Here is a 57,671-nt window from a genome sequence, read left to right as displayed (position 1 = left end):
GCGGAAGCGGGGTGCCGTCGGCGGCGCGGCTGCGGGTCGACGCGATGGAGGATCTGGTCGGCGACCGGTACGCCGATGTGGTCTCCGTCCATCCCGACCGGGTCAGACTGCAACGGCAGATCCCGGCCGAGGATCTCTTCGGCGGCGCCCGGCGTGTCGACGCCATCGGCATCGGGCTGAACCTTCTCGTGCAGAACTTCTCGGGGCGGCGGCTGATCCGGCTCGCCGAATCGGGCTGCCGGATACGGCTGGTGTTCCTCAACCCGGCGAGCAGCGCGGTCAAACGGCGCGAGCGGGAGCTGGGGCTCAAGAAGGGCGAGCTGAGCCGTTCGGTGGAGATGAACATCCTTCATATGCGCCGGGTACGGTCCAAGCTCCGTGACCCGGGCGCGTTCGAGATCCATGTCTTCGACGAGACCCCGCGGTTCACGGCGTATCTGGTCGACGGCGACGGCGCCGACGGGCTCGCGGTGGTGCAGCCGTATCTGCGGCGGGCGCGCGGGATGGAGTCGCCGGTACTGGTGCTGCGGGGCGCCGGGCGCGAGGTCGTGCGCTCGGACAAGGAGACGGAACACGGTCTCTTCCAGACGTATCGCGAGGAGTTCGAATCGGTCTGGACGGACTCCCGTCCGGTCTCCTGAGCCGCCGTCCGTGGCTCTGTCCCCCCGGCTGTTCCCTGCGTTGTCAGTGGCGCGTGGCAGGGTGAATGAACGACGGGGGGCTCCGGAACGGGGGAAGCGCCACCGCACCATGAGGGAGGGGCATGATGCCTTGGTATGGGGAAACGCTGGTCGGTTTCGACCTGGAGACGACCGGTACGGAGCCGCTGGAGGCGCGGATCGTGACCGCGGCGGTGGTCGAGGTCCGGGGCGGCGAGGTGATACGGCAGCGGACGTGGCTCGCCGACCCTGGCATCCGTATCCCCGCACAGGCGTCGGCGGTTCACGGCATCAGCAGCGAACGGGCGGCGGCGGAGGGGCGTCCGCCGGCCGAGGTGGCGGGGGAGATCGCGGCGGAGCTGGGGGAGTACTGGGCGCGCGGGGTGCCGGTGGTGGCGTACAACGCGCCGTTCGATCTGACGCTGCTCTCCGCCGAACTGCGCCGGTACGGGCTGGAGTCCATCGGGACGGCCGGCCCGGTGATCGACCCGTACACGATCGACCGCGCCGTCGACCGCTACCGGCGCGGCAAGCGCAATCTGGAGGCGGTCTGCGCGGAGTACGGCGTGGTGCTGGACGCGGCGCACGAGGCGTACGCGGACGCCCTGGCGGCGGTCCGGGTGGCCCTGGCGATAGCCGCCCGGCACGCCTCGGTGGCCGGTCTGACCCCGGCGGAGCTGCATGAGCGTCAGATCCAGTGGTACGCCGAATGGGCGGAGGACTTCCAGCGCTTCCTGCGGAAGAAGGGCAACGAGGAGACGGTGGTGGACGCGGCGTGGCCGCTGCGTGAGTTGGTGCCGGCGGGGTCCTGAGGGGCCGGTGGCGGCCCGTCAGGGCCGTCAGAGCCGTCAGAACGTGTGCCAGCGGACCTCGGGGTCGTTGTCGCGCAGCGAGGCGACCCTGCGGCGGAACTCGGTCAGGGCCCGCGGGTTGGTCGGGGCGTGCTGGGCCACCCAGGCGCAGCTCGCCGTTTCGCGGGCGCCGCGCAGGACCGGGCAGCCCGGCCAGGCGCGTACGTCCCAGCCGTAGGTCTCGGTGAAGGTGTCGTACTCCTCGGCCGGCAGACCGTACCGGTCGCGGGTGAGGGCCATCACCACCAGATCGTGCTCGCGGAAGTCCAGCGAGAACGTCTCCAGGTCCATCAGGACCGGCCCGTCGGGACCGACATGGACATTGCGCGGCAGCGCGTCGCCATGGACCGGTCCGGGCGGCAGGTGCGGGGTGAGTGTGGCCGCCGCCTCGGCGAAGCCGTCCCGGCGGCTGCGCAGATACTCCGCGTCGGCCGGGTCGATCGCCTCGCCCGCGATCCGCAGCCAGCGTTCGACACCGCCCAGCAGCTCCCGGTGGGGGAGGGCGAAGACGGGCGCGGGCAGGGCGTGGACCAGCCGGAGCAGGGCCGCCAGATCGGCGGGGCCGGCGGACCGTACGGCATCGGGCAGCCGGTGCCAGAGGGTCACCGGATGGCCGTCCACCGACCGGGGCTCCGGCTCCGCCGCCCGTACGGCAGGGACACCGCACTCGGCGAGCCAGGCCGCGACGGTGGTTTCGCGCCGCGCGCGGTCCAGCAGCTCCGGGTGGTCCTCGGCGTTCCGCCCGACCTTGACGATCAGCTCACCGGTCCCGAACACCGCGTTCTCGCCGAGGGACAGCAGCTCCGCGCCCCGCGCGAGCCCCGCCGCGGCCAGGATCTCCCGCGCCCGTGCCTCGTCCATCGTCCGCCCGCTCGCTCATACTTCCGGCCGATCTGTCCGTGCAAGTCTCGCATCCGCGCAGGTCGTCTTGACGGGCCGGGCCCCGGTCAAGACGATGACGAGGGCCGCCGGGACGGCCGGAACGTCATCAGGCTCATAAGCCGCTCGAAGGAGTCGAATTGGTGACATCGGCGACCGCGGTGGAGAGATCCGGCAAGGAGCGGTCCCGAAACGGCCGGTCAGGGAGCGGCAGGCCCGGCAGACCTCTCGGCCATGGCGCCTGGTTCCTGGTGCTGCCCGCGCTGATCCCGATCCTGGTGCTGAGCGTCGGCCCCCTGCTGTACGGGATCGCGCTCGCCTTCACCGACGCGCAGTCCGGCCGTACCGAACCCACCGAGTGGATCGGCGCGCTCAACTTCCGGGACCTGGCGCACGACACCCTCTTCTGGGACTCGTTCGGGATCGGCCTGCTCTGGGCGGTCGGCGTGACCGTCCCGCAGTTCGTCCTCGCCCTCGGTCTGGCCCTGCTGCTCAACCAGAACCTGCGCTTCCGCTGGCTCGCCCGCGCCCTCGCGATCATCCCCTGGGCGATGCCCGAAGTCGTCGTCGGCATCATGTGGCGGCTGGTCTACAGCCCCGACGCCGGAGTCCTCAACGAGACCCTCCGCGATCTGGGCCTCGGCGAAGGCCGGGACTGGCTGAGCGGACTGGCCACCGCCCTGCCCGCGGTGATCGTCGTCGGTATCTGGGCCGGCATGCCGCAGACGACCGTCGCCCTGCTGGCCGGCCTCCAGAACACCGCGCAGGAGCTGCACGAGGCCGCGGCGCTCGACGGCGCGGGCGCCTGGCGCCGGTTCCGTACGGTCACCTGGCCCGCGCTCCGGCCGGTCGCCCTGGCCATCACGGCGCTCAATTTCATCTGGAGCTTCAACGCCTTCGCCCTGGTCTATGTCCTGACCAACGGCGGCCCCGGGGGCCACACCCGGCTGCCCATGCTGTTCGCGTACGAAGAGGCCTTCCGCTACGGCCAGTTCGGCTACGCCGCGGCGATGGGATGCGTCATGGTGGCCGTGATCGCGGTGCTGCTCTCGCTCCAGCTCGTCGGACGGCTCAGGCAGGGGGAGGAAGGGCGATGAGCCTTCGTACCAGCGGGTCCGCGCGCGCCGGACAGTATCTCGCGCTGCTCTGCTATCTCGTCTTTCTCGCGGTGCCGTTCCTCTGGCTGCTCTCCACCGCCTTCAAACCCGCCAGGGAGCTGGGCAGTCTCCACCCCACCTGGATCCCGCGGCAGCCGACCCTCGACAACTTCCGGCAGGCCTTCGACGAACAGCCACTGCTGAGGGCCGCGGGCAACAGCCTGACCGCCGCCCTCGCCGCCGCCCTGATCGCCGTCCTCATCGCGACCCCGATGGCCTATGTGATGGCCCGCACGCGCGGCAGACTCGCGGCGGCGGCGACCGGCTGGGTGGTGATCAGCCAGGCGTTCCCGTTCGTCCTGGTGATCATCCCGCTCTTCCTGGTCCTCAAGAACCTCCATCTCATCAACTCCCTGGCCGGGCTGGTCGCGGTGTACGTGGTGTGGGCACTGCCGTTCGCGCTCTGGATGCTGAGCGGCTATGTCCGGGCGCTGCCGGCCGAGCTGGAGGAGGCGGCGGCCGTGGACGGCGCGGGCCGGATCCGTACGCTCGTCTCGGTCACCGCGCCGCTGCTGGCCCCCGGCATCGTCGCCACGGCGCTCTTCGCCTTCATCACCGCCTGGAACGAGTTCTTCTTCGCACTCGTCCTGCTCAAGTCCCCGGAGAAACAGACCCTGCCGGTCGTCCTCACCCACTTCCTCGGCGCGGAGGGCGTCGCGGATCTGGGGCCGCTCGCCGCCGCCGCGTTCCTGGCGACGCTGCCCTCGCTCCTCGTCTTCGCGCTCATCCAGCGGCGGATCACGGGCGGGATGCTCGCCGGGGCGGTGAAGAGCTGATGAGGCTTTCGGACAGGTGGTCCCGCATGAACGGGGGGTCCCGCATGAACGGGTGGTCCCGGATGAACGGGAGGTCCCGCACGTCCCGCACACGGAAGGCCTCGGCAGCGGCGGCCGTACTCGCCCTGCTGCTCGGTGGCTGCTCAGGGGACGGTGATACGGACGGAGCGGCGCGCGGCGGCCGGATCACCCTGCGCTTCCAGTCCCTGGCCTGGCAGGACGAGTCGGTCCGCGCCAACAAGGAACTGGTCGACGAGTGGAACGCGGCCCATCCGGACATCCGGGTCGAGTACGTCCAGGGAAGCTGGGGCAGCGTCCATGACCAGCTCCTCACCTCCTTCGAGGGCGACGAGGCACCGGACATCATCCATGACGCCTCCGACGACCTCGCCGACTTCGCGTACGGCGGCTATCTCGCCGATCTCGGCCCCCTGCTGCCCGAGCGCCTCAAGCGGGACATCCCGCGGCGGAGCTGGGACACGGCCACCTTCGGCGGCGGTGTGTACGGGGTGCCGTTCCTCCAGGAGCCACGGGTCCTGATCGCGAACAAGAAGCTCCTCGAAGGATCCGGTGTCCGGATCCCGACCCCCGAAGCCCCCTGGACCTGGCCCGAGTTCCGGCGGATCAGCGCCGAACTGACCGAGCGGATGGGGCCCGGGAAGTACGCCGTCGCCTGGCCGCTGAAGGACCCCGTCTCCGCCACCCTCAATCTGGGGCTCTCGGCGGGCGGGCGGCTCTTCCACCGGGACGCGGACGGCAAGGTGACGATCCGCTTCACCGAGGGGGACGCGGTGGTGCCCGGCACCATCCACGACCAGGTCAACACGGACGGCAGCGCGTCCGGGGCGACTCTGGGGATGGGCGGCTCCGACACCCTGCCCGGTCTGTTCGGCGGCAAGTACGCGATGGTCCCGCTGGGCTTCTCGTACCGCCAGCAGATCATCCAGCAGGCGCCGGAGGGGTTCGAGTGGACCGTACTGCCCGCCCCGGCCGGCGGGGCGGACGGCCTGGCCCAGGGGGTGAGCCCGCAGACCCTCTCGATCGCGGAGGACAGCCCGTACAAGAAGGAGGCCGCGCGGTTCGTCGACTTCCTGCTCCGGCCGCCGAACATGGTGCGACTCGCGCACGGTGACTGGATGCTGCCGACCGGTACGGAGGCCCTCAAGGACCCGTCCCTGCGGGTGGCGCGCGACGGCTGGGCGACGGGGGCGGCACTCGCGCGGGAGCTGCGGCCGGCCCCGGCGCAGTCGGTGCGCGGCTATCCCGAGTGGAAGGACAAGGTGGCGACCCCGGCGCTCCAGGAGTACTACAGCGGCGCGATCGGCCGTGCCGAACTGGAGAAGCGCCTCGTCGAGGACGGCAACCGGGTGCTGGCCCGCTACCAGCGCTGACGGGCAGGCCGGTCGGCCGTCCGGGGCGAATATCGGATTGCACGAGACGTCTCGTCGTTTTTACGGTGAGGGCATGACCTTATCCCGCCCCGCCCATATCGCCATGTTCTCCATCGCCGCCCATGGGCATGTGAATCCGAGCCTCGACGTCATCCGGGAGCTGGTCGCCCGAGGCCACCGGGTCAGTTACGCGATCCCCGCCCTCTTCGCAGAAAAGGTCGCGGCGACCGGCGCCGAGCCGGTGATCTACACATCCGTACTGCCGGGGCCCGACGACGACCCGGAAGCCTGGGGCACGGAACTGGTCGACAATCTCGAACCGTTCCTCGATGACGCGATCCAGGCGCTGCCGCAGCTCGCCGCCGCGTTCGAGGACGACCTGCCCGATCTGGTCCTCAGCGACATCACGTCCTATCCGGCCCCGGTCCTCGCGCACCGCTGGGGTGTCCCGTACATCCAGCTCTCGCCGAATCTGGTCGCCTGGGAGGGGTACGAGGAGGAGGTCGGCGAGCCGATGCTCGCGGAGCTGCGGGCTTCCGAGCGTGGCCGTGCCTACCGCGCGCGCTTCGCGGACTGGCTGGAGGAGCAGCACATGGACCACACCGACCAGGACCGGCTGGTCGCCAGGCCCGGCCGCTCCCTGGTGCTGATCCCCAAGGTGCTGCAGCCGCACGCCGACCGTGTGGACGAGTCCGTGTACACCTTTGTCGGCGCCTGCCAGGGTGACCGCGCGGATCAGGGCGAGTGGGAGCGTCCGGCCGGGGCGGAGAAGGTCCTGCTGGTCTCGCTCGGCTCGGCCTTCACCAAACAGCCCGCGTTCTACCGGGCGTGTGCAGAGGCCTTCAGCGGTCTGCCCGGCTGGTACGTGGTGCTCCAGGTCGGGCCTCACGTGGACGCATCCGCACTGGGCGAAGTGCCGGACAACATCGCGGTGCGTCACTGGGTGCCGCAGCTCGCCGTACTCCGGCAGGCCGACGCCTTCATCACCCACGCGGGTGCGGGCGGCAGCCAGGAGGGCCTCGCGACGGGCACGCCGATGGTCGCAGTACCGCAGGCGGTCGACCAGTTCGGCAACGCCGACATGCTGGTCTCGCTGGGTGTGGCCCGGCGCCTCGACACGGAAGAGGCGACACCGGAGGCGCTGCGGGAGGCGGTTCTGGCGGTGGCCTCCGATCCGGAGGTGGCCAAGAGGCTCGCCGGGATCAAGCGCGAGATGGCGGCAGAGGGCGGCACGCCAAGGGCGGCCGACCTGATCGAATCGGCGCTTCCGGCCCCGGGCCGTGTCTGACACATCCAGTCTGCTAACTCCCGTCCAACTCGGCCCTGGCACCCTGACGCGCCCGAGTGCCCGTACCGAACGGGAGCGGCGGCCCGCAGTGCCGTCGTCCGTGGAAGGTGGGGCCGAGATCGGGCCAATTCGCTGTCGTTGCCGGTGTGCGGGGAGAGGGGCCCGTTCCTCCCGGTGTCGGTCATATCTCCGGCATGAGGGAGCGAAGCCCCGTGTCACAGGCGGAGGTTAACGGGCGAGCCCGGCGCTTTCCGGACTGGCCGATTCCTTATGGGGATTGAGGTTTACCAGGTCACCGCCACCACGGACTCTTGATCTGGACTCGTCAATCGGTCAGGGTTTCGAGCCAGTCCGCCGGAGACTTCCGTCCGCCGGGCGTCCCCCCACAGAAGATGACGAGGAGCTCCCTCTTCATGGCAACTCAACAGCGTGCGAGCAGGATCAAACTCACCGCCGCCCTCACCGCACTCGCCGCGGCGGCCGGAATCACCGCGCTCACCTCCCCCACAGCGGGCGCGGCTCCGGCACAGGGCGTGGTGTACGGAAACGACGCCGAGGGCGCGGTGCCCGGCAGCTACATCGTGCTGCTCAAGACCGGTGCGCAGGCCGGTCAGCAGGCCGGTCTCCGGGCCGGCGCCAAGGCCGCCGACAGCAAGAGCGCGAAGCAGGAACTGGCCAAGGAGTACGGAGGTGTGCTCAAGCGGAACTACGGCACGGCCCTCCACGGCTTCTCGGCCAGTGGTCTCACCGAGACGGAGGCCAGGCGGCTCGCGGCCGACCCGGCCGTCGCCAAGGTCGTCCGGAACAAGACCTTCACCATCAACGCCACCCAGGACAACCCGCCCTCGTGGGGCCTGGACCGGGTCGACCAGACCGCCACCACCGGGGACAACGCGTACACCTATCCGGACAGCGCCGGTGAGGGTGTCACGGTGTATGTCATCGACACCGGTGTCCGGATCACCCACGCCGACTTCGAGGGCCGTGCCAGCTACGGCTACGACGCCATCGACGGTGACGACTCCGCCGACGACGGCTACGGACACGGCACACATGTCGCCGGGACCATCGCCGGTGCCGCGCACGGTGTCGCCAAGAAGGCGAAGATCGTCTCCGTACGGGTTCTCGACGACAGCGGCTTCGGCACCACGGAGCAGGTCATCGCCGGGATCGACTGGGTCGCCGCGAACCACCAGGGCCCGTCCGTCGCCAATATGAGCCTCGGCGGCGGCGCCGACCCGGCCCTCGACGAAGCCGTACGGAACGCCATCGCCACCGGGGTCACCTTCGGTGTCGCGGCCGGCAACAACTCCTTCGACGCGAGCCAGATCTCTCCGGCGCGGGTCGAGGAGGCCATCACGGTCGCCTCGTCCGCCGTGGACGACACGCAGTCGTACTTCTCCAACTTCGGCCCGATCGTGGACCTCTACGCGCCGGGGTCCAGCATCACCTCGGACTGGAACAACAGCGACACCGCCACCAGCACCATCTCCGGCACCTCGATGGCGACACCCCATGTCGTCGGCGCGGCCGCCCTCTACCTCGGCGCCCACCCGGACGCCACCCCCGACCAGGTCGCCACGGCCCTGACCGACGGTGCCACCCCCGGCGCGATCAGCAACGCGTCGCCGGACACCGCGAACAAGCTGCTCAAGATCGTCGAGTAGCAGCCGAGCAGCAGTACGGCCCATAGCAAGCCAGTTCGCGCAGGCGGCCGTCGCGCCCTCCCCCACGGGGCGCGGCGGCCGTCCCGTCGCCGGGATCTCCTATCGTGTGCTCATGACGACGACGTACGCGGCACTCCTGCGCGGAATCAATGTCAGCGGCCACAAACGGGTCCCGATGGCCGAGCTGCGCGAGGTGATCTCCGGACTCGGCCACCGCGATGTCCGCACCTACCTCCAGAGCGGCAACGCGGTCTTCACCACGGACTCCACCGGCGTCGGCGACTCCACAGGCTCTCGCGACTCCACAGGCTCCGGCGACTCCGCCGATGAGAGCGCTCTCGCCGCCGGTCTGGAGCAGGCCATCGAGGAGCACTTCGGGTTCCGCGTCGACTGTCTCGTACGAGGCGCCGCCTATCTGCGGGCCGTGGCCGAGGAATGCCCCTTCCCCGCCGCCACCCTGGAGGGCAGGCAGCTCCACGCCACCTACTTCTCCGAGCCGGTGGACCCCGAGCGCCTCGCCTCCCTCGACCCGGCCGCGTACCTCCCCGAGGAGTTCCGGCTGGGCGACCGGGTGCTCTATCTGTACGCGCCGAACGGGGTCGGCCGCTCCAAGCTCGCCGAAGCGCTGGCCAGACCGGGCCTGTTCAAGGGCATCACCGCCACCAGCCGCAACTGGAACACCGTCGTCAAGCTGGTGGAGCTGACCCGTGGCTGACCACCGTACGTCCGCGATCTCCGCGGCCATCGAGGCGGAGCTGCGCCTGCTCGACCCGGCGGTGCGCTCCTCCGCCACGCTGTTCGCGGAGCTGCTCCACCCGGACTTCAGGGAATTCGGCTCGTCCGGCCGGGAATGGGACCGCGCCTCGATCGTCGCCGAGCTGACCGCGAAGGGCGCGGCCGGGCCGCGGCCGATCACCACCTCCAAGATGCGGGGTGTCCAGCTCGGCCCCGATGTGGTGCTGCTGACCTTCGACACGGACTCCAACGGGCGGCGGGCGCACCGCAGTTCACTGTGGCGGCGGACGGAGAAGGGCTGGCTGCTCTACTTCCACCAGGGCACCCCCTTCGGCTGAGGCCCAGCAGGCCCACCAACCCAGCAGGCCCACCAGCCGCGCAAGCCCGGGCCCAGGCTGTGCCTCAGGCCGAGACCGGCACAGGGCCCGCCGACGCCACCCGTTCGTCGTACCGGCGCAGCAGCAGCCGCGCCAGCTCCGGAGCCGCGCCCAGAACCGGCGCCAGGACATCCGCGCCGCCCTCACGTGCGCCGTTCGCGATCCGGTCGGGCAGGAAGCCGGGGGCGATCACATACGGCGCCACCGCGATCCGGCGCACGCCCTCGGCGCGCAGCGCCCGTACCGCGTCCTCGGTGCGCGGCAGGGCGGCGGAGGCGAACGCGGGCCGCACCGCGCGCCAGCCGCCGGTATGCCGCCACTCCCGCGCGATCTCCGCGATCACCGCGGCCGCCTCGGGGTCCGAGGAGCCCGCGGAGGCCAGTACCACCCCGGTCGAGGCCCGGTCGGCGGCCCTGAGCCCCGCCTCGTACAGCCGCCGCTCCAGCGCCTCCACGAGCAGCGGTGAAGGGCCGAGCACCTCGGCCTGCCGGATCAGCGGGTACGGATGGCGCGCCCGCGCCTCGCGCAGCATCGCCGGGATGTCGGCCTTGGCGTGGAAGGCGCGGGTCAGCAGCAGCGGCAGGGCCACCACCTCCCGTACACCCTCCAGCGCCAGCCGGTCCAACAGCCCTGGCACAGCGGGGGTGTTGAAGTCCAGAAAGCCCGTCTCCACCCGCAGTCCCGGGCGCAGTACGCGCAGCCGCCCCGCCAGGGCGTGCACGGTCGCGGCATGCCGTGGATCACGGCTGCCGTGTGCGACGACCAGCAGGACCGGCCCCGGAACGGAGCGCTGAACGGACCGCTGACCGGCGTGCTGAACGGACAGGTGGCGCATGGGAATCAGCTCTTCACCACGGCGATCAGCTCTTCACCAGGAGACCGCGGCCGCGCAGCACCCGCCGCTCCAGCGGGCTGAAGATCAGCAGATCGATCGCGATACCGACGATCAGGATGAGGATGATGGCGAGGAACACCATGGGCATGCTGCCGACCGTACGGCCGTTCTCCAGCAACTGCCCCAGCCCCACGCCCAGATCGGGCGAGGACGCGATGATCTCCGCGGCCATCAGCGAGCGCCAGGAGAACGCCCAGCCCTGCTTCAGCCCCGCCAGATAGCCGGGCAGCGCGGCGGGCATCACGATGTGCCAGGTGCCCCGCAGTCCGGTCGCGCCGAGCGTCCGCCCGGCCCGCAGGAACAGCGGCGGCACCTGATCGACCCCGGAGACCAGGCCGTTGGCGATGGAGGGGACCGCGCCGAGCAGGATCACCGCGTACATCATCGAGTCGTTCAGCCCCAGCCAGATCACCGCCGGCGGCACCCACGCCACCGAGGGCAGCGACTGGAGCCCGGACAGGATCGGGCCGATGGCCGCGCGGACGAACCGTACCCGGGCGACCAGCAGCCCGAGCGGCGTGCCGATCGCCAGCGCCAGCAGGAAGCCCAGCAGACCGCGCGAGACACTCGTCCAGATATAGCCGAGCAGGGTGCCCTGCGCCCAGGCGTCGGCCACCTCGTCCCACACCGCCGTCGGCGACGGCAGCTTGTAGTCGTCGGTGATCTTCGCCCAGACCAGGACCTGCCACACCACCAGCACCAGCGCGACGGCGACGAAGGGCGGGAGGACCTTCTGGACCAGGGTCTGGCGCAGCGGAGTGCGCCGGGTCTGTACGGTGTCCAGCGCGTCGAGCCCGGCCTCCAGGCCCGCCAGATCGTGGTGCGGTGCGGGGGTCCCGGGCTCCGTGTCCTCGGGCGCGGGCCCGGCCGCGCTCCCGTCGGGTGCCGCGCCCTTCGATGTCGTCGTCTCAGTTCCGGCCATGGCGGCGGATCTCCCCACGCAGTTCTTCGGTGATCTCGACGGACAGCTCCGCGACCGCGGGGTCCTCGATACGGCGCGGCTGCGGGATGTCCACCCGCCACTCACGGGCCACCCGGCCGGGCCGCGACGACATCAGTACGACGCGCTCGGCGAGCCGTACCGCCTCCCGTACGTTGTGCGTGACGAACAGCACCGACAGCTCCGTCTCGCGCCAGATCCGGGTCAGCTCATCGTGCAGCACATCCCGGGTGATGGCGTCGAGCGCCGCGAACGGCTCGTCCATCAGCAGCAGTTGGCTGTCCTGGGCGAGCGCCCTGGCCAGCGCCACCCGCTGCCGCATCCCGCCGGACAGCTCGTGCACCCGCTTGCCGTACGAGCCGTCGAGGCGGACCAGACCGAGCAGCCGCTCCGTCTCGTCGCGCCGCTCCTGCTTGGGCACCCCGCGCAGCCGCAACGCCAGCTCGATGTTCTTGCCGGCGGTCAGCCACGGGAACAGCGCGTGCTCCTGGAACATCAGGGCCGGCCGCCCGCCGGGTGTCGCGATGGACCCGGCGGACGGACGGTCGAGCCCGGCGACCAGATTGAGCAGGGTGGACTTCCCGCACCCCGACGCTCCCAGAAGGGTGACGAACTCGCCGGGGGCGACATCCAGCGTGATGTCGTCGAGGACGAGCTGCTGCCCGGCCGGCGTCACGAAGGACTTCGAGACATGCGCGATACGGGCGGCGTGGTCCACCGCCGGGGTGCTCTCGGCGGCCTTGGTGAGGGTTGTCACCATGGTCGTCACCTCCTGGGAACGGTGCGGGATCGGAGTCAGGATCGGGTACGGAGCCGTGTGCGGTCGCGCGATCGCGGCTACGTGGTTACTTGACGCCGAGACCGGCGTCGGCGACCTCGGGCTGACCGGCGGCCTTGAGCACCTTGTTCAGCGGCCCCAGGTCGTAGATGCCGTTCAGATCGGGCTTCTCCAGCAGACCGGCCTTCACCGCGTGGTCGGCCTCCGCCTGGAGCGTGGCGGCCAGCGGGTCGTTGATGATCTGGATCGACTCCCACGCCGGGTCGAGGACCTCGGGCGGCAGCGCCTTCCCCGAGAGCGTTTTCAGCGCCTCGTTGGCGGAGGCCTTCGCCTGCGCCTCATTGGCGTTGATCCACTCGTTGGTCTTCACCGAGCCGCGCAGCACGGCCTCGACCACGTCCGGGTGCTCGGCGAGGAACTTCTGCGACACGATGATGTTCGTGATCACGAACTTCTTGTCCGGCCACAGGTCGGACTCGTTGAGCAGTTCCTTGGCACCTTCGGCGACCAGCTTGGACGCGGTCGGCTCCGGCACCCACGCGCCGTCGATGGAGCCCGCCTTGTAGGCGTCCGGGGTGATCTTGTTGTCCGTACGGACGACCGACACATCGCCCTTGCCGGACTGCGCGTCGACCTTCCAGCCCTTCTCGGAGATCCAGTTGAGGAACGCCACGTCCTGGGTGTTGCCGAGCTGCGGGGTGGCTATCTTCTTGCCCTTGATGTCGTCCAGGGTCTTGATCTTCGCCGGGTTGACCACCAGCTTCACGCCGCCGGAGGCCGAACCGCCGATGATACGGAGGCTCTTGCCGCCGGTCTGGGTGTAGCCGTTGATGGCGGGGGAGGGGCCGATGAAACCGATGTCGATGCTGCCCGCGTTGAGGGCCTCGATCTCGGAGGGGCCGGCGTTGAAGGTCGAGGGCGCCACCTTCGTACCGCCCAGCTCCTTCTGGAAGATGCCCTCCTGGATGCCGACCAGAGCCGTGGCGTGGGTCAGGTTCGGGAAGTAGCCGATCTTCACCGTGTCGGCCGAGAGCGCCTTGCCCGAGGCGGCGGGGGCGGCCTCTTCGGAGGACTTGTCGGAGGCGGACTCCGAACCGTAGCCGCAGGAGGTGAGCGCGACGGTGAGCAGGGGCAGTGCGGTCGCGACGGCGGCGAGACGGCGGCGCGCGGTGGTGCGGGAGGCTGGCACGGGAGGGGTTCCTCTCGTTGGCCCGGCGCTCACGCCCTTCCGGAATACGGGGGCGCGGCCGGGAAGTCGGCAGGTCTTCGGCGGTGCGGGGGGTTCGGGTGATGCGAGAGACAGCAGAGGTACGGGAGGTGCGGGTACGGCGGGTGGGGGGTGCGGGCGCGCGAGCGGTGCGCGTACGTCTTCACGCACATCGCGCCACCCCGCCCGTTCCCGCGCCGAGTGCGCCGCTGCCGACGCGGCCGCCCTCCTTCGCGAAGGTCGCGAACACATCCATCACCATCAGAAGTCCCAGCCCTCGTCGTCGGCGGTCCCGGCGGCGGCCCGCGTCGCGGCGCCGTCGGCGAAGGCGTCGCCCGCCATGCCGGCGCTCAGCGTCGTACCGTCCGCGGGGTCGATCAGCAGGAAGGATCCGGTACGGCGGGAGTCCGCGTAGGCGTCGAGCGCGAGCGGCTCCGCCGTACGGACCCTGACCCGGCCGATGTCATTGGCGACCAGCTTCCCGGGGGCCGGGTGCTGGGAGAGATCGTCCAGCGTCAGCCGCGACGGGATGTCCTGGACGATCGCCTTGACCGTACGGGTGGTGTGCTTGAGCAGCACCCGCTGCCCCACGGTCAATGGCGCGTCGGCGACATGGCAGACCGTCGCCTCCACCTCGCGGGTCGTGGCGGGCGCGTTCGCGCTGGGGGCGATCAGATCGCCGCGCGAGATGTCGAGGTCGTCGGTGAGCCGGAGGGTCACGGACTGCGGTGCCCAGGCGATGTCCACGGCGGAGCCGGGGCCGCTGCCGGTGCCCAGCGCGTCGATGGCCGCGATGGTGCTCGTACGGCCGGACGGCAGGACGGTCACCGGGTCGCCGACGCGCAGCACCCCGGAGGCGATCTGGCCCGCGTAGCCGCGGTAGTCCGGGTAGGCGGCGGTCCCCGGGCGGATCACATACTGCACCGGGAAGCGCGCCGGGCGGTTCGCCTGGTCCTGGCCGACCGGGACGGTCTCCAGATGCTCCAGCACGGTCGGGCCGCCGTACCAGTCCATGTGCGCGGACGGCTCCACCACATTGTCACCGGCGAGCGCGGAGATGGGGATGGCGGTGATCTCCGGGATGCCGAGGTCCGAGGCGTACGCCGTGAACTCCTCGGCGATGGCGGCGAACACGGGCTCCGCGTACTCGGCCAGATCCATCTTGTTGACCGCGAGGACCACATGCGGGACGCGCAGCAGCGCGGCCACGGCGGCGTGGCGGCGGGTCTGTTCGACGACACCGTTGCGGGCGTCGACGAGGACGACGGCGAGTTCGGCGGTGGAGGCGCCGGTGACCATGTTCCGGGTGTACTGCACATGGCCGGGGGTGTCGGCGAGGATGAAGCGGCGCCGGGGCGTGGCGAAGTAGCGGTAGGCGACATCGATGGTGATGCCCTGCTCGCGCTCGGCACGCAGTCCGTCGGTGAGGAGCGCGAGGTCGGGGGTGTCCTGGCCGCGGTTGCGGGAGGCGTGCTCGACGGCCTCCAACTGGTCGGCCAGCACGGACTTGGAGTCGTGGAGGAGGCGGCCGACGAGGGTGGACTTGCCGTCGTCGACGGAGCCGGCGGTGGCGAAGCGCAGGAGCGTGGTCGCGGAGAGCCGCTCGGCGAAACCGTTCTGCACGGCGACCGATGGCTGGGATCCGGCGGTCGGCGCGGATCCGTTGCGCGCGGCGGCCGGTGCGGAAGCGTTCTGCGCGGCGGGACCGTACGGCTCGGCGGATCCGTTGCGCGCGGAGGCAGCGTCGGCGGATCCGGTGGGCGGCGGGGTGGTGGGCCCGGTGGCACTCGTCATGGTTAGAAGTACCCCTCGCGCTTGCGGTCTTCCATCGCGGCCTCGGACAGCTTGTCGTCCGCGCGGGTCGCGCCGCGCTCGGTCAGCCGCGAGGCCGCGATCTCGGCGATCACCGCGTCCAGCGTGGTGGCGTCCGAGTCGACGGCCCCGGTGCAGGACATGTCACCGACCGTGCGGTAGCGCACCTGGCGGCGCTCCACGGTCTCGGTCCCCTTGGGCCCGCCCCACTCGCCGGCGGTCAGCCACATGCCGGAGCGCAGGAAGACCTCGCGCTCGTGCGCGAAGTAGATCTGCGGCAGCTCGATGTCCTCGCGGGCGATGTACTGCCAGACGTCCAGCTCGGTCCAGTTGGAGAGCGGGAACACCCGGACATGCTCGCCGGGCGCGTGCCGCCCGTTGTAGAGCTGCCACAGCTCGGGCCGCTGGCGGCGCGGGTCCCACTGCGAGAACTCGTCGCGCAGCGAGAAGATCCGCTCCTTCGCCCGTGCCTTCTCCTCGTCGCGCCGCCCGCCGCCGAAGACCGCGTCGAACTTCTCGTCCTGGATCTTCTCGGTCAGCGGCACGGTCTGCAGCGGATTGCGCGTCCCGTCGGGACGTTCCCGCAGCACACCCCGGTCGATGTAGTCCTGTACGGAGGCCACATGGAGCCGCAGCCCATGTGCGGCCACCACATGGTCCCGGTACTCCAGTACCTCGGGGAAGTTGTGTCCGGTGTCCACATGCAGCAGCGAGAACGGCACCGGAGCCGGCGCGAACGCCTTCAGCGCCAGATGCAGCATCACGATCGAGTCCTTGCCGCCGGAGAACAGGATCACCGGCCGCTCGAACTCCCCCGCGACCTCGCGGAAGATATGGACCGCCTCGGACTCCAGCGCGTCCAGATGGCTCAGCGCGTACGGGGCGTCCGTGCCCTCGGTGACGGCCGCGACTGTGGTCACGCCAGACCCCTCTCGGTGAGCAGCGCGTGCAGCGCGGCGGCGGACTCCGCCACGGACTGGGCGTGCGAGTCGATCCGCAGATCCGGCGACTCGGGTGCCTCGTACGGGTCGTCGACCCCGGTGAGCCCGAGGAGTTCGCCCGCGGCCTGCTTGGCGTACAGCCCCTTCACGTCCCGTACGGAGCACACCTCGACCGGCGCGGCCACATGCACCTCCAGATAGCCGGTGCCCTCGGCCTGATGGCGCTTGCGTACCGCCTCGCGGCTGTCGGCGTACGGCGCGATCACCGGCACCAGCGCCTTGACGCCGTTCGACGCGAGCAGTTCCGCGACAAAGCCGACGCGCCGCACATTGGTGTGCCGGTCCTCGCGGCTGAAGCCGAGGCCCGCGGAGAGGAACTCCCGGATCTCGTCGCCGTCGAGCACCTCGACCCGGTGTCCCTCGCCGTGCAGCCGGGCGGCCAGTTCGTACGCGATGGTCGTCTTGCCCGCGCTCGGCAGTCCGGTCAGCCAGACCGTGGCGCCCCGCTCCGTCGCGCTCACATGCCCCTCCTGATGGTCCTGACGGTCCGTCATCCGTGCAGTCCGCATTCGGTCTTGCCGAGCCCGGCCCAGCGGCCGGCGCGCGCGTCCTCGCCCTCCAGCACCCGGCGGGTGCAGGGCGCGCAGCCCACCGAGGCGTAACCGTCCATCAGCAGCGGGTTGGTGAGGACGCCGTGCTCGGTGACGTACGCGTCCACGTCGTCCTGGGTCCAGCGGGCGATCGGGGAGACCTTGACCTTGCCGCGCCTCTCGTCCCAGCCGACGACCGGGGTGTTCGCCCGGGTCGGGGACTCGTCGCGGCGCAGCCCGGTGGCCCAGGCGTCGTATCCGGTCAGGCCTTCTTCGAGGGGCTTGACCTTGCGCAGCGCGCAGCACAGGTCGGGGTCCCGGTCGTGCAGCTTCGGGCCGTACTGGGCGTCCTGTTCTGCGACGCTCTGCCGGGGGGTGAGCGTGATCACCCGTACGTCCATCACGGCGGCCACCGCGTCACGGGTGCCGATGGTCTCGGGGAAGTGGTAGCCGGTGTCGAGGAACACCACATCGACACCGGGCAGCGCGCGCGAGGCGAGATGCGCGACCACCGCGTCCTCCATGGACGAGGTGACACAGAAACGTTTCCCGAAGGTCTCCGTGGCCCACTGGAGGATCTCCAGGGCCGGGGCGTCCTCCAACTCGCGGCCCGCCCGCCCGGCGAGCGCGGCCAGGTCCCGGGAGCCGTCCGTCTCCGTCAGTGCCGATGGTGCCGTCATGTCTCTTCCCCTCCGTCACCGCGATCACCGCGCTGGAGCCCCCGGGCGAGCAGCCCGAGGAACTTCAACTGGAAGGCCCGGTTGCATGCCGCGCATTCCCAGGCGCCGTGGCCCTGCTCGCTGGGGCGCAGATCCTCGTCGCCGCAGTAGGGGCAGTAGAAGGGAGCAGCGCGCTCGCTCATGACAGCGCCTCCCGCCGGGTCCCGCTCATGACAGCGCCTCCTCGCTGGCGCGCGCCGCCCAGGTGGCGAAGCGCTCGCCCTCCTCGCGCTCCTTCTGGAAGCGGCCGAGCACCCGCTCGATGTAGTCCGGCAGCTCGTCCGAGGTGACCTTCAGCCCGCGCACCTTGCGGCCGAAGCCCGGCTCCAGCCCCAGCGCGCCGCCCAGATGCACCTGGAAGCCCTCGACCTGGTTGCCGTCCTTGTCCAGCACGAGCTGGCCCTTGAGGCCGATGTCGGCGACCTGGATCCGGGCGCAGGCGTTCGGGCAGCCGTTGACATTGATGGTGATCGGCTGGTCGAAGTCCGGGATACGGCGCTCCAGTTCGTCGATCAGCGTCGCGCCGCGCAGCTTGGTCTCGACGATCGCCAGCTTGCAGAACTCGATGCCCGTGCACGCCATCGTGCCGCGCCGGAACGGCGACGGCTTGACCCGCAGATCGAGCGCTTCGAGCCCGGCCACCAGCGAGTCGATCCGGTCCTCGGTCACATCGAGGACGATCATCTTCTGCTCGACGGTGGTACGGAGCCGGCCCGAGCCGTGCGCCTCGGCCAGCTCGGCGATCCTGGTCAGCGTGGCGCCGTCGATCCGGCCGACGCGGGGCGCGAACCCGACGTAGAAGCGGCCGTCCCGCTGGCGGTGCACCCCGACGTGGTCGCGCCACTGCTGTACGGGCTGCTCGGGCGCGGGCCCGTCGGTCAGCTTCCGCTTGAGGTACTCGTCCTCCAGGATCCGGCGGAACTTCTCCGTACCCCAGTCGGCGACCAGGAACTTCAGCCGGGCGCGGGTGCGCAGCCTGCGGTAACCGTAGTCACGGAAGACCGAGATGACCCCGGTGTAGACATCGGGGACCTCCTCGATCGGCACCCACGCGCCGAGCCGCTGGCCGATCTTGGGGTTGGTGGAAAGACCGCCGCCCACCCACAGATCGAAGCCGGGGCCGTGCTCGGGGTGGTTGACCCCGACGAACGCGATGTCGTTGATCTCGTGCGCCACATCGAGCAGCGGCGATCCGGAGACCGCCGACTTGAACTTGCGCGGCAGATTCGAGAAGTCGGGGTTCCCGATGATCCGGCGGTGGATCTCGTCGATCGCCGGGGTGCCGTCGATGATCTCGTCCTCGGCGATCCCGGCGACCGGGGAACCGAGGATGACCCGGGGCGTGTCCCCGCAGGCCTCGGTCGTGGAGAGCCCGACCGCTTCGAGGCGCCGCCAGATCTCCGGCACGTCTTCGATCCTGATCCAGTGGTACTGGACGTTCTGCCGGTCGGTGATGTCGGCCGTCCCGCGCGCGAACTCCTCCGAGATCTGTCCGATCACCCGGAGCTGCTCGGTGGTCAGCCGCCCGCCGTCGATCCGTACCCGCATCATGAAGTACTCGTCGTCCAGCTCCTCCGGCTCCAGGATCGCGGTCTTGCCGCCGTCGATCCCGGGCCTGCGCTGGGTGTACAGCCCCCACCAGCGCATGCGTCCGCGCAGATCATTGGGGTCGATCGAGTGGAAGCCGGCCTTGGAGTAGATCGTCTCAATGCGTGTCCGCACATTGAGACCGTCGTCGTCCTTCTTGAACTGCTCATTGCCGTTGAGCGGAGTGAAGTGCCCGACGGCCCACTGGCCCTCACCGCGGTGACGGCTCACCTTGCGGCGGGGCGTGGCGGGGGACGGCTTTTCCGGGGTGGCGGCCATGGCGGGTACGTCCTTCGAGACATGCAGGAGGGCGGCTCTGAGCCGCACACTCACGCGGTGGGCGCGTCGGTGCGCGGCGGGGCAGGCGGGCGTACGTGAGGGTACGGAAACAGCGGAAAACGGCGGCGCTGGGACTCTCAGCCCGCCGGACAGATGGCGCTGGACACGCGGCCGAGATCGACGTGCCGCCGACTCACCAAGGCAATTCCAGCTCTCGACATGACGGAAGCGTGTCACGCACATCTCCGGCCAGTCCACCACCTTCCATATCCTGGACGCCACAGTCCCACTCCCCGAGACAATGTGTCCCCTGTCACGGGCCGGGCGGGTTTGGCGTGCGAGGAGCGTACGGGGATCCGCGAGCGGTTACGCGTGGGCGCCCGGCCAGGGACCCGGGGGGTTCGTCTCCGGTTCCTGGGCGACCTTGGTGTCGAAGAGGGTGAAGCCCCGGCGTTCGTAGTTGGCCAGGGCGTGCGGGCCGTCCTTGGAGCAGGTGTGGAGCCAGACGCGTTTGGTCGGCTCGCGGCCGGGCCAGCGGTCGGACAGGTCCCAGGCGCGTGCCGTGCCGTACGAGAGCAGATGGCCGCCGATGCGGCGGCCCCGGAAGGCCGGGAGCAGGCCGAAGTAGGCGATCTCGACCGTGCCCTCCGGCTGGGCCTCCAGCTCGATGAAGCCGGCCGGGGTGCCCCGCTCGTACGCGACCCAGGTCTCGGTGCCCGGCCGGGAGAGCAGTTCGTACCACCGCGTATACGAGAGCGGCAGCCGGTCGGTCCAGTGGACGTCGCCGCCGACGGCCGTGTACAGGAACCGGCTGAACTCCGGCGAGGGCACCTCCGCCCGTACGATCCGCACCTCGCCCGGCGGCCCGGCGGCGGGCCGCAGATCCGCGGGGGAGGTCTGCTCCAGGGACCAGGTGGTCACGGCGACGCTCGTACGGTCGATGCTCATACCGTCAGCGAAGCATGCGCCCCGACTACGCACGAAGCCGCCCCCTCGCCCCCCCCGCTCCTCATGTACGCGGTGAGCACCGCGCGCTCAGGATCGCCGGGGCCGTCGATCGCGGCAGCAGGTCAGCCGGGTCCTCCGGGCCGACCACCGCCACCTCTATCCCCTCGCTGAAGCGATACGGCCGGTGCGCCAGCACGCCCGACAGATGGCGCCGTACCCGTGACATCTCCGCCCGTACCGTCACCGTTCGAGTGGGGTCGCCGAAGACGTCCGCCGCCAGCTCCGCCGCGCTCCGGCCGTTCCGGTGCACCGCCAGCAGATAGAGCAGCTCGGCATGGCGCGGGGTCAGCTCCTGCGTCCAGCTCCCCGCCGACCCGGAGACCGCGATCGACCAGCGGCGGGGCCCGCTCAGATCCAGCACCACCCGGCTCGGCGCGTCGGAGGCCGGCCGGTGCTCCTCGTCGACCCGTACCAGCCAGCCGCCGGGCAGCGGCTCGACCGTGCACAGGCCCAGCGAGGGCAGCATCACCGGGCCCGCCCCGAAGGACTTCGGTAACGGCAGCCGGTCCACCGGCGCCATCCCCGTGACCGCCGCCGTCCAGCCGTGCGTGTCGACCACCAGGGCGCGCGCCCTGCCCAGCCGGCACAGGATCGGCGCCGCCACCGACCGCAGCCGCTCGATGGCCCGCCCGTGCCGCTCCCGCAGCTCGCTCTCCGCGAGCCGGGCGATCGAGGTGACCAGCGCCAGCGTCATCGGATGGAAGCCGGCCGCCGGGCCGCTCACATCCACCACGCCCAGCAGCCGCCCGTCCCGCGGATCGTGCACGGGTGAGGCCGCGCAGGTCCAGGTGTGCAGCGTGTGCGCGAAATGCTCGGCCGAGTGGACCCGTACCGGCCGCCGTACCGCCAGCGCCGTACCGATGGCGTTGGTGCCCGTGGAGTGCTCGGACCAGGCCGCGCCCTCTTCGAGACAGATCCCGTTCGACTGACGCAGCCCGCCCAGGCTGCCCCGCCGCCACAGCACCCGCCCCTCCTCGTCGGTGACCACCATGATCTGGAGCGAGGGCTCGATGATCTCGCTGAGGGACCCGACGATCGTACGGAGGACCTCGCCCAGCGCCGAGGCGCGTCTGCGGTGCTCCAGCTCGTCCTGCTCCAGCAGCGCTCCGCAGTCGTGGCGCTCCGGATCGGCCCCCATCCGGAACATCCGCCGCCAGGACGCGTCGATCACCGGCCGCGGCGCCACCGGCGGCCGCTCGCCCGCGAGGACCGCTTCCCGTATCTCATGGAGCAGACGGGTGGCCTGGGCGCCGTCCATGGCGCTGAGCCGCGCCAGATCGAGCGGCCCGTTCCTGGGCGGCAGCGGCCCGTTCCTGGGCGGTGCGTCACTGAGTGAGCCACTGAGTGCGTCAGTGAGCGGAATGTTTCTCATCGGGCTCCCCAGCCACTTCATCGGGCTCCCCGGCCACCGGTGGCGCCAAATCGGTTCTTCTGCAACGGCTTGCAACTCTGGCGAGTAGCAGACACGTACAAGAAAGTGAGTACGAGTCAGAGGTGGTGCCGTGTCGGCGCAGCACCACCTCTGGCTTGCCCCGCGCGCCCCGCCCGCCCGGGCACCGAGCCTTGTCCGGACTCAGCCGACGGGCCGCGCCCGGTCCACCACCGAGGCCAGGTCAAGGGTGTGGGGCAGAGTGCCGAAGGCCGTACCCCAGTCCCCGCCGAGCCGCGAGGCACAGAACGCGTCCGCCACCTCCGACGGTGCCCAGCGCACCAGGAGTGAACCCTGGAGCACCAGCGCCAGCCGCTCCACCAGCCGCCGGGCGCGCGCCTCGATCCCGGTCAGATCCGCCAGCTCGGTCAGCAGATCCTTGATCGCGCCATCGAGCCGGTGGTCGGCGCCGCGCGCCTTGCCCACCTCCTGGAGAAAGGCGTTCAGCGCCTCGGGCTCGCGCTGGAGGGCCCGCAGCACATCCAGCGCCTGCACATTCCCCGAGCCCTCCCAGATCGAGTTCAGCGGGGATTCGCGCAGCAGCCGCGGCATTCCCGACTCCTCCACATAACCATTGCCGCCCAGACACTCCAGGGCCTCACCGGCCACCGGTGTGCACCGCTTGGTCACCCAGTACTTGGCGGCGGGCACCGCGAGCCGCAGGAACGCCCGCTCGTGGTCAGCGTCGGCGGCACCGTCCTGGACCGCGTCGTACGCCGCCGCCAGCCGCAGCGCCAGCGTCGTCGCCGCCTCCGACTCCAGCGCCAGATCCGCCAGTACGTTCCGCATCAGCGGCTTGCCGATCAGCTCACCGCCGAACGCCGAGCGGTATGTGGCGTGATGCACCGCCTGCGCCACCGACTGCCGCATCAGCGCCGCCGATCCCAGCACACAGTCGAGCCGGGTCGCCGCCACCATCTCGATGATGGTGCGCACCCCGCGGCCCTCCTCGCCGACCCGGCGCGCCCAGGTCCCGTCGAACTCGACCTCCGCCGACGCGTTGGACCGGTTCCCCAGCTTGTCCTTGAGGCGCTGGATCAGGAACACATTGCGCGTCCCGTCCGCCAGGACCCGCGGTACGAGGAAGCAGGTCAGCCCGCCCGGCGCCTGCGCCAGCACCAGAAAACCGTCGCACATCGGCGCCGAACAGAACCACTTGTGCCCGGTGAGCAGATACTCGCCCTCCGCGTCCAGCGGCCGCGCCCCCGTCGTATTGGCGCGTACGTCACTGCCGCCCTGCTTCTCTGTCATGCCCATCCCGAACAGCGCCCCGGCCTTCTCCCCGGCCGGCCGCAGCCCCGGCTCGTACCGGTGGGAGGTCAGCCTCGGCTCCCACTCGGCCGCGAGCGCGGGATCGGTGCGCAGCGCCGGCACCGCGGCGTGCGTCATCGACACCGGACAGCCGTTCCCGGCCTCCACCTGCGTCCACACGAAGAAGCCGGCCGCCCGGCGCAGATGGCCCCCCGGCCGGCCCCAGGCGTCGGTCAGCCCCGCCTCCACCGCCCGCCCCAGCACCTGGTGCCAGGCCGGATGGAAGTCGACCTCGTCGATCCGGTTCCCGTACCGGTCATGGGTACGGAGCTTCGGCGGGTACTCATTGGCCAGTGCCCCCCACTCCTGGGCCCCGGCGGATCCGGCGGTGCGGCCGAGGGCCGTCAGCTCCGCACGGATCCCGTCGAGGAGCGCGGGCGCGGCATGCCGCTCCACCCCCTCCACAAGGGCCCGGTCGGCACTGAAGACGTCGTACCCCACCAGGGGCGGAACCTGGTTGGTCACTGTGTGGGTGCTCGCTGCCATGCCGATACGGTAAGGAGGTGCAGGCAGCAAAAGAAACACCCGAGCGGCCAGCGGGTCGGCTCCACCGGGCCCGCGTCCTCTACCGCAATGTCTCAAAGCGTCGTATGGCCTGGCTGCTGCTGAAGGACACGGTCAACTCGTGCATCGAATACCGGGTCCTGGGCCTCGCGGCCGAGGCGGCGTTCTTCACGCTGCTCTCGCTGCCGCCCCTGCTGCTCGGTCTCATCGGGCTGCTCGGTTACGTGGACGACTGGACCAGCACCGCCACCGTCGCCTCGATCGAGAAGAACATCCTCGGGGCGGCCAGCACGGTGCTCTCCGACCGGGGGGTCAACCAGATCGCCAAACCGCTGCTGGAGGACATCACCCACGGCGGCCGCCCCGATGTGATCTCCCTCGGCTTCGCGATCGCCCTCTGGTCCGGCTCCCGGGCGGTCAATGTCTTCGTCGACACCATCACGGTGATGTACGGACTCGACGGCCGGCGCGGCATCGTCGCCACCCGGCTGCTCGCCTTTCTTCTCTTTCTCGTGGCGCTGCTGATCGGCGCGGTGGTGCTGCCGCTGGCAGTGGTCGGGCCCGACCGGGTCGTCGAGATCGTCCCGTGGGGCACGGAGGTCGTGAGCGTCCTCTACTGGCCGGTGGTGATATCGCTCTCCGTCGCTTTTCTGACCACGCTCTACCACGTCTCGGTCCCGGCCAGGTCCCGCCGGTGGATAGAGGATGTGCCGGGCGCGCTGGTGGCGCTGGGGATGTGGGTGCTGGGCAGCTTCCTGCTCCGGATCTATCTGACCAGTACGGTCGAGGGCCCGACCATCTACGGCTCGCTGGCCGCGCCGATCGCCGTGCTGCTCTGGATCGGCGTCTCCGCGTTCGCGGTCCTGGTGGGCGCGGCGGTCAACGCGGCGATCGACCGCGTCTGGCCGTCGGTCGCCACGGCGGCGGCCCGCGCCTCCAACGAACGCCTGCGCGCGGCCCAGGCGGCGGAACTGGTGGCCCTCGCGGCGGCGGCAGCGGAGACGCGGGGCGCGATCGAGGACGACGAGGAGGGGTCGGATCCGGGGATGCCGTCCGAGTTCCCGGAGAGATGGTCGAGGTTTCTGCCACCGGATGACGTGAAGGCACGGGTGAAGGCGCGGTTGCAGGGGGTACGGGAGAACAGGGAGCGGGACCGGGATCGGGACAAGATGCGGTGAGGGGTGGGGGGTACGGGCAGCCCTCAGCCGTCGGTGTTCCCGAAGCCGTCCAGGAGGCGGCGCAGCAAGGTGCGGCGTTCGGGTTTGCTGTACGGGCGGCGGATGACCGTGTACCAGCCTTGGTAGGTCGTGCCGTCGGCGCCGTCCGCCTCGTAGGGCTGGTAGTCGGAGGGAGTACCGGCCTGCTGGTAGAAGGCGTCGGGCAGTCCGATCAGCAGGGTGAACTCTCCGGCAGTCGCTGACTCGATGAACGGCAGGGCGGCCCCCAGTGCGACGGTGCCCGCTTCGGTGGGGGCGGTGTGGAGCAGGACGGACATGGGGATCGCCTGGGTGAAGGAGAGCGGGGAGAGCGCGTTCATCAGGATCTCGATGAACGGGCCCTCAAGCCGCCGCAGGACGTCGGGGACGGTGTCTCCCGCCCGGGCAACCATCCGGAGGGTCAGGTCTCGATCGAAATCAGTGGGATCGCCGAGGGTCTCCGCGCAGGCGTCGCGGAGGGCGGAGAGGACACCGTGGTGGGTCTGCTGCTGGTCCCGGGCCACCCCGCTGCGGATGGTGAGGTGCATGCCAGTGCTCGGAACGGCGGAGGACGAGCCGACGCGATGAGCTTTTGCCATGAACCGTGCCATGTCGCGGGCCACCCCTAGCAACTGGCGTAAGTCCTGCAGCTTTTCGCGCTGCTGGTGCGCCCAGCCGCCTTCGGCGTCGGCCAGCGGCTCGCCGTACCACTGGCTCAGGGCCGCCTCGTACAACCCGAGGGCGCGCCGGTGATCGCCCGAATCCGCCGCGTTCTTCGCCTCTACGGTCACCCGTAGAGCGGTGGTGAAGTCCAGCTCGGTGTCGAGGCGCAGCCGGTAGACTCCTTCGGCCACTTCGATGGCATGGCCCTCCGCGATCAGGCCGTCGACAGCCTCGATCACCTCTCGTGGGGGGACACCCCCCAGAGCCTCACCCAACGCCTCCACGGTCGTACTGTGGCCAGTGGTCAGCAGGAGTCTGCCGAGGACAATCCGTCCCGCAGGTGTCGTGGGAGTGCGGTCTTGGCGTCCCTGAAGGGCCTTGAGCGGGCCCAGCACCCCATACTCCCATGCGGCCGCCAGGGTCCCCGACATCAGCGCGTTGGCACCGCGCCCCCGGTCCGCCGGGTCCTTCGCGAGCAGTGCCAGCATCGCCGTCTCCAGCGCAGCCGGCAGTCCGGGCCTCAACTGCCGGGGCGGTACGGGCGCCGAGTCGCGGTGGGCGAGGAGCGTCCGCCAGGTGTCCTCGTAGTCGAAGGGCGGTTCCCCGGTGGCGAGTTCGTACAGGACACACCCGAGCGAATAGAGATCGCTGCGCTGGTCGACACCGTCCCCGCCGATCTGCTCGGGCGACATGTACTTCGGTGCGCCTCTGGCCACGGTCATGCGCGACACCTGCGAGGTGCGGGTGCTGTCGAGGCCGGTGCGGGCGATGCCGAAGCCGCGGATCTTCACCGTGCCGTCCGTGAGCCGGACGATGTTCGCCGGGGTGAGGTAACGGTGCCAGATGCCCTGGCGATGGGCGTGCGAGAGGGCGTCGAGCACCTGGTGCCCGATGTCGGCGACGTCGGCCACGGGCAGTGGGCGGTGGCCCGACTCGGCCATCAGCTCGTCGAGACTTCTGCCGTTCAGCAGCTCCATCACCAGGAAGAACGTGGTGTCGTCGGCCACGCCGAAGTCATGGATGGGGGTGATGCCGGGGTGCCGCAGGGCGGCTGCGGCCCGGATCTCGCGGAGGTGGAGGTTCTGTGCCCTGGTCGACACCGCCTTGACCTGTGGTCCGCCGGGGTGGAGGAGCTTCACCGCGACCGGGCGGTTCTCCCGCTGGTCGTACGCCCGCCACACCACGCTCTGCTCGCCGCGTCCGAGGATCTCCAGCAGCCGGTACCGCCTGGCGAGCAGCCGACCGTCGGTGTCAGGCGCGGGTTCCGGCTCCGGTGCGCTTGTCGGCTCGGGCTCCGGTTCACGTACAGGCTCCGGCCCTCGCAGCAGCCGTACGCTCTCCCTGCTCACCAGCGCGAACGCGTCGCCCGCCGCCCGGCCGGCAGCGTCCCCCGCCCCCGTACCGTTCCCGCCCCCGCCCCCGAGCAGCGCACGGAACTCGCCCGGGGCCGTGCCCGCGCGTACCTCGATCTCCGCCCCGACCCGCTCCAGCAGCCCCACCGTACGAGCCAGTCCCGTACGAGGCAGCGCGCTCAGCAACAGGTCGCGGACGCCGGGGCGGAACGCGTACGAACCGGCCGGGCCCGGCACCGCCGTCAGCATGCCGCTCAGCACCACCTCCGCGAGATGCTGCGGCTGCGGACGCGTCTCGACAGCCGCCTGTACGAGCCGCATCACCGGCAAGTGCGGTGCGCCCACGGCGAGATGGGACGCCAGCCGTACCGCCTGCGGAGAAGCGACGGAGCGGAAGCGCAGTACCAGTTCCTCGGCGGGTGCGTCCCCGGGCACCAGACCCTCCCCGCCGTCGCGCGGCTCGGGCCAGGGCCCCGACGGCAACAGGGCCGCCGCTCCCGGGAATTCGCCGCCCCCGGGCGAGGCCACCAGCCCGGCCCAGTGCGCGAGCCACTCGGGCGCCGGTTCGAGCACCGGTACGGGCACGCCCCGCGCCTCCCCGTCGTACGGCCGGAAGCGCAGCGCGCCGTTGGGCGCCCCGGGCCCCGGCGTACTGAACAGGCCCGGCACCGGCGCCGGGGCGGTGTGCTGCCACATCCGCTCCGGCAGCGGCTGGACCAGGGTGACGGGCAGGCTGCGCGCCCAGTTCCGCAGCGTCCGGTACCACCTGCGCCCCGCTGGCCCCTCGCGCCACTGCGGCCCCATCGCGTCACTGATGACCAGCACGGCCGTACGCCCGGCCGACCACTGCCCGGGCGGTACGGTGCCGTCCGCGCCGAGCCGTACCCACTCGACCGTACGGAAGGCACCCGTCTGCCCGAACGCCGTGAACAGGTCACGCGCCAGCGGTCGCCACATCGCCATGGTCGGGCCGTCGTCCAGCACCAGCCGCAGATGGAGCCAGCGCTCGGGCGCGGGCCTGAGCACCGGCAGCCACCGGCCGCGCGGGACACCGAGCGCGGCGATGCGGTGGGCGGTGCCCGCCTCGTCCAGCTCCCGCTCGTGCGCCGAGGGGACTGTTCTGCGCAGGGGGCGCAGCGCGCGCTGGAGCGCCAGCGGGCGGGAGAGCATCGGGGGAGCGGGGGCGAGTACGGTCGACTCGCCGCCCGGGAGCGCGGGCGGGGGTGCCAACAGCGGCGGTGTGGGTGTGCGCAGTTCCACCCGGTCCGGTGGCGGTGGTGCGGTGGGAGGTTCCTGAGCGGTCGGCGGGGAGTCCGGCTGGTCGGGCTCCCCGCGAGGCGGGGTGCTCGTCACGGCCTGTGGCGGTGCCTCAACCGGTGCCTCGACTCCCGGCCTCAGCCCCAGCTCCGGTCCTGACCCTGCCCCTCGCCCCGACCGCATCCGTGCCGCCAGCCACAGCGCCTCCGCCAGTTCCCGCCCGGTCGGCGGCTCACCGCCGACTGCCGTCAACACCTCCCGGAGCGCGACCAGTTCAGCGGACGCGGACCCGGCACCGGAAGGGGCGGAATGCGCGGCGTCAGAAGTCATCGGCTTCCGGTGCCCGGCTCAGATGGCGCATCAGACGGTCCGCCAGTTCGTCGCGCGATGCCGCGTCCAGCCCCGAAGTCCTCGTCAGATAAATCGCGTTGAGCAACTGGTCCGTAGCCAGCTCGCCCGCCCTGCCCCGGTCCAGGAACTGGCGTACCAACGCATGTGCCTGCTCGTCCAGTTCACCGAGATGCGCCCGGACGATGGACTCCAGATGCTCCGCCACCGGCTGCTTCAGCTCCAGCGTCACACACCGCCTGAGGAAGGCCGGCGGGAACTCGCGCTCGCCATTGCTGGTCAGCACCACAAAGGGAAACGCACGGCAGCGCACCCGTCCGCGCTCCAGCGGCACCAGCCGGTCCGAGTCCGCCACCAGCACCTCGGCGAGCGGGCGCGTCCGCGCGGCGCGGACCAGTTCGGGGATCTCGTACTGCCCCTCCTCCAGGACGTTCAGCAGATCGTTGGGGAGGTCCAGATCGCTCTTGTCGATCTCGTCGATCAGCAGCGCCCGCGGCCTCTCGTACGGCAGCAGCGCCGTGCCCAGCGGACCGAGCCGGAGATGGTCCTCGATCCCGCCACCGTTGCTGCCGCCCCCGTCCGGGCCCTGCCCGGCGGCGTAGAGCCGGGAGAGCGGATCGTACTGGTAGAGACCGTCGCCGAGGGCGCTCCTGCTGGTGATGTTCCAGCGCAGCACGGGCCCGAGCCGCAACTCCCTTGCCACGGCGTACGCCAGGCTCGACTTGCCGCTGCCCGGCGGTCCCGTCACGAGCAGCGGTCGACGCAAGTACAGGGCGGCGTTGACCAGTTGGATGCTCTCCTCCGTCGCGCGGTATGCCCGTGCCCGGTGCACCCGGTCCGGCGAGGGCGTGGTGTCGTCCTGGGGCGGCTCGACGACGGGCCCGCCGTTGAACGCCCGCCAGGGCGGCGGTTCGGGCAACTCGGCCACACCGTCGTGCGGTTCGTCGGCTCCGGTGTAGACCGGCCACAGGGACATTCGGACTCTCCAGGTCTGGGGTTCGCGTGCGGCGGGTGTCAAGGGCCGGGTGCCACGTGCCGTGCCAAGGGCCGTGTCAAGGCCGTCGGCTCAGCTCACCGGCGACCGGCTCAGCCGGGCGACATCCGGGAACCACCGCGGATCGTCCCAGACGAAGGACAGCTCCGCCGCCCAGTGCGGATCCGGACCTTCATGGTGGAACGCCCGCTTGCGCAACTCGAAGATGCGCTCGGGCAGTTCACCCGGCGGAAGTACGGAGAGCTGGTCGGCCAGCCTGTTCAGGAACTCCTCGCCCTGGCAGGACGCCCCGCACAGCGCACCCCCGGGACAGCCCGTGCGCGGCCACAGCACGATCGGCGCCGGAGCGTCCAGCACCGCACCGTACAGCGCCCGGTCGCGCGGGCTCTTCGGCGGTCTCGTCAGCCCCACTGGGCCCGCCACATCCTGGAGTTGTACGGTCAGCCGCTCGGGCCTGACCGTCCCCGAACAGGTGATCCGGTGGACGGCCGAGCCCGGCTGCCGGTCGAGCACGTCCCAGACCTTCTTCAGCCGGTACTGGAGCCGGCCGCTGGCCCGCCGGTCGTGATCCATCACCACCACGGGCGCCACGCACCCCAGCGGTGTGCTCATGCTCTTGCGCCCCGTCCACTGGTCGACCGGCTGGTTGAGCCAGCCGCGCGGCAGGGCGAACGCGATCAGTTCCCTGCCCTCGGTGTCGATCTCCGCGAACGCGTCGTCGATCCGCTCCAGCACCCAGCCGCGTACCTCCCGCTTCGCGAGCCGCTGCTGACCGACCAGCCGGCGGCTGCCGTCGCGGTACGCGGACACCTCCACCAGCAGGGCACCGCGGTCGGCACCGCTGCGTCTGATCTCCACCAGGATGGGCGACCAGCGGCGGGCGGGCGCCTCGGGTGCGAGGCGCCCGCGCGCATGGAGGGGCGGCGGAGCGAGGGGCGTGTGTTCTGTCCTGGAGGGGGCTGCCGGAGGTACGAGCGGTACGGGCGGCTCGGAGACCGGTGGAGCGGTGAGCGGCGGCGAGGCGTCGTGGCGCGACCGGTGCGCGTGCGACCAGTCGCGCAGCTCTCGGGCCAGCCTCTCGTCGCCGGCCGAACCCGCCAACCCGGCCAGCCGTACCGCCAGTTCGGCGAGCGGCAGCACCCCCGGCCCCGGTGTCGACTCCGACAGCAGATACCAGACCGCCTCCCACACACTGCGCGGCTCCACCGCAGGCGGCTCGACCCCCAGCGGCCCGGCCGCCGCGCGCACCAGGGGCCCGAGCGGCCCCGGAAGAGCCGGGCAGCGGGCCACCAGCTCGCGCAGCCGCCGCTTCTCCTCCGCCGGATAGCCGGGCGTGGGCACCAGATCGGCCAGCGCCGCCCAGTGCCGGGCGAGCACCTGCGCCGGGATCATCCGGCCGTTGCGGGTCACCGGGTCGTGTGCGACGACCATGCCGACCACCGTGCCGCCGCCCTCCAGCATCACGGCCGCGCCGCTGAACCCGCGGTCGGTCTCCTGCCCGTAGCCCCGCCAGAATTCGAGCTGTGCCCACTCGTCGCTGATCAACTGCCGTGAGGTGGCCCGTAATTCGCTCTGGACGCCTTCCTCGCCGTAGCCGTCGGGGAAGCCGTACGCCACCAGCTTCGGGGCCGTGGACGCGTAGGGCGCGCCGAGGGCGGCGAAGACGGCGGGCGCGATGTCGACCGGTCGGTCCAGTTCCAGTACGGCCAGATCGCCCCGGTCGCGGTCGCCGCCCGCCCACGCGCCGCGGTCCACGACCCGGGCCGGAATCGGGCCGGCCTCGGGGGCGCCGGGGAAGACCACCTCCGCGCGGTCGCGGTAACGCATCACATGGGCGCAGGTCAGCACCGTACGGTCGGCGACGAGAAAGCCGGAGCCCTCCACCGCGCCGTCGATGTCGATCCGCGCGTGCCAGGCCGGGGAACGCGTCACTGCCTGGCCGTTCCCGGATGCTGCGCCGCTGTTCCTGGCTGCGCACCGGCATCGGTTCCGGTAGCTGCGGGATCGGTCCCGGCTGCTCCGGACGCTCCCGGATTCCAGGAGAGCTTCACCGTCATATGCCCCTCGGCCGAGGTTTTGGCGATCACCGCCCCGGCCTCCGCGACGAGCTTCACCCCGAACTCCAGCTCCACACCGTCCGGTTGGAGCGCCCCGTCCCGGAACACCGCGAGGGCCGACTCCGCCGCCGTACGGATCCCCTGGAGCGCCTCGTCGAACGTACGGCCCGCCTGCGCCAGGGAGTTGCCGCCGCGCCCGACCGGTCTGGCGCCGGGCGCGTCGCGCTCGACCTCGACCAGGACCGTGGCCCCGCTGTCGGTGGTGAACTCCATCAGTGCTGTCATCGCCGCCCCGTGATCGATTCGCCCGCACGCCCCCGGGAGCCGCTGCCCGGGGACCGGACCGTCCGGACCGTCCATTCTGGATCAATGGGCGTGGGCTCGGGGAGGGTTTAGCCTCATCCGTGTGTACGACGAAAGGGCATCGCGGCTCGACGGCGCGGTCGTCTGGACGCGGACCGTGCCGGCGGGCGGCGGATCCGTGCCGTATCCCGTGCTGCCGGACGGCTGTATGGACCTGTTGTGGATCGGGGGCACACTGCTGGTCGCCGGGCCCGACACGCAGGCGTACGCGCCCCAGGGCCTCGACGGGCTGTACTGCGCCGGAGTGCGCTTCGCGCCCGGGACCGCGCCCGCGCTCCTCGGCGTACCCGCGCACGAACTTCGCGACCGGCGCGTGGAACTGGCCGATCTCTGGTCACCCGCCGAAGTGCGCCGGCTCACCGCACGGCTCGCCTCCGCCGCGGACCCGGCGGAGGCGCTGGAGGCCGTGGCACTGCGCAGGGCGGCGACCGCCGGGCCGCCCGACCCGCTGCTGCGGGCGGTCGTCGACGGCCTGAACGCCGGACGTACGGTCGCGGCCACCGCCGAGGCCGTCGGCCTCGGCGCCCGGCAGCTCCACCGCCGCTCTCTCGACGCCTTCGGCTACGGCCCCAAAACGCTCGCCCGGGTGCTGCGGCTCCAGCGCGCCCTCGCGCTCGTACGGGCGGGTGAGCCGTACGCCGAGGCCGCGCTCGCCGCGGGCTGCGCCGACCAGGCGCACCTCGCCCGCGAGACCCGCGATCTGGCCGGGCTCACCCTCGGTGCCTACGCGGCGCTGGCGAACGCCTACGCGGCCCCGGCGAACAGCGAGACCTCACAGCCGTCCGGGTCCAGGACCACCGCGTAACGCTGCCCCCACACCGCGTCCCACGGCTTGAGATGCCCCCGGTGGCCGGCCGCGACCAGAGCGTCGTACGTGGCGTCCACCTCGGCCGGACTCCCGCACAGGAAGGCCAGCCCGACCCGCCCGCCGGCCTCCGGCCGGGTCCAGCCGGGATCGTACGAGCGGACGGTCTCCTCGGTGTCCCAGAGGATCCGGAGGCCCCCGGGCAGCGACGCCTCGGCATGGGGCGCGGTGTCGGCATCGGCGGGTACGGGCACGCCGAGCGCCCGGTAGAACGCGAGGGAGGCGGCCATGTCGGCGACGACCAGCCCGATCGCGTCGAGCCGCGGGGTGAGCCGCGGCGCATCGGGTGTGGGGGCGGTGCTCGGAGTATGCGGAGTAGTGGTCATGCGCCCACGGTAGAAGCGCCGGCCCGGCCCGGTCTTGAACGAATCGGACGTCGGATGGGGTGCCGAGTCGGACGTTGGGTGGGGCGTCGAATCGGACATTGGGTGGGACGCCGAACAGGACGCCGAACGGGACGTGACCGTACGCGATCGTCCCGTGACGCCATCGTCCCGTGACGTCATGGTTTCGTAAGGAGGGAAGGGCGATGGCCCGCGCACCGCCCGAGGAGACTGATACGCATGCACACGATCCTGGTCGTCGACGACGATCCCACCGTCGCCGAGGTCGTCACCGGCTATCTGGAACGCGCCGGTTTCTCCGTGGACCGCGCGGCCGACGGACCCGAGGCGCTGCGGCTCGCCGCGGCGAGTCCGCCCGCGCTGGTGGTGCTCGATCTGATGCTGCCCGGCATGGACGGCCTGGAGGTGTGCCGGAGACTGCGGGCCGACGCGCCTGTACCGGTGATCATGCTGACGGCCCGGGGCGACGAGGACGACCGGATCCTGGGTCTTGAGGTCGGGGCGGACGACTATGTGACCAAGCCCTTCAGCCCGCGCGAACTGGTGCTCAGGGTCGAGTCCGTACTGCGCCGCGGCCGTACCGGCGCGGGACGGCCGCCTGGCCCGGTGCTGCGCAGCGCGGGCATCGCCCTCGATCCGGTGGCCCGTCGGGTCACCAAGGACGGCCGGGTGATCTCACTCACTCTGCGCGAGTTCGATCTCCTCGCCCACCTCATGCGCCACCCGGGTCGAGCGATCGACCGCGAGACGCTGATGCGTGAGGTGTGGGGCTGGGACTTCGGCGATCTGTCGACGGTGACGGTGCATGTACGCCGGCTGCGCGGCAAGATCGAGAACGACCCGGCCAAACCCCGGCTGATCCAGACGGTCTGGGGCGTCGGCTACCGCTTCGACACCCCGGCCACCACGGATCCGCCCCCGGCCACGGACGCGGTGCCGGTACGCGGTGACGGTGAGGCGCTCGTACGGGGTGTTGGCGCGATGGCCGTACGGGGTGACGGGCCGCCCGTACGAGGTGACGCCCCGGCGCCGGTACCGCCGGCCCGTTCGGCTTCCGGCCCGCCCGGTGATCCGGCCGCCATCCCCGTACCCGTACCAACACCCGAGGCCCCCGTACCTGCACCGGAGGCCCCGCGCCATGCGTGACATGGTGCTCATCGCTCTCTTCGCGCTTCTCGGGGCCGGCGGCGCCGGGCTCGTCGGGGCGCTGGTGCTGCGGCTGCTGCGGAACCGCAGCGTCGCCGTCTCGCTGACCGTCGTCGCCGCCGTCACCGTGCTCGCGATGCTTGCGGGCACGCTGGTCGTGGCGCAGGCCATGTTTCTGTCCACGCACGACCTGAGCGTCGTCACCACCGTCGCCGCCATGGCCGCCGTCGTGTCCCTCGCCACCGCGCTGCTGCTGGGCCGCTGGGTGGTCGCCCGTAGCCATGAACTGGCCCTGGCGGCCCGCTCGTTCGGCGACGGCGGCAGCTTCGCCGTACCGGTCGGCGACTCCACCGCCGAACTCGCCGCACTGGGCCGGGAGCTGGCCGCCACCAGCGCCAAACTGGCGGCGTCCAGGGAGCGGGAGCGCGCGCTGGAGACCTCGCGCCGCGAGCTGGTCGCCTGGATCTCGCACGATCTGCGGACTCCGCTCGCCGGTCTGCGCGCGATGTCGGAGGCGCTGGAGGACGGCGTGGTCCAGGACCCGGACCGCTACTTTCGGCAGATCAGAGCCGAGGTCGAGCGGCTCAACTCGATGGTCGGCGATCTCTTCGAGCTGTCCCGTATCCACGCCGGCGCGCTCGCCCTCGCACCGACCCGGATGTCCGTGTACGACCTGGTCGGCGAGGCGCTCGCGGGCGCCGACCCGCTCGCGCGGGAGCACGGCGTACGGCTGGTGGGGGACCGTATCGAGGCCGTTCCGGTCGAGGTGGACGGCAAGGAGATGACCCGGGTCCTCGCCAATCTCCTGGTCAACGCCATCCACCGGACCCCGGCGGACGGCACGGTCGCGGTGGCCGCCGAACGGCGCGAGGACTGTGTCGTGCTCTCCGTGACGGACGGCTGCGGCGGTATCCCGGCGGAGGATCTGCCGAGGGTGTTCGACACCGGCTGGCGCGGTACCCAGGCCCGTACACCGCCGGCGGGCGCGGGTCTCGGCCTCGCCATCGTCCGGGGCATCGTGGAGGCGCACGCGGGGCGCGCGGATGTGCGCAATGTGACGGGAGGCTGCCGGTTCGAGGTCACACTCCCGGCCGCGGCCACGACGTAACAGCCGTAGTGACGTAACTGCTGTTGCAACGCACAGCGGGCCGCGCACCAGGTGCGCGGCCCGCCGACTGAACGAGTTGTGACTAGAAGACGCTCACGCCGTACGCGTTGAGGGCCTCGACCACCGGCTGGAAGAACGTGGTGCCGCCGGAGGAGCAGTTGCCGCTGCCGCCCGAGGTCAGACCCAGCGCGGTGCTGCCGGCGAAGAGCGAGCCGCCGCTGTCACCGGGCTCGGCGCAGACGTTGGTCTGGATCATGCCGTAGACGATCTGGCCGCTGCCGTAGTTGACGGTCGCGTTCAGGCCGGTGACCGTGCCGCTGTGGACACCCGTGGTCGAACCGCTGCGGCGGACGCTCTGGCCCACCGACGGGTTGGCCGCGCTGGTGATGTCCTGGTACGTGCCGTTGTACAGGTAGACCCGACCGTCGGCGTTCGCCGAGTTGGAGTGGCGGATGATGCCGTAGTCGTTGGTCGGGAAGCTCGTGCCGGCACGGGTGCCGATGTTCCAGGAGCTGCCGATGTTGGTGCAGTGTCCGGCGGTCAGCGCGTAGTACGTCGAGCCGCTGCGGACGTTGAAGCCGAGGGAGCAGCGGCTGCCGCTGGTGGTGATGGCCTCGCCGCCGGCGATCAGCTTGTTGAACTTGCCGGGGGTGTGCTTGACCGTGAGAGCCGTGTCACCCACGGACTCCTTGATCGTGGCTATCTCCGCGTCCGAGACCGTGCTGTCGACGGTCACGACGAGCTTGCCGGAGGCCTGGTCCGTGTACCACGCGGTGCCGGCGATGTCGGCGCCGAGGACGGCGGAGCTGGCTTCGGCGAGCTGGGCCGCGGTGGCCTTGGGGGCCGGGGCGGGGGCCGCGATGGCAGTCGGGGCCGCAAGCGCGACCGCGGTCACCAGACCCGCGGCGGCGGCGAGAACCCGCACGCGTCCGGACACCGCGCTGAGGGGGGACAAGCGCTTGAAGGTCACAACATCCTCCGTAGGTGGGGGAACACGGTCCGCTGGGTAAGCGGGCCGCTGCTGTGCGACCGTTCACCGCCATTCGGTTTTGGCCGTGAACCTGTCAATCGCACGCACTGAATCGTTGACTCCGTTTGGGGTTTGGGCAAGGCCCACTTCTGGACCCGCGGCGCAGAACGGCCGCCGTCGGCCGTACGCGTGTCCGGCGACGGGTCGAAGTCCGTTGGCGGGATGCCTGGTTGGCGGGGACGGTTGGCCCGCCCTGGCAGCCCTCAGTGAATTGCTGCAAAGCCCGCGCCGACGGGAGGATGGCTGGTGAATGGCGGTCAGAACGCACGCTCAGCATGAGAATCGGCTGAGAGTGCCATTCGGCCATGCGCCCCGAGCGTCACAATCACACATGCTTCACTGTGGGTACTGGTTGTATGACGCAGTGAGTCCGGGGGGCGGGTGTACGTGACCGAAAGGCCGGGGGGCGGTCGCGATACGGCTCGAATCTACGGGGGTAGATCGCCCGGCTCTGCGCCGTACCACCGAAATGCGCGCGAGTTGATCATGGCTGGATCTGAGCGGAGCCGGAGCGTCCGGGGGTGGAACGGCGGGCGCCGGCGCGCGGATTCGACCGGAGGGGCGCTCTTGCGGGGCGGCAGGGGCGTGTGCAGCGAATGGTGCGGGCGGCGGGGGTGCTCGGGGGTACTTGGGGTACCCCCGGGGGTGCTCGGGGGTGCCTGGTGGTACCCGGGGGTAACGTACCGGCTGGTTTTACTGGCGGGTAGAGGGCGAGGGGAGGGGTGGGCCGGAGGGGCGGGCGGCTGGGCGTTGTAGCTGTTCTTCCGGTCTTCCGGTCGCTCCGGTCGTCCTTGCGGGGTCGTCCTTGCGGGGACTCGTCCGGTGACTCTTCGGTGACGGGCTCGTACCGCGGGTGCGCCGGGGGTACGTACGGGATGAACGGCGGCCGGACGGAAGGCCGCTGAGTCCCAGGGCTGCTGAGGCCCCGACAGCTTGAGCTGGGAGCGCCCGCCATGAGCAGCGAACTCCGGATCCTTCTCGCCGTGGCCGCCGTCCTGGCCGTACTGACCCTGGCCGCCGCGGTCACCCTCGCGGTCCGGCTGGTACGGGCCCGCCGCGACCTGCGCCGGGCGGGCCTGCCGGTGGAGAACCGCTGGGTGTTCTGGGCCGCGCTCGGCTATCTCGTACTGCCCGTGGACCTGCTGCCCGACCCGGTGTTCCTGGACGACATCGGGGTACTGCTGCTGGCGCTGCGCTCGCTGCGCCGTAAGTCGGGTGCTGCGGGCGGCTAGGGGCCGGTGGCGGCACTGGCTGCAGGACCGGCGGGACGGGCGGCGGGACGGACGGTGGACCGACGGCGGGACCGGTGACGGGGTCCGGGGGGCCGGGGCCGGGGGACGGGATCGGCGTGGCGGACGGGCGCTCGGCCTGTCGGCGTGACTGCCGGACCGCCGCCATGATTGCCGGTCGGACCGCCGCCAGGACTGCCGGACCGCCACCATGATTGCCGGTCGGACGGTGGGTCGGACCGCCGTGCCGGACTGGCTGCTTCCCTCGGCCGGCTCAGGGGATGATCGCACCGGCACCATGTCCAGTCAGTCCCAGCGTCCTTCATCCCGGCATCCCAGGATCCCGGCATGACACGAGAGGTACCAGTGACTCAGCATGCGTTCCCGGACGGCGGCGCACATGGCGGCGGTGACGTCATCGACAGCGTTACCAGCGGCGTTGCCGACACCAGTGGCGTTGTCGACCGCGTCGCCGACCGCGTCATCGGCAGTGACACCGACATCGACCGCGTCATAGCCCCCGCGACAGACCGCGATCCCGACGGTGTCACAGGCAGTGTCACCGAAGGCGTCATCGCCGGAGCGACCGCCGCCGCGACTCTCGCCGCACACCGCGACTGGTGGCGCGAATCCGTCGTCTACCAGGTCTACGTGCCCAGCTTCGCCGACGCCGACGGCGACGGAATGGGCGACCTCCGGGGGATCACCGACCGGCTCGCCCATGTGGCGGACCTCGGCGCGGACGCCGTCTGGCTCACCCCGTTCTACCGCTCCCCGCTGGCCGACGGCGGCTACGACGTCGCCGACTACCGCCAGGTCGATCCGCGCCACGGCACCCTGGACGACTTCCGCGCGCTGCTGGCCCGGGCCCGGGAGCTGGGTCTCCGTACGATCGTCGACATCGTGCCCAACCACTGCTCCGAGCGGCACCCCTGGTTCGCGGAGGCCCTCGCCTCACCGCCCGGCTCGGCCGCGCGCGACCGCTTCATCTTCCGCGACGGCACAGGACCCGACGGCGCGCAGCCGCCCGCCGACTGGCAGTCCAAGTTCGGCGGCCCGGCCTGGACGCGTGTCCCGGACGGCCAGTGGTACATGCACATCTTCGCCGCCGAACAGCCCGATCTGAACTGGGAGAACCCCGAAGTCGTCGCCGAGTTCGAGGCCGTCCTGCGCTTCTGGCTCGATCTGGGCGTCGACGGCTTCCGTATCGATGTCGCGCACGGCATGCGCAAGGACCTCGTCCCGCCGCTGCGCAACACGTACGGCGGCGACTCGGCGTCCCTCAACTCCCCGCCCAGCGGCGAGAACCACCCCTTCTGGGACCGCGACGAGGTCCATGAGATCTACCGCTGCTGGCGGAAGATCACCGACTCGTACGCACCGCCCCGGATCATGGTCGCCGAGGCCGGTGTCAGCGCCGCCAGGCTGCCGCTCTACACCCGGCCGGACGAACTCCACCAGGCCTTCAACTTCTTCCACCTGCGCTGTCCTTGGGACGCGGGCTCGTTCCGCGATGTCATCGACAGCTCGCTCGCCGGAGCGGCGGCCAACGGGGCGCTGCCGACCTGGGTGCTCTCCAACCACGATGTGGTGCGCCACCGCACCCGTTACGCCGTGCCCGAGGGCACCAGCCTCCCCGGCTGGCTGCTGACCGGCGGCCGCGAACCGGCGGCGGACGAGGACCGCGGCCGCCGCCGCGCCCGGGCCGCCGCGCTGCTGACCCTCGCGCTGCCCGGTACGACGTACCTCTACCAGGGCGAGGAACTGGGCCTCCCCGAGGTGGCCGACCTCCCCGAGGACGCGCTGCGCGACCCGATGTGGGAACGCACGGGCCACACCAGAAAGGGCCGCGACGGCTGCCGGGTGCCGCTGCCCTGGACCAGGACCGGCTCCTCGTACGGCTTCGGCCCAGGCGGAAGCTGGCTGCCCCAGCCCGAGGGCTGGGGCGCCTACTCGGTCGAAGCCCAGACCGGCACCCCCGGCTCCTTCCTGGAGCTCTACCGCACGGCCCTGACCCTCCGCCGCCGCTACCTGGGCGACGAGACCTTCACCTGGCTCCCCTCGGCCCCGGGCGAACTGGCCTTCCGCAAGGCAGGAGCCGGGCCCAGCGGCGGGGCCGCCGGCCTGGAGTGCCGAATCAACCTCTCCGCCGAGCCGATCCCACTCCCGGAGGGCGCCGAACTCCTGCTATCGAGTGACGACCTGACGTCAAGTCACACGAACACCCGCCTCCTCCCCCCGGACACAGCGGCCTGGCTGAACACCACCCCCCACCCCTGACACCTAGCCCCACCCGGGCCGCCCGCACTCGACGCGGGCGGCCCGTTTCTGTGCGTCGTGTGATGTTCATGGCACTGGCATATGAGCTTGATTTATTCCTGTGTGATCGTCACCGAATGTGTGTACGTTGTGACGGCTCGCGTGATGAAGGTGGGCTGCTTGCGCCACCTGTGGCTGTCTGGTGTTGCTCTGGGGAGGGCATGTGCGTACGCACAGAGAGCGGTTCGGACCGGGTCTGTTCACACGATGGCGATCGCTGACGGTCGGTGCGCTGGTACTGGCGCTGTCGGCGGGCCTGGTCTCGGCGGAGGCGGCGCCGCCCGCCGATCCGGCGCCGACACGGTCGAGTGCTTCCGTAACCCCGAAGGCTCCGGCTCCGCGGGCTGCTGACAGCCCGTCTGCCGCCGATGTGACGGCCGTCGGCCCGACGACTGACAACGCTGTCTACGCGTACGACGCGGCTGGCCGTCTGGTCGGCCTGACCGACCCGGACGGCGAGACGGCCCGCTATCGCTACGACGCGGCGGGCAACCGCCTGGGCGTCGACCGTTTCGCCTCCACCACGCTGTCGGTGCTGTCCCTGGTGCCGATCAGGGCCGCGGCCGGCGCGACCGTCACCCTCTCCGGCACCGGCTTCTCCACCACACCGACTGCCAACTCGGTCTCCTTCGGCGGCAAAGCGGCCGAGGTCGTATCGGCCTCCCGGACCCGCCTGAAGGTCAAGGTGCCCGCAGCGGCCGCGACCGCCAAGGTGTCCGTCACCGTCGCAGGCACCACGGCCCAGTCCCCGGAAACCTTCACCCTGGCGGCCCCGGCGCCCTCGGTGACGACGGTGGCCCCGGCCTCCGGTGCGGTCGGTGCGGTCGTGGTCCTCACGGGCTCGGGGTTCGCGCCGACCGTGACCGACAATGTGGTGCGGTTCGGCGGCGGGATCGTGGCCGAGATCAATCCGGCCGCCTCCACCTCCACGTCTCTGACCGTCAAGGTCCCGGTCGGCGCGGCCACCGGCCCGGTGGAGGTCGCGACGCCGGACGGCCGCGCGGTCACGGCGACCACATTCCGAGTCACCACCGCCGGTGGGAACGGGGACATCGAGTCGTCGGAGACGACTTCGGTGACGGACGAGACCCCACCGACCATCTCGGTCACCACCCCCGGCAACAGGGCACAGATCCTTTTCGACGTCGACCCGGGTGACGACATCGGCTTCGGGTTCACCAACTCCACCTTCAACTCCTCGCTCACCCTTGAGCTGTACGACCCGCAGGGCGGCAAGGTCGGCGGCAACGGCACGGTGAACGGGGTGGCCGACGACTGGGAGGTCACTGATCTGCCGCTGGCCGGCCAGTACTCGCTGATCGTCAGGCCCGGCACAGGGAACATCGGTTCGGCCACGGTCACCGTGTCGAAGCGGGTGGAGGGACTGCTCGATCTGGCGGGCCCGACATCCGTCACACCGCTTGCCCGGGCCGGGCAGGACGGGATACTGACCTTCTCCGCGCTGCTCGGGGATTCCCTCAGCCTGGGAATCGACACGGCTACCGTGAACAAGAGCATGTACGCGCGGCTGTACGGGCCGGACGGCGACCAGGTCTTCAGCCGGTACGTCGGCGCGAACGGCGCGGGTGCCATTGACCTCGACGCGCTGACGCAGTCGGGCCCGTACACACTGACCCTCGACCCGGACGGGGCGGCCACGGGCACGGTGAAGGTGACCGGTTCGCACTACGCGGATGCCGGGATCCTCGATCCGGCCGCCCCCGCCGTGGAGCTGCCGATCGACCGGATCGGCCAGGACGGCCGCGCCACCTTCACCGCCACCGCCGGGCAGCGCATCTCCCTGGGAACGGCGGCGTCGGGACTCGGCAGTTACACGCGGATGGAAATCCGGCGGCCCAACGGTTCCCAGCTCGACTTCTACACGGTTCCCGACAACTCCAGTGCCGAGTGGGACAGTTCCGTACTGCCGGACTCCGGTACGTACACGATCGCCGCACTGCCCAACAACGCCCTCGCGACCGGCCGGCTGACCATGACGCTGTCCCGTCCGGTGCAGCTCGCCGCGCTCTCCACCACGGGCGGTCCGGTCGCGATGAACATCGCCCGCTTCGGGCAGAACGCGCAAGGGGCCTTCACGGCCAACGCCGGCGCCCAGCTCACCCTGGGTGTTACAGGCAATACCTTCACCGAGGTAGTCGACGTGAGCGTACTGGCGCCGTCCGGCACGGCAGTCGTCAACGGCGAGAATGTGTCCGCTGGCAAACCGGCGACGATCGATCTGTCCGGGCTGCCGGAGACCGGTTCGTACACCGTGCTCCTGGAACCGAACAGGGGCGCCACCGGCAGCCTCACCCTGACACTCAACGAGGACCGCGCCGTACCGCTCACCTCGGACGGTGCGTCGGCGACGGCGGATCTGTCGCGCGCCGGACAGCGCGCGCGGATCGACTTCACCGCGCCGGACACCACATCGCTCGGCTTCGCCGCCACGGGCAACAGCGTTCCGCAGTCGACCGACATCCGGCTGATCCCGGAGGGGGGTACGGCGCAGAGCGTCGGTTCGTTCGCCAAGAACGCGGACGGGGTCTACTACCTCACCGGCCTGACAGCGGGGAAGAAGTACACCCTGCTGCTGACCCCCGCTTCCGCGGCGACCGGTTCCGTCACGCTGTGGCTGTCGAAGCCCGTGGCTGCCGGCGCGCTGACAACGGCTTCTCCTTCCGCCACAGGGGAAGTCACCCGGCCCGGCCAGCAACTGGAGTACACACTCGGCGCCGCGGCCGGTGACGGCTTCGCCGTGGTCTTCTCCGCCACCACGCTGACCGCCCAGTCATCTATACGGCATCTCCCGCCGGGAGCAACGGCCGATGTGTCGGTGGGCTCGCTGCGCACCACGGACATTGATGTCGCTCTGCGCGCCCCGCTCGCCGCGGGCACACACCGGGTCCTCGTCCAGCCGAACGCCCCGGCCACCGGACGCACTACGGCGACCCTTGTCCGGGACGTCGACGCCGGAGCGGCGACCGTGGGGGGCCCGCAGAAGCCCATCACCGTCTCCACCCCGGGCGGGCACGGCCACCTCACCTTCACGGGGACCAAGGGACAGAAGCTCACACTGGGAATTACCGCTCCGGCATCCGAGTGGGTTCTGTCGATATTCGGTCCCGACGGCAAGTGGCTGGTCAATGAGCGCTCCATGAGCGCCTCCACGCTCTCCTACGCGCTGGCCGCGCTCCCGGCCGACGGCGTCTATACCCTGACTCTCGACCCCGGGGCTCTGAAGACCGGCACGTACACACTGGGTCTGAGCCTCCAGGCATTGAGCGCCTCTGCCACCCCCGGCAGCTCGCAGAACGCGCTACTGGCCGGAGCCGGCGCCGACTCCCACGAGACGGAGATCGCTCAGAAGGAGACCGCTGAGCAGAAGACCGGGCAGAAGTCCACGGCCGGCATTGAGCCGAGCGGCCCGGACGCCTGGCAGCCGGGCAAGAAGAGCCTGGCGGGCCAGGCGGACTGGATCACCGCTCGCGGCGACGCCCCGAAGGCTCCGCCCGCGCTGCGTGCCCCGCCTCGGTCCACCGCACTGACGGGCCATGTGCTGAAGCTCGACGGCAAGCCGCTGGCCGGGGTCACGGTTTCGGTGGGCAGCACGTCGGGGCGTACGGACGGGCGCGGCAGGTTCCTGCTCGCCGGGATCAGTGCCGAGGCGACCACCCTGGTGGTCGACGGTGCGAGCGCCAATACCGAGCAGCGTCAGTACGGCCGGTTCGACATCCGTATCCACCCCGAGGCAGGCCGCGCGGTCGATCTCGGCTTCCCGGTGTGGATGACGCCGCTGGACACAAAACACACGGTACGTTTCGCCGCTCCGGCAAAAACCGATGTCGTACTGAAGACCCCGAAGATCCCGGGCCTTGAGGTACGGATTCCGAAGGGCTCGGTGGTACGGGACGAGAAGGGGAAACCGGTCACGGAGCTGGGGATCACGGCCATCCCCATCGACCGGCCGCCGTTCCCGCTGCCCCAGAACAGTGTGGTGCCGGTGTTCTTCACCGTGCAGCCGGGCGGTACGTATGTGTTCCCCATGGGCGCCCAGATCGTCTACCCGAACTACACCCGCGAAGCCCCGGGCACCGAGGTCGAGTTCATGGACTACGACCCGAAGAAGAAGGGCTGGTACGTCTACGGCCACGGGAAGGTGTCCCAGGACGGGCGCCAGGTCGTTCCCGACGCGAAGACCAGGGTGTGGGCGTTCCACGGCGCCATGTTCAACACCAGCGATCTGCCGCCTTGGCTCACTTCCTGGCTGAAGGACTCCCTGGACTGGCTGTCGGGCGACCCGGTCGAACTGTCCACCGGCATGCTCACCGACTCCCGTACGGACCTCGCGGTCTCGGACCCGCTGGGTTCGGCCGAGGTGACACGTACGTACTGGCAGGGCGACACCTACAAGCGGGCCTTCGGTATCGGCCGTGACCTGATCTACAACTCCTTCCTGCATTCCGAGCGGCCCTGGCAGGAGGTCGACCTCTATCTGCCCGGCGGAGCGAAGGTCCACTACACACGCACCTCGCCGGGCACCGGCTGGAACGACGCCGTCTTCGAACCGCTCGACACACCGGGCGAGTTCCGCGGGACGAAGATCGTCGGCGGGAACGGCCGCTGGGAACTGCGCTTCCGGGACGGGAGCGTATGGACGTATCCGCAGTACGCGGCGCTCCAGCAGATCCGTGACCGGCACGGCAACACGATCAAGATCAGCCGTCTGGACGGCAACAAGGGCGACATCACCCAGGTCACCACGCCCGGCGGCCGCTGGGTGAGCTTCACGTACGACACCCAGCACCGCGTTGTCGGTGCACGTGACAACATCGGTCGTACCACGGGCTACACCTACGACAGCGCGGGCCGTCTGGAGACGGTGACCGATCCCGCGGGGAAGGTCAGCCGCTACACCTACGACGGCACCTCGAACCGCATCAAGACCGCCGTCGACGCCCGCGGCATCACGTACATGAGCAACACCTTCGACGCGGACGGCCGGGTCAGGGAGCAGACGCTCACCGAGGGTGCGAAGTACACCTTCGACTACACCAAGACCGGCAGCGGCGCGGGCCGTGTCACCGCGGCGAGCGTGACGCAACCGGGCGGCGCGGTGCGGCGGGTGGAGTTCGACGCGGACGGTTACGGGACGTCGGACACGCAGGCGTACGGCAGCAGTCTGGCCCGCAGGACCGTGTACCAGCGCGGCTCCTACCACCGTATCGACGCGGTGACCGACCCGTACGGCCGTCGCACCGAGCTGAGTTATGACGGCAACGGCTATGTGACGTCGGCGAAGGAGCTGGCGGGGACGGCGCAGGCACGTTCGTCCGGGACGGCGGTGTACGACGGGCCGTACGACCAGCCGACCTCGGTGACCGATCCGCTGGGGAACACCACCGCCTTCGCATATGACTCTGCCGGAGATCTGACGACCGTCACCGATCCGGAGGACCGGGAGACGGCATTCACCTACACCCCGGACGGGCAGGTGGAGACGGTCACCGACGCCTCGGGTGCGGTGACCGAATACGCCTACGAGCACGGCGAGCTGACGGCCGTCACGGATGCGGAAGGGCGTACGGCGGGTCAGTTCCTGGACGCCGCGGGTCGGCCCGTGGTGATGACGGACCAGGCCGGCGCGCGCACCACGGTCACCTACGACGCGCTCAACCAGGCCCTGAAGACGACCGATCCGCTCGGCCAGTCCACTGTTCTGGCCTACGACGACAACGGCAATCTGACCGGTCTGACGGACGCCCGGAACAACACCACCACCTGGGCCTACGACAACGCGGACCGCCCGAAGTCGGCCACTGATCCGCTGGGTGCGCAGGCGCTGTTCGGGTACGACGCCGCTGGGCGTGTTGCGAAGGTGACGAGCCGGACCGGTGAGGTGGGGACGGCCGAGTACGACCTGCTGGGCCGGGCCACCATCGCCAAGTACGGAGTCAACCTCGCCGGCCAGGCCGAGTCCACGACGACGTACGCCTACGATGCCGTCGACCTGCCCAGGACGGTCACCGACACGGTGGCGGGCACGCAGTCCTTCACCTATGACGCCTACGACCGGACGAAGACGGTCACGGGCCCGACGGGCACGGTCGGTTACGACTACGACGCCGCGGACCGCCGTACGGAGATGACCGCGGTCGGCACGACAACGCGCTACGGGTACGACACCTCCTCCATCCTCACGTCGGTGACGACGGGGAGCCAGGCGGTGACGTTCGGCCTGGACGCGGTGGGCCGGGAGAAGACCGCGTCCCTGCCGGGCGGCTTCACCCGTACAACCGGGTATGACAGGACCGGTGTTACCACCGTGATCGCCTACACCCGTGGCGGGGCCGGTGTCGGCGACCTGACGTACACCCGCGACGAACGCGGCCTGCAGACCGGCCTGTCCGGCAGTCTGGCGAGCGTGGCGCTGCCGGCGGCGGAGAGCGGGGCGGTGTTCGGCAAGGACAACCGGGTCACCACCTTCAACGGCCGCTCCTTCACCTACGACGCCGAGGGGCAGCTCACCTCCGACGGCAAGCGCACCTACGACTGGAACGCGCGCGGGGAACTGACCGGTCTGATCGAGACCGGCGGCCGGGCGAGCGGCTTCGCGTACGACCCGCTGGGCACCCGTACGTCCACCACGCTCGGCGGGACGACGAGGAAGTTCCTCACGGACGGTTCCAACCCGCTGGCGGAACAGTCGGGTACGGGCGCGACGACCGCGACGGTCGCGGCGTCGGGTCTGGACGAGTACCTCACCCGTACCGAGAACGGCCAGACGCAGGTCTACCTCACCGATGCCCTGGGCACGGTGGTCGGCCTGGCCAACCCCGACGGCACGGTCGCCACGCGTTACACCTACGACCCGTACGGCCAGCCCACGGCCTCGGGCGCCGCGTCCAGCAATCCCTACACCTTCACCGGCCGCGAGAACGACGGCACCGGCCTGCTCTACTACCGCAACCGCTACTACGACCCCGAGACCGGCCGCTTCATCTCCCAGGACCCCATCGGCCTCGCCGGCGGCCCGAACCTGTATCAGTACGCACTCAGCTCCCCGACGACCTACACCGACCCCTCGGGCAACAACCCGCTGCTCGCGGCCTGCGCGGGCGGCGCGCTCTCCGAGGCCTTCATGGACTGGGGTCTTCAGCGCCTTTCGGGACGGAAGGTCAACTGGGGTCAGGTCGGCCGAGCCGCGGCGACGGGCTGCGCCTTCGGGCTGGTCGGGTTCGGAATCGGGAAGTTCTTCCGCGGGTGCGGCAACAGCTTCACCCCGGACACCCCGGTTTTGATGGCGGACGGCACCCGCAAGGCCATCAAGGACATCCGGATCGGCGACAAGGTCCTGGCGACGGACCCGGAAACGGGCGAGAGCGGCCCACGCGAGGTGACGGCCCTCATCGAGGGCACGGGCGACAAGACCCTGGTCGACATCACGATCGACGACGGCTCCGGCCCAGCCAAACTCACCGCTACGGACGGCCACCCCTTCTGGGTCCCGGAACTGCGCGAGTGGGTCGAAGCGGCGAAACTCCAGCCGGGCCAGTGGCTCCGGACAAGCAGCGGCACCTGGACCCAAATCACCGCGATCACCTCCCGCACCCAGAAAGCCACAGTCAACAACCTCACGGTCGCCGATCTCCACACGTACTATGCGGTGGCGGGCGAGTCACCGATCCTGGTACACAATGCGAACTGTGGTCCTGGAACCAAATTCGACGTGCCCGACACGCCCGGGATCTACACCATCCACCTCAGCGACGGAAAGAAGTATGTCGGTAGTTCCATCGACAGTATGAGAACGCGCGTAAACAAGTCGATGCGGTCCCGTCATGCGGTCCGTAAGGCGGGATATACGGTCGACGACATTGTGAATGTCACCTACTTTGACCTGCCGAATGGGATTGGTAGCGTTGCTACGCGTCGCGTTGAGCAGACTGTCATGGAAGGGTGGAAAACCAAAGGGGTGACTCTGGTGAATCGTAGAGATCCAGAGATTGAAGTCCCAATCGGCGGGTATCTGCCGTAAGTCCTTACTTGGAGATAGTGATGGGAACCTGGGGATCCGGTCCATTCGACAGCGACACTGCTGAGGACTTCCTCGATGGGCTGGAAGGACGGTCCGCTTCGCAGCGAATGAAAGTCCTGGATCGTACATTTCGGGTAGCCATTGAGGCGGGCGGAAGTTCATCCTCTTCGGTGTTGCCAGAGGAGGTTATCGCGGCTGCTGGTGTGGTCGTCGCGAACACTCCTGCCGGATATTCTCTGGATTGGAATGAGGAATACCCAGGAATCACCGAGTGGCTATCAAAGCCCGTCGCCACTTCGCTGGCCTTGTCTGCTATTCAGGCTCTGGAAGTCACGCTGCCTGCAGACGGATGGTTCTGGCGAAGCTGGGTAGACACTTCAGAGCGGGAAGAAGCCCAAGCTGCGATCGAGACGCTGACGTCTGTGCTGCGTGACTTCCGGTAGTCGTCGGTCGGGAATCCATCGATAGCTACGACAAGTGAGGAGCCCCGCCGAATTCTGATTCGGTAGGGCTCCTCAGCGTTTGACAGCAACATCAGTGGACGTGTGCCTGCGGCGGGTGGGCCGTCGGGACCTTCGTTGGTCGGGGTGAGCACGTTGCTGGTAATTCCGGTGTGGAGTGATAGTTGATGCGACGCAGGGCACTGGTAGCGGGCTCCGCGGTGGTTGGGCTGGGGATTGGGGGTGGGGCGGTTTACGCGTTGGGGGCGCGGCGGGGGCCGGAAGCGGAGAGCGTTGAGAGCGGGCTGCCTGGGCCGCTTCGGGGGGAGACGGCGCCGGGGCGGGTTGCGGTGGTCGCTTTGGACCGGGGAGCGTCGGCGGGGCTTCGGGTGCTTGCTCGTGCGGTGGCCGCGGCGGGGACGGATAGTGTGACCGCCTCGTTGGCGCTGGGGAGTGGGGTGTTCCGGGCGGACAACCAGCGGCCTCGACAGCTCGGCAAGATGCCGTCCTTCCCCGGCGATTTGCTGGATCCGGCGCAGTCTCGTGGTGATGTGCTCGTGCAGATCGCCGGGGAGCGGGCCGGGGATATAGCAGAAGCCGTGGATCGGCTCCTGGCCGGCGCGAGCGGGTGGCGGGTGCGGTGGCGTATCGACGGGTTTCGGGCTGCCAATCGCGTTGAGGGCGGGCGGGGGCTGGCTCGTAATCCGTTTCATTTCACCGAAGGGTTCGGGAATCCGGTCGGGGAGCGGGAGACCGCCGAGCGCGCCCTCGTGCGGGCCGGGCAGGGCGAGCCGGACTGGGCTGTGGGCGGGAGTTATCAGGTCGTACGGATCATCCGGTTCGCGACCGAGCTGTGGGACAAGGACTCCGTGCACGAGCAGGAGCGCATCATCGGGCGGCGGCGCGATGGACGGTGGCTCGACGGGGCGCCCAGTGACGAGGAGCCGAACTTCGCCGCTGATCCCAAGGGCCGGCTGACCCCGCTCGACTCGCATGTACGGCTTGCCGCGCCCGACCGCCGCAATCCGCCTCCCCTCGTGCGCCGCAGCTACAGCTACGACCGGGGCGACGGCGACACCGGGCTTGTCTTCTCCTGCTTCCAGCGGGACTTGGCCCAGGGGTTCGAGGCCGTACAGAAGCGGCTTGAGGGTGAGGCGATGGCCAAGTACCTGCTCACCACCGGCGGCGGCTACTTCTTCGTACCCCCGCCGGGCGATGCCTGGCTCGACGCCGTTGCGCCGGTCTGACGCGTCGGCTCGCACCCCCGTACCCCGGACGCCGAAAACCCTTGGCGCGCGCCGGCGCCGCCGGGCTATGGTGTGCCCGTTCCGTGCGGTGGTCGGTGGCCGGTAGGCCCGCTGCCGCGTTCAGTCGTGTGTGACCAGGGAGGTGTGGACCGATGGCTGTCGTTGTGTTGGGCGCTGCCCGCATCCAGAAGTTCATCAAGAACACTCTCGTGGTCTCCGGCTGACCTTTCTCTCCCTCCGCGCCCAAGTGCGCGTGCCGGGGCCACCCTTGCGACTTGTGAAGGGTTTCCCCTTGTCTTTCGATCTCGCCTCCTTCGAGGCTTCGTCCGCTTCGCACCCGCTCGCCCCGTACGGCTGGGACGACGGTTGGGACGCGGAGTTCGCACCGTACGCGCGGCGCGGGCTGTTGCCCGGGCGGGTGGTACGTGTCGACCGTGGGCAGTGTGATGTCATCACCGCCGACGGTGTGATCCGCGCCGACACCGCCTTTGTCACACCGCACGACCCACTGCGGGTGATCTGCACCGGCGACTGGGCCGTCGTTGATCCGGCGGGTAGCGATCCCCGGTTCGTACGGGAGTATCTGCCACGGCGCACCGCCTTCGTACGATCCACCTCCTCCCAGCGGTCCGAGGGTCAGATTCTGGCCGCGAATGTCGACCACGCGATCATCGCCGTATCACTCGCGGTCGAACTCGATCTCGGCCGCATCGAACGCTTTCTGGCACTCGGCTGGGAGAGCGGTGCCCTCCCGCTCATCGTGCTGACCAAGGCCGATCTCGTGAGCGATGCCGCCGTGCTCGGCCATCTCATCGACGACGTCATGACCACCGCGCCCGGTGTGCAGGTGCTCGCGGTCAGCGCGGCGACGGGGGAGGGGGTCGATGTGCTCTCCGCCGTACTGTCGGGCGGTACGAGTGTGCTGCTCGGGGTCTCCGGTGCGGGAAAGTCGACCCTCGCCAACGCGTTGCTCGGGGACGAGGTGATGGAAGTGCAGGCCACCCGTGACGTCGACGGGAAGGGTCGGCACACCACCACGACCCGCAACCTCCTCGCCATGCCCGGTGGCGGGGTGCTGATCGACACCCCCGGGCTGCGGGGCGTGGGGCTGTGGGACGCGGAGACCGGGGTGGGTCAGGTCTTCTCGGAGATCGAGAAACTGGCCGGACAGTGCCGGTTCCACGACTGCGCCCATGTCGCCGAACCGGGATGCGCGGTGCTGGAGGCGGTGGAGGACGGTTCGCTGTCCGTACGCCGGCTGGAGAGCTACCGCAAACTCCTGCGCGAGAACCAGCGCATCGTTGCCAAGACCGACGCCCGGCTACGCGGTGAGATCCGGCGCGAGTGGAAGCGCAAGGGCGCGGAGGGGCGCGCGGCCATGGAGGCCAAGCGCGGGCGGATCCGGTAAGCGCCGGCGCGGGCCTGCGTGCCTCTTTCGGTGTACGGGTCAGGCTGGCGTACGGGTCAGGTCGGCGCTCCCCGTAAGCCCGGCCTGGCACGGCCCAGCCCGGCCCGGGGCCGCGGTTGAAGGCCAAGAGTGTGCTGTCCGAAAACCGCGAGTGACCGGGGCGGTATCGGCGCACACTGGATCCTGTGATGGACGAGGAGACCAGATACGAGGCGGTCAGCAGCCGTGACGCGCGGTTCGACGGCGCGTTCTTCTTCGCCGTCGAGACCACCGGCATCTACTGCCGGCCGAGCTGTCCCGCGGTGACCCCGAAGCGGGAGAACGTACGGTTCTTCCCGACCGCTGCCGCCGCCCAGGGCAACGGCTTCCGCGCCTGCCGCCGGTGCAGGCCGGACGCCGTTCCCGGGTCGGCGGAGTGGAACGTACGCGCCGATGTCGTCGGCCGCGCGATGCGGATGATCGGCGACGGGATCGTGGACCGGGAAGGCGTCCCGGGGCTGGCCGGGCGCCTCGGCTACAGCGCCCGGCAGGTCCAGCGCCAGCTCAACGCCGAACTGGGCGCGGGCCCCGTCGCCCTCGCCCGTGCCCAGCGGGCGCACACGGCGCGGGTGCTGCTCCAGACGACCGGGCTTCCGGTCACGGAGATCGCGTTCGCGGCGGGGTTCGCGAGCGTGAGGCAGTTCAACGAGACGATCCGGCAGATCTACGCCCGCACCCCGAGCGAACTACGACGCGAGTCCGGGACGGGCGTCAAAAGAACGACAGAGGTGGCACGGGGGGCGGCACGTGCCGCGGGGTTGGTACGGGGCGCCGGGCCGGCCGGGGCATGCGGTACGGGCGGGGGATCCGGCGCCGATGACCGATCCGCAGGCGGTCGATCCGGCGACGGTGGATCCGGCGATGGCCGATCCGGCGACGGCCGGTTCCCCGGCGTCCCAACTGTCGACGGGCGCCCGGCTGTTGGGCACCCCGACCATGAACCGTCCCCGGACATGCCCGCCCTCACCAGGATTCCGCTGCGGCTCGCCTACCGGGGGCCGTACGCCGCGCGCGAGGTCTTCGACCTGCTCGCCCGGGAGGCCGTCCCGTACGTCGAGGAGATGACCGGCGAGTCCGGGAACCGTACGTACCGCCGCACGCTACGGCTGCCCCACGGGCCCGGCATCGTCGCCGTCGACGAGGTGCTTCCGGCGGGCGCGGCGCAGGCCCGGGCCCGCAGCGGCTGGCTGGAGGCGCGGATCCATCTCACGGATCTGCGCGATCTCACCACGGCGGTACAGCGGTTGCGCCGCCTCTTCGACCTGGACGCCGACCCGTACGCCGTCGACGAACGCCTCGGCGCCGACCCACGGCTCGCGCCCCTCGTCGCGGCCCGGCCCGGGCTGCGTTCGCCGGGGGCGGCGGAACCGGAGGAGTACGCGCTGCGTGCACTCGTCGGGTACGCGGCGGCCGGACGGCTCGTCGAACTGTACGGGGAGGACGTGCCGCAGCCGTGCCGCGGGCTCACCCGGCTCTTCCCGGAACCGGCGGCGCTGACCGGCGATCCGGTGGCGGGCCCGCTCGCGACCGCGCTCGCCGAGGGCACCGTACGGCTCGATCCCGGCGCCGACCGCGACGAGGCCGAGCGGTTGCTCCTCGCCGTGCCCGGAGTCACCCCGCGGACGGCCGCGCTGATCCGGATGCGGGCGCTCGGCGACCCCGATGTGGCACCGGAGGGGGAGCAGGACGAGGAGGCGTGGCGGCCCTGGCGGTCGTACGCGATGCGGCATCTGCGGGTGGGATAACCCCGTGGGTGCTGACCACATGGGTGCTGGGCACACGGGGGTTGACCACATGGGTGCTGACCACATGGAGGCTGTGCCTATGTGGTCCGTGCCCATGTGCGGTGAGCACACCTCAGATCCCCGCCCCCGCTCCGGAAACCGGCGCCCGGCCCCCCGGCGCCCCGCCCCTCCCGCTCCCCTCAGTCCAGGCCCCAGCTATGGATCTTCCGCGGGTGGATACGGATCAGCTCCTCGCTGAAGCGGGAACCGAGGTCGTGCGGGCCGGTGAGCAGTTCCGCCTCACCCCGGATCTCCACGCCGCGCACCATCCACGGATTCGTACTGACGATGTCGTCGACGACCAGGGCCACCCGCGGATTCGACTGGAGGTTCCGCCACTTCTTGGTGGTGGCGAGGGCCAGACCACCGATCAGGATCGTTCCGTCCTCCTGCGGGAAGAAGCCGACCGGGTTGGCCTGCGGCTGGCCCCTGGGGTCGACGGTGGCCATCCGCCCCAGCCGCTGGGTCCTCAGGTACGCGCGCTCGGAGTCGCTGAATTCGGGCATGGCCCCAGCCTCACACGACCACACACCCCCACGCATCCGCCGCCTGGCCTCGCCTCGGTCCGAGGTCCCGGGCCCCGCCTCACCCCCGTACCCCCGTACCCCCTGCCCCTCACCCCCGTACCCCCCGCGCCACCCACCCCCTCTCGTACGCGTGCCAGCCCAACTGCAGCCGGGTCGTCACCCCGCTCAGTTCCATCAGGCCCTTCACCCGGCGCTGTACGGTCCGAAGGCCCAGGTCGAGTTGTTTGGCCACGCTCGCGTCGGTCATCCCGGCCAGCAGCAGGGACAGGATCTCCAGATCGGTGGCGTCCGGGCCGGGAGAACCGCCCTCCGTCACCGCGCCGTCCGCGCCGAGCCGTAGTGGCAGCGCATCGCGCCACACCGCCTCGAACAGCCCCATCAGCGACTCCAGCAGCCCGCTCGCGTGCACCACCAGGACCGCGGGATCCGTCTCACGTGCACCACGGCCGGTCAGTGGCACCATCGCCAGGTTGCGGTCCGCGACCACCAGCTTCGTCGGCACCCGCTCGGTGACCCGTACCTGCTCGTCGCGCCCGAGAGCCGCGGAGAGTTCGGTGATACCGGCGGGGAGCGAGAGCACCTCGCGCTCGATCACCACCCGGTACGCGACCCCGCGCGCCGCCGCACGCTCTTCTGCCTCATTGTCGACGCCCGTCACGGCAACGGGCTTTCCCGTCACCAGTGCGCAGACCTCCTCGGTCGCGCCGAGCTGGAGTTGCAGGAACCGATGGGCCACCGCGCTCGCTCCCGTCACCACCTCGACCAGATCGTGCACGGCGGGCTCCGTGGCCTCGGCGCGGTACTCCTCGGCGAGCAGTACGGCGGCCAGTTCGGCCTGTTCCAGCTCATGGCGGTGCTGGGTGAGCAGCGCGCCGAGCGCGACGGCGGGCGGCGCCGCGACCCACCGGCCGGTACGGGACGAGGACTGCGCGGCCAGGCCCTGCCGCTCCAGCCGGCGCAGGGCCTGTTCGGTGTCCCGCTCGGGGAGCGCGAGCCGGTGCGCCAGATCGGCGACCTCCGCCGCGCCGATCGCCACCAACGCGCGATACGCGGATTCCTGCCTCTCGTCGAGACCTATCGCTCCCAGCACCCCTGCTCCCCTCCCCGGACACAACCCCGACCCGGACACAACCCTGCCCGGAAACAACCTCGCCCCGGACACAACCCCTGGTCCGCCGCACGCCATGGCCGCCGTGGCGGATACCGGCCACGGCGTAAACCCGCCGTGCCACATCATCGCTGTTCGGTACGGCACTCTGCCAAGGTGGCGCCATCACAGCAGCAACAGACCCCGGTCATATGCCCTTTGGGTGCGGTTGGCCCGGATTTGCTCGGGACAGTGATGTGCGCGGGCCTCGCGTCCGCGCACCGGCCCGCGCTGGACCTGTGATGTCCGCCGGACGTCCTTCCCGTGGGGGGTGGGGCCGTCCGGCGGACTTGAATATTTCTGGATGCCCCGTTTTCGCACCCCCGGCGCGGTCGAAAATAGGGGCATGAGTCAGCAGGGGCAGACGCCGGCAGGCGACGACTGGTGGAACCGGTTGTACGACGATTCCGCACCCGACACCGGTCCCGGCGCCGCTTCGGGGGACACGCTCGACGACCGCTTCGACTCGGCGGCGGGCACGGTGGGGACGGCAGGGAGGGACGCGCGGGGTACGGCCGGTACGCCGGCGGAGTCGCCGGGGGCGCCGGATCCGTACGGTACGTCGAGCGCGCCGGATCGGTACGGTCCCGGCCGCGAGGGGCGCGACGGCGGGATCGGGCGCGACGGGGTCGAGGCGCAGCGGCCCCTGGCCTGGTGGGAGCAGGTGCCGGACGAGCCGGCGGGACCGCCGTACACCCCCAGCGACGCCCGACCGCTTCCGGGCAGTACGGATGCCCGCCGCGCGGACAGTCCGGAGCGACCGGGACCATCCGAGCGGCCGGAACGATCCGAGCCGCCGGAGCGGCCCGAACGCCGTGACCCGCGCATGCCGGAGACCGGTGCGAGTCCTGCCTCCGGCCCTGCTGCCGGACCCGCCGCCTCCCGGCCCGCCGCCCCCGGACCCGCCTCCTCCGGACGCGACACCTCCTCCGGACCCGCCGCCCCCGGATCCGGCGCCACGGGCGACACCGTATGGCTGCCTCGGCAGTCGGGCCCATCCCAGTCGAGTCCATTCCCGTCGAGCCCTTCCCAGTCGGGCCCGTCCGCGAGCCCCTCAGCCGGAGCCGCCTGGGGTACGAGTCAGCCGCGCCCCGAGCCCGACCCGGCCCCGGCCGCACCCCCGCCGACCCCGCCCCCACCAGCCCCGCAAGCACCCCTCGTACCACCGACACCACCGGAACCACCGGCACCGTCGACGCCTCCCGTACCCCCGCGCTCCGCCCGGTCCGCCGTCACCCATCTCGGCGACCGGCCCCCGAAGTACCACCCCGAGCCCGCCACTCTGCCCGCCGCGGACGCCGAGCAACTGCACGCACTGGTCCCCGACACGGTGCTCGACGGCGCGTCCTACGGTTCGTACACCCTGCGGGCCGTGTCCGTACGAGGCGACTCCGCCCGCCACTGGGGCGAGCCCCGCGGGGACGCCCTGCTCACCGCCCGTTTCGGCACCGGTATCGGCGCGCTCGTCCTTGTCGCCGTCGCCAGTGGCGCCCGCGGCTCCGAACACGCGCACCTGGCCGCGGCGGAGGTGTGCCACTGGATCGGCGGCGCGGTCGGGCGCAGCCACAGCCGGCTCTCCGAGGACATAAGGGCAGGCCGCAGAGGCGATCTCAAATCCGGACTGCACCGGCTCACGGACCGCGGTTTCGGCAGGCTCCGCGCCCGCGCCGCCGAACTGGCCCTGGAGCCCGAGGAGTACTCCGCGAGCCTGCGCTGCCTGCTGCTCTCCGCCGATCCGGAGTGCCGGACCCGGGTGTTCTTCGGGGTCGGCGACGGTGGCCTCTTCCGTCTGCGGGACGGGGTCTGGCACGACCTGGAGCCGCTGATCCCCGAGCCCGACGCCATCACCGGCGACGCGGTCGTCGGCTTCGGCTCCCCGTCCGCGGAGACCCCGGGGCACGACCAGCTCACCATGGACCTGGCGATCACGAAGCCTCCGTCCCCCTATATAGAGGGGCCGTTGCCGCCGCCGTCCGAGCCGTTCCGGTTCCGGGCCTCGGTCGCCCGGCCGGGCGACACGCTCCTGCTGTGCAGCGGCGGTCTCGCGGAACCGCTGCGCGGAGAGCCCGCCCTCGCCGAGGAACTGGCCGCGCGCTGGGCCCGTACCGGCCCGCCGGGACTGACCGAGTACCTCGCGGACGTACAGCTCAGGGTCAAGGGGTACGCCGACGACCGCACCGCGGCGGCGGTCTGGGAGCGGTAGCCGCCGCCCACCCCCCCCGGTGTGGCGAGTAGGTGACGAACGCCATGGACGCCGTCATGAGTGCTGTGATCGGCGAGGGGGAAAGCTCAAGGGGAGCCGTTCGGGAACAGCAGGCATTCGGCAACACCATGCGTTCGGGAACAGCAGCCGTCACCGGTACCAGCGGGGGGACAGGACCATGACAGGGCTACTGCGCAGAGTGGGCGGCGCCGATCTCGCAGCCGTGCCTGAGGTGCGGCACGCCTTGCGGCAGATGCTGCGGCACTGGCGGGAGCGGGACTCCGCGGAGGTGGCGGAACTGCTGGTGAGCGAGCTGGTCACCAACGCGCTGGTGCATACGGAACAGGGTGCCGTGGTCACGGCGACCGTCGCGGACTCCCGGCTGCGGGTCGAGGTACGGGACTTCGTCGCCTCGCTCCCCGCGCCGCAGGCCAGGCCCGGGACACCGCCTCCAGTGGCCGACGACGCGACGAACGGCAGGGGACTGGCGCTGGTCCGGAGCCTGGCGGACGACTGGGGGGTACGGGCCAGACCGCTGGGCAAGGTGGTCTGGTTCGAGCTGCACGGCGAGGCGGCGTAGCCGCAGAACACACCGGCCCGGGCCACACACCGTCCGCGACCACACGCCGCCCCGGATCCACACCGTCCCCGACTCCACACCGTCCCGGACCACACACAACAGCGGACCGGGGGGGGGGGTGTTCGTTGCACCGGTCCGGGTGCTGTGTCCGCCTTAGGGGAGCAACCGAACCGTCACTCCCAGTTCGTGAGACTGCGTCCCCGGAAG

45 protein-coding genes (1 of these 45 cut by a window edge) are annotated in these 57,671 nt (G+C 70.9%); 22 read left to right on the top strand and 23 right to left on the bottom strand.

The window, feature by feature from the left end:
• Together ACFU9P_RS19840 and ACFU9P_RS19835 are read left to right on the top strand one after the other, a co-directional pair.
• A protein-coding gene (locus ACFU9P_RS19840; protein WP_384082454.1) for an SAV2148 family HEPN domain-containing protein crosses the window boundary here: on the top strand, positions 1-641 show its 3' portion. 592 nt of this gene lie to the left of the window's left edge; 641 of the gene's 1,233 nt are visible here — the last part of the coding sequence; its start codon lies off the left edge, out of view; it ends in the stop codon at positions 639-641.
• Positions 642-766: 125 nt separating this feature from the next.
• Entirely contained in the window at positions 767-1,471 is a 705-nt protein-coding gene (locus ACFU9P_RS19835; protein WP_384082713.1) for a 3'-5' exonuclease, read from the top strand.
• A 36-nt stretch (positions 1,472-1,507) separates the two neighbouring features.
• On the opposite strand, the gene ACFU9P_RS19830 is transcribed toward ACFU9P_RS19835, so the two are convergent.
• Positions 1,508-2,371: an aminoglycoside phosphotransferase family protein gene (locus tag ACFU9P_RS19830; RefSeq protein ID WP_384082451.1), complete on the bottom strand. Its 864-nt coding sequence runs from the start codon at positions 2,369-2,371 to the stop codon at positions 1,508-1,510.
• A gap of 161 nt (positions 2,372-2,532) precedes the next feature.
• Between ACFU9P_RS19830 and ACFU9P_RS19825 the strand changes: the two genes are divergently transcribed.
• From ACFU9P_RS19825 to ACFU9P_RS19795, 7 genes are all read left to right on the top strand, one after another.
• Positions 2,533-3,486 carry a carbohydrate ABC transporter permease gene (locus ACFU9P_RS19825; protein WP_384082448.1) on the top strand — a complete coding sequence of 318 codons (954 nt, stop codon included), beginning with the start codon at positions 2,533-2,535 and terminating at the stop codon, positions 3,484-3,486.
• Positions 3,483-4,322, top strand: a complete 840-nt coding sequence (locus ACFU9P_RS19820; protein WP_376383465.1) for a carbohydrate ABC transporter permease — start codon at positions 3,483-3,485, stop codon at positions 4,320-4,322. Before ACFU9P_RS19825 ends, ACFU9P_RS19820 begins: the two co-directional genes overlap by 4 nt.
• Positions 4,323-4,384: 62 nt before the next feature.
• Complete coding sequence (locus ACFU9P_RS19815; protein WP_384082444.1) at positions 4,385-5,713, top strand: ABC transporter substrate-binding protein; 1,329 nt, start codon at positions 4,385-4,387, stop codon at positions 5,711-5,713.
• A gap of 73 nt (positions 5,714-5,786) precedes the next feature.
• Positions 5,787-7,001, top strand: a complete 1,215-nt coding sequence (gene mgt, locus ACFU9P_RS19810) for a macrolide-inactivating glycosyltransferase (protein WP_384082441.1) — start codon at positions 5,787-5,789, stop codon at positions 6,999-7,001.
• Between the two features lie 413 nt (positions 7,002-7,414).
• Positions 7,415-8,668, top strand: a complete 1,254-nt coding sequence (locus tag ACFU9P_RS19805) for a S8 family peptidase (protein ID WP_384082438.1) — start codon at positions 7,415-7,417, stop codon at positions 8,666-8,668.
• A gap of 112 nt (positions 8,669-8,780) precedes the next feature.
• Positions 8,781-9,383 (top strand): DUF1697 domain-containing protein, encoded by a 603-nt coding sequence (locus ACFU9P_RS19800; RefSeq protein WP_384082435.1) that lies wholly within the window; start codon positions 8,781-8,783, stop codon positions 9,381-9,383.
• A complete protein-coding gene (locus tag ACFU9P_RS19795) occupies positions 9,376-9,741 on the top strand; it encodes a DUF4440 domain-containing protein (RefSeq protein WP_376383455.1) in 366 nt (121 codons plus the stop codon). Before ACFU9P_RS19800 ends, ACFU9P_RS19795 begins: the two co-directional genes overlap by 8 nt.
• A 64-nt stretch (positions 9,742-9,805) precedes the next feature.
• On the opposite strand, the gene ACFU9P_RS19790 is transcribed toward ACFU9P_RS19795, so the two are convergent.
• From ACFU9P_RS19790 to ACFU9P_RS19725, 14 genes are all read right to left on the bottom strand, one after another.
• Positions 9,806-10,615: a sirohydrochlorin chelatase gene (locus ACFU9P_RS19790; RefSeq protein ID WP_384082432.1), complete on the bottom strand. Its 810-nt coding sequence runs from the start codon at positions 10,613-10,615 to the stop codon at positions 9,806-9,808.
• A 25-nt stretch (positions 10,616-10,640) separates the two neighbouring features.
• The gene (locus tag ACFU9P_RS19785; RefSeq protein WP_376383451.1) at positions 10,641-11,597 is read right to left on the bottom strand and encodes an ABC transporter permease; all 957 of its coding nucleotides are present in this window, start codon (positions 11,595-11,597) and stop codon (positions 10,641-10,643) included.
• A complete protein-coding gene (locus ACFU9P_RS19780; protein WP_376383449.1) occupies positions 11,584-12,375 on the bottom strand; it encodes an ABC transporter ATP-binding protein in 792 nt (263 codons plus the stop codon). Before ACFU9P_RS19780 ends, ACFU9P_RS19785 begins: the two co-directional genes overlap by 14 nt.
• Positions 12,376-12,460: 85 nt before the next feature.
• Positions 12,461-13,582, bottom strand: coding sequence for an aliphatic sulfonate ABC transporter substrate-binding protein (locus tag ACFU9P_RS19775; RefSeq protein WP_376383447.1), 1,122 nt, complete (start codon positions 13,580-13,582; stop codon positions 12,461-12,463).
• Between the two features lie 279 nt (positions 13,583-13,861).
• Positions 13,862-15,394, bottom strand: a complete 1,533-nt coding sequence (locus tag ACFU9P_RS19770) for a sulfate adenylyltransferase subunit 1 (RefSeq protein ID WP_384082427.1) — start codon at positions 15,392-15,394, stop codon at positions 13,862-13,864.
• A gap of 2 nt (positions 15,395-15,396) precedes the next feature.
• On the bottom strand, positions 15,397-16,332 hold the full coding sequence (gene cysD / locus ACFU9P_RS19765) for a sulfate adenylyltransferase subunit CysD (RefSeq protein ID WP_384082424.1): 936 nt from the start codon (positions 16,330-16,332) through the stop codon (positions 15,397-15,399).
• Positions 16,329-16,874, bottom strand: a complete 546-nt coding sequence (gene cysC, locus ACFU9P_RS19760; protein WP_384082710.1) for an adenylyl-sulfate kinase — start codon at positions 16,872-16,874, stop codon at positions 16,329-16,331. Before cysC ends, cysD begins: the two co-directional genes overlap by 4 nt.
• Before the next feature lie 29 nt (positions 16,875-16,903).
• Positions 16,904-17,623, bottom strand: coding sequence for a phosphoadenylyl-sulfate reductase (locus ACFU9P_RS19755; RefSeq protein ID WP_384082421.1), 720 nt, complete (start codon positions 17,621-17,623; stop codon positions 16,904-16,906).
• Positions 17,620-17,805, bottom strand: a complete 186-nt coding sequence (locus ACFU9P_RS19750; RefSeq protein WP_376383438.1) for a hypothetical protein — start codon at positions 17,803-17,805, stop codon at positions 17,620-17,622. The genes ACFU9P_RS19755 and ACFU9P_RS19750 overlap by 4 nt, the downstream gene beginning before the upstream one ends.
• 25 nt (positions 17,806-17,830) lie before the next feature.
• A complete protein-coding gene (locus ACFU9P_RS19745) occupies positions 17,831-19,528 on the bottom strand; it encodes a nitrite/sulfite reductase (protein WP_376383522.1) in 1,698 nt (565 codons plus the stop codon).
• Between the two features lie 137 nt (positions 19,529-19,665).
• Positions 19,666-19,749: a putative leader peptide gene (locus ACFU9P_RS19740; protein WP_332836347.1), complete on the bottom strand. Its 84-nt coding sequence runs from the start codon at positions 19,747-19,749 to the stop codon at positions 19,666-19,668.
• 145 nt (positions 19,750-19,894) lie between these two features.
• A complete protein-coding gene (locus ACFU9P_RS19735) occupies positions 19,895-20,476 on the bottom strand; it encodes a GNAT family N-acetyltransferase (protein WP_384082417.1) in 582 nt (193 codons plus the stop codon).
• Between the two features lie 61 nt (positions 20,477-20,537).
• Positions 20,538-21,794, bottom strand: coding sequence for a GAF domain-containing protein (locus ACFU9P_RS19730; protein ID WP_376383519.1), 1,257 nt, complete (start codon positions 21,792-21,794; stop codon positions 20,538-20,540).
• A gap of 315 nt (positions 21,795-22,109) precedes the next feature.
• Positions 22,110-23,762, bottom strand: a complete 1,653-nt coding sequence (locus ACFU9P_RS19725; protein ID WP_384082414.1) for an acyl-CoA dehydrogenase family protein — start codon at positions 23,760-23,762, stop codon at positions 22,110-22,112.
• 17 nt (positions 23,763-23,779) lie between these two features.
• On the opposite strand from ACFU9P_RS19725, the gene ACFU9P_RS19720 reads away from it, so the two are divergent.
• Positions 23,780-24,958 (top strand): YihY/virulence factor BrkB family protein, encoded by a 1,179-nt coding sequence (locus tag ACFU9P_RS19720; protein WP_384082410.1) that lies wholly within the window; start codon positions 23,780-23,782, stop codon positions 24,956-24,958.
• 23 nt (positions 24,959-24,981) lie between these two features.
• Here ACFU9P_RS19720 and ACFU9P_RS19715 read toward each other — a convergent pair whose 3' ends face one another.
• The 4 genes from ACFU9P_RS19715 to ACFU9P_RS19700 all read right to left on the bottom strand — a co-directional run bounded on the left by ACFU9P_RS19715 (position 24,982) and on the right by ACFU9P_RS19700 (position 31,932).
• Positions 24,982-28,578, bottom strand: coding sequence for an SAV_2336 N-terminal domain-related protein (locus ACFU9P_RS19715; protein ID WP_384082407.1), 3,597 nt, complete (start codon positions 28,576-28,578; stop codon positions 24,982-24,984).
• Positions 28,568-29,572, bottom strand: a complete 1,005-nt coding sequence (locus ACFU9P_RS19710) for an AAA family ATPase (protein ID WP_384082404.1) — start codon at positions 29,570-29,572, stop codon at positions 28,568-28,570. The genes ACFU9P_RS19715 and ACFU9P_RS19710 overlap by 11 nt, the downstream gene beginning before the upstream one ends.
• 90 nt (positions 29,573-29,662) lie before the next feature.
• Positions 29,663-31,522 carry a trypsin-like peptidase domain-containing protein gene (locus tag ACFU9P_RS19705; RefSeq protein WP_384082401.1) on the bottom strand — a complete coding sequence of 620 codons (1,860 nt, stop codon included), beginning with the start codon at positions 31,520-31,522 and terminating at the stop codon, positions 29,663-29,665.
• Positions 31,519-31,932, bottom strand: coding sequence for a CU044_2847 family protein (locus tag ACFU9P_RS19700; RefSeq protein ID WP_384082399.1), 414 nt, complete (start codon positions 31,930-31,932; stop codon positions 31,519-31,521). Before ACFU9P_RS19700 ends, ACFU9P_RS19705 begins: the two co-directional genes overlap by 4 nt.
• A gap of 121 nt (positions 31,933-32,053) precedes the next feature.
• Between ACFU9P_RS19700 and ACFU9P_RS19695 the strand changes: the two genes are divergently transcribed.
• The gene (locus tag ACFU9P_RS19695; protein ID WP_384082395.1) at positions 32,054-32,815 is read left to right on the top strand and encodes a helix-turn-helix domain-containing protein; all 762 of its coding nucleotides are present in this window, start codon (positions 32,054-32,056) and stop codon (positions 32,813-32,815) included.
• Here the strand turns inward: ACFU9P_RS19695 and ACFU9P_RS19690 are convergent.
• The gene (locus ACFU9P_RS19690) at positions 32,755-33,201 is read right to left on the bottom strand and encodes a VOC family protein (protein WP_384082392.1); all 447 of its coding nucleotides are present in this window, start codon (positions 33,199-33,201) and stop codon (positions 32,755-32,757) included. The two genes, ACFU9P_RS19695 and ACFU9P_RS19690, sit on opposite strands and share 61 nt — an antisense overlap.
• A 237-nt stretch (positions 33,202-33,438) precedes the next feature.
• Here ACFU9P_RS19690 and ACFU9P_RS19685 point away from each other — a divergent pair, with 237 nt between their 5' ends.
• Both ACFU9P_RS19685 and ACFU9P_RS19680 read left to right on the top strand, forming a co-directional pair.
• Entirely contained in the window at positions 33,439-34,365 is a 927-nt protein-coding gene (locus ACFU9P_RS19685) for a response regulator (RefSeq protein ID WP_384082389.1), read from the top strand.
• Complete coding sequence (locus ACFU9P_RS19680) at positions 34,358-35,473, top strand: sensor histidine kinase (protein WP_376383418.1); 1,116 nt, start codon at positions 34,358-34,360, stop codon at positions 35,471-35,473. The genes ACFU9P_RS19685 and ACFU9P_RS19680 overlap by 8 nt, the downstream gene beginning before the upstream one ends.
• A gap of 82 nt (positions 35,474-35,555) precedes the next feature.
• Here ACFU9P_RS19680 and ACFU9P_RS19675 read toward each other — a convergent pair whose 3' ends face one another.
• Entirely contained in the window at positions 35,556-36,443 is an 888-nt protein-coding gene (locus ACFU9P_RS19675; RefSeq protein ID WP_376380529.1) for a S1 family peptidase, read from the bottom strand.
• A gap of 1,013 nt (positions 36,444-37,456) precedes the next feature.
• Here ACFU9P_RS19675 and ACFU9P_RS19670 point away from each other — a divergent pair.
• The 7 genes from ACFU9P_RS19670 (at position 37,457) to ACFU9P_RS19640 (ending at position 52,968) form a co-directional block, all read left to right on the top strand.
• Positions 37,457-37,735, top strand: a complete 279-nt coding sequence (locus ACFU9P_RS19670) for a DUF1232 domain-containing protein (protein WP_384082385.1) — start codon at positions 37,457-37,459, stop codon at positions 37,733-37,735.
• A 570-nt stretch (positions 37,736-38,305) separates the two neighbouring features.
• Complete coding sequence (locus tag ACFU9P_RS19665; RefSeq protein ID WP_384082706.1) at positions 38,306-40,012, top strand: alpha-amylase family glycosyl hydrolase; 1,707 nt, start codon at positions 38,306-38,308, stop codon at positions 40,010-40,012.
• 202 nt (positions 40,013-40,214) lie between these two features.
• The gene (locus ACFU9P_RS19660) at positions 40,215-48,089 is read left to right on the top strand and encodes an RHS repeat-associated core domain-containing protein (protein WP_384082382.1); all 7,875 of its coding nucleotides are present in this window, start codon (positions 40,215-40,217) and stop codon (positions 48,087-48,089) included.
• A 20-nt stretch (positions 48,090-48,109) separates the two neighbouring features.
• Entirely contained in the window at positions 48,110-48,532 is a 423-nt protein-coding gene (locus tag ACFU9P_RS19655) for a DUF4259 domain-containing protein (RefSeq protein ID WP_384082379.1), read from the top strand.
• A gap of 185 nt (positions 48,533-48,717) precedes the next feature.
• On the top strand, positions 48,718-49,776 hold the full coding sequence (locus tag ACFU9P_RS19650; protein ID WP_384082375.1) for a Dyp-type peroxidase: 1,059 nt from the start codon (positions 48,718-48,720) through the stop codon (positions 49,774-49,776).
• Between the two features lie 292 nt (positions 49,777-50,068).
• The gene (rsgA, locus tag ACFU9P_RS19645) at positions 50,069-51,184 is read left to right on the top strand and encodes a ribosome small subunit-dependent GTPase A (protein ID WP_384082372.1); all 1,116 of its coding nucleotides are present in this window, start codon (positions 50,069-50,071) and stop codon (positions 51,182-51,184) included.
• Positions 51,185-51,372: 188 nt separating this feature from the next.
• A complete protein-coding gene (locus ACFU9P_RS19640; RefSeq protein ID WP_384082703.1) occupies positions 51,373-52,968 on the top strand; it encodes a DNA-3-methyladenine glycosylase 2 family protein in 1,596 nt (531 codons plus the stop codon).
• Between the two features lie 179 nt (positions 52,969-53,147).
• On the opposite strand, the gene ACFU9P_RS19635 is transcribed toward ACFU9P_RS19640, so the two are convergent.
• Positions 53,148-53,513, bottom strand: a complete 366-nt coding sequence (locus ACFU9P_RS19635) for a PPOX class F420-dependent oxidoreductase (RefSeq protein ID WP_384082369.1) — start codon at positions 53,511-53,513, stop codon at positions 53,148-53,150.
• A gap of 109 nt (positions 53,514-53,622) precedes the next feature.
• Positions 53,623-54,624, bottom strand: a complete 1,002-nt coding sequence (locus ACFU9P_RS19630) for a helix-turn-helix domain-containing protein (protein ID WP_376380550.1) — start codon at positions 54,622-54,624, stop codon at positions 53,623-53,625.
• A 403-nt stretch (positions 54,625-55,027) separates the two neighbouring features.
• On the opposite strand from ACFU9P_RS19630, the gene ACFU9P_RS19625 reads away from it, so the two are divergent.
• Positions 55,028-56,884, top strand: a complete 1,857-nt coding sequence (locus ACFU9P_RS19625; protein ID WP_384082365.1) for a protein phosphatase 2C domain-containing protein — start codon at positions 55,028-55,030, stop codon at positions 56,882-56,884.
• Positions 56,885-57,062: 178 nt separating this feature from the next.
• Positions 57,063-57,464, top strand: a complete 402-nt coding sequence (locus tag ACFU9P_RS19620; protein WP_376380556.1) for an ATP-binding protein — start codon at positions 57,063-57,065, stop codon at positions 57,462-57,464.
• Positions 57,465-57,671 lie beyond the last annotated feature (207 nt).

It is taken from the genome of Streptomyces sp. NPDC057617 (assembly GCF_042800555.1).
Classification (GTDB): Bacteria; Actinomycetota; Actinomycetes; order Streptomycetales; family Streptomycetaceae; genus Streptomyces.
This window is presented reverse-complemented; position numbering and strand designations above follow the sequence as displayed.

Excerpts from the sequence above, each read along its gene's own strand:
- ACFU9P_RS19835 (WP_384082713.1), top strand. The coding sequence starts at position 767 with ATGCCTTGGTATGGGGAAACGCTGGTCGGTTTCGACCTGGAGACGACC.
- ACFU9P_RS19830 (WP_384082451.1), bottom strand. The coding sequence starts at position 2,371 with ATGGACGAGGCACGGGCGCGGGAGATCCTGGCCGCGGCGGGGCTCGCG.
- ACFU9P_RS19820 (WP_376383465.1), top strand. The coding sequence starts at position 3,483 with ATGAGCCTTCGTACCAGCGGGTCCGCGCGCGCCGGACAGTATCTCGCG.
- ACFU9P_RS19815 (WP_384082444.1), top strand. The coding sequence starts at position 4,385 with ATGAACGGGAGGTCCCGCACGTCCCGCACACGGAAGGCCTCGGCAGCG.
- mgt (WP_384082441.1), top strand. The coding sequence starts at position 5,787 with ATGACCTTATCCCGCCCCGCCCATATCGCCATGTTCTCCATCGCCGCC.
- ACFU9P_RS19805 (WP_384082438.1), top strand. The coding sequence starts at position 7,415 with ATGGCAACTCAACAGCGTGCGAGCAGGATCAAACTCACCGCCGCCCTC.
- ACFU9P_RS19800 (WP_384082435.1), top strand. The coding sequence starts at position 8,781 with ATGACGACGACGTACGCGGCACTCCTGCGCGGAATCAATGTCAGCGGC.
- ACFU9P_RS19790 (WP_384082432.1), bottom strand. The coding sequence starts at position 10,615 with ATGCGCCACCTGTCCGTTCAGCACGCCGGTCAGCGGTCCGTTCAGCGC.
- ACFU9P_RS19785 (WP_376383451.1), bottom strand. The coding sequence starts at position 11,597 with ATGGCCGGAACTGAGACGACGACATCGAAGGGCGCGGCACCCGACGGG.
- ACFU9P_RS19780 (WP_376383449.1), bottom strand. The coding sequence starts at position 12,375 with ATGGTGACAACCCTCACCAAGGCCGCCGAGAGCACCCCGGCGGTGGAC.
- ACFU9P_RS19770 (WP_384082427.1), bottom strand. The coding sequence starts at position 15,394 with ATGACGAGTGCCACCGGGCCCACCACCCCGCCGCCCACCGGATCCGCC.
- ACFU9P_RS19755 (WP_384082421.1), bottom strand. The coding sequence starts at position 17,623 with ATGACGGCACCATCGGCACTGACGGAGACGGACGGCTCCCGGGACCTG.
- ACFU9P_RS19750 (WP_376383438.1), bottom strand. The coding sequence starts at position 17,805 with ATGAGCGAGCGCGCTGCTCCCTTCTACTGCCCCTACTGCGGCGACGAG.
- ACFU9P_RS19745 (WP_376383522.1), bottom strand. The coding sequence starts at position 19,528 with ATGGCCGCCACCCCGGAAAAGCCGTCCCCCGCCACGCCCCGCCGCAAG.
- ACFU9P_RS19740 (WP_332836347.1), bottom strand. The coding sequence starts at position 19,749 with ATGTCGAGAGCTGGAATTGCCTTGGTGAGTCGGCGGCACGTCGATCTC.
- ACFU9P_RS19735 (WP_384082417.1), bottom strand. The coding sequence starts at position 20,476 with ATGAGCATCGACCGTACGAGCGTCGCCGTGACCACCTGGTCCCTGGAG.
- ACFU9P_RS19730 (WP_376383519.1), bottom strand. The coding sequence starts at position 21,794 with ATGGACGGCGCCCAGGCCACCCGTCTGCTCCATGAGATACGGGAAGCG.
- ACFU9P_RS19725 (WP_384082414.1), bottom strand. The coding sequence starts at position 23,762 with ATGGCAGCGAGCACCCACACAGTGACCAACCAGGTTCCGCCCCTGGTG.
- ACFU9P_RS19715 (WP_384082407.1), bottom strand. The coding sequence starts at position 28,578 with ATGACTTCTGACGCCGCGCATTCCGCCCCTTCCGGTGCCGGGTCCGCG.
- ACFU9P_RS19710 (WP_384082404.1), bottom strand. The coding sequence starts at position 29,572 with ATGTCCCTGTGGCCGGTCTACACCGGAGCCGACGAACCGCACGACGGT.
- ACFU9P_RS19700 (WP_384082399.1), bottom strand. The coding sequence starts at position 31,932 with ATGACAGCACTGATGGAGTTCACCACCGACAGCGGGGCCACGGTCCTG.
- ACFU9P_RS19690 (WP_384082392.1), bottom strand. The coding sequence starts at position 33,201 with ATGACCACTACTCCGCATACTCCGAGCACCGCCCCCACACCCGATGCG.
- ACFU9P_RS19685 (WP_384082389.1), top strand. The coding sequence starts at position 33,439 with ATGCACACGATCCTGGTCGTCGACGACGATCCCACCGTCGCCGAGGTC.
- ACFU9P_RS19680 (WP_376383418.1), top strand. The coding sequence starts at position 34,358 with ATGCGTGACATGGTGCTCATCGCTCTCTTCGCGCTTCTCGGGGCCGGC.
- ACFU9P_RS19670 (WP_384082385.1), top strand. The coding sequence starts at position 37,457 with ATGAGCAGCGAACTCCGGATCCTTCTCGCCGTGGCCGCCGTCCTGGCC.
- ACFU9P_RS19655 (WP_384082379.1), top strand. The coding sequence starts at position 48,110 with ATGGGAACCTGGGGATCCGGTCCATTCGACAGCGACACTGCTGAGGAC.
- ACFU9P_RS19650 (WP_384082375.1), top strand. The coding sequence starts at position 48,718 with ATGCGACGCAGGGCACTGGTAGCGGGCTCCGCGGTGGTTGGGCTGGGG.
- ACFU9P_RS19640 (WP_384082703.1), top strand. The coding sequence starts at position 51,373 with ATGGACGAGGAGACCAGATACGAGGCGGTCAGCAGCCGTGACGCGCGG.
- ACFU9P_RS19635 (WP_384082369.1), bottom strand. The coding sequence starts at position 53,513 with ATGCCCGAATTCAGCGACTCCGAGCGCGCGTACCTGAGGACCCAGCGG.
- ACFU9P_RS19625 (WP_384082365.1), top strand. The coding sequence starts at position 55,028 with ATGAGTCAGCAGGGGCAGACGCCGGCAGGCGACGACTGGTGGAACCGG.
- ACFU9P_RS19620 (WP_376380556.1), top strand. The coding sequence starts at position 57,063 with ATGACAGGGCTACTGCGCAGAGTGGGCGGCGCCGATCTCGCAGCCGTG.